The organism is Sphingomonas sp. CFBP 13706 (assembly GCF_014842355.1).
In the GTDB taxonomy this organism is placed as follows: domain Bacteria; phylum Pseudomonadota; class Alphaproteobacteria; order Sphingomonadales; family Sphingomonadaceae; genus Sphingomonas; species Sphingomonas aerolata.
Window position 1 is genome coordinate 115343 of the sequence record NZ_JACYVM010000008.1, and the last position, 48244, is coordinate 163586.

General features: G+C 68.2%; 40 protein-coding genes and 1 tRNA gene (1 of these 41 only partly in view). 15 read left to right on the forward strand and 26 right to left on the reverse strand.

Features of this window, described 5'->3' with window-relative positions:
* From IFS44_RS15100 to IFS44_RS15120, 5 genes are all read right to left on the reverse strand, one after another.
* Nucleotides 1-126 carry the start of an MFS transporter gene (locus IFS44_RS15100; RefSeq protein WP_192099050.1) on the reverse strand. The gene continues 1197 nt to the left of window position 1, outside the view, so only the first 126 of its 1323 coding nucleotides appear in the window; its start codon is at nt 124-126; the stop codon falls past the left edge of the window.
* Nucleotides 123-1016, reverse strand: a complete 894-nt coding sequence (locus IFS44_RS15105) for an ROK family protein (protein WP_192099051.1) — start codon at nt 1014-1016, stop codon at nt 123-125. The genes IFS44_RS15100 and IFS44_RS15105 overlap by 4 nt, the downstream gene beginning before the upstream one ends.
* Nucleotides 1013-2815, reverse strand: coding sequence for an alpha-amylase family glycosyl hydrolase (locus IFS44_RS15110; RefSeq protein ID WP_192099052.1), 1803 nt, complete (start codon nt 2813-2815; stop codon nt 1013-1015). Before IFS44_RS15110 ends, IFS44_RS15105 begins: the two co-directional genes overlap by 4 nt.
* A gap of 13 nt (nt 2816-2828) precedes the next feature.
* Nucleotides 2829-5363 (reverse strand): TonB-dependent receptor domain-containing protein, encoded by a 2535-nt coding sequence (locus tag IFS44_RS15115; RefSeq protein ID WP_192099053.1) that lies wholly within the window; start codon nt 5361-5363, stop codon nt 2829-2831.
* Nucleotides 5364-5488: 125 nt separating this feature from the next.
* Nucleotides 5489-6472, reverse strand: a complete 984-nt coding sequence (locus IFS44_RS15120) for a LacI family DNA-binding transcriptional regulator (RefSeq protein ID WP_192099054.1) — start codon at nt 6470-6472, stop codon at nt 5489-5491.
* A gap of 285 nt (nt 6473-6757) precedes the next feature.
* Between IFS44_RS15120 and IFS44_RS15125 the strand changes: the two genes are divergently transcribed.
* Nucleotides 6758-7693, forward strand: coding sequence for a DMT family transporter (locus IFS44_RS15125; protein ID WP_197977901.1), 936 nt, complete (start codon nt 6758-6760; stop codon nt 7691-7693).
* A gap of 34 nt (nt 7694-7727) precedes the next feature.
* Nucleotides 7728-9194 (forward strand): sugar porter family MFS transporter, encoded by a 1467-nt coding sequence (locus tag IFS44_RS15130; RefSeq protein ID WP_197977902.1) that lies wholly within the window; start codon nt 7728-7730, stop codon nt 9192-9194.
* 3 nt (nt 9195-9197) lie between these two features.
* Here IFS44_RS15130 and IFS44_RS15135 read toward each other — a convergent pair whose 3' ends face one another.
* A complete protein-coding gene (locus IFS44_RS15135; RefSeq protein ID WP_197977903.1) occupies nt 9198-10151 on the reverse strand; it encodes a LacI family DNA-binding transcriptional regulator in 954 nt (317 codons plus the stop codon).
* Between the two features lie 110 nt (nt 10152-10261).
* Between IFS44_RS15135 and IFS44_RS15140 the strand changes: the two genes are divergently transcribed.
* A complete protein-coding gene (locus IFS44_RS15140) occupies nt 10262-12091 on the forward strand; it encodes a DUF885 domain-containing protein (RefSeq protein ID WP_192099056.1) in 1830 nt (609 codons plus the stop codon).
* A 13-nt stretch (nt 12092-12104) separates the two neighbouring features.
* Here IFS44_RS15140 and IFS44_RS15145 read toward each other — a convergent pair whose 3' ends face one another.
* From IFS44_RS15145 to moaA, 6 genes are all read right to left on the reverse strand, one after another.
* Nucleotides 12105-13754 carry a L,D-transpeptidase family protein gene (locus tag IFS44_RS15145; protein WP_342366440.1) on the reverse strand — a complete coding sequence of 550 codons (1650 nt, stop codon included), beginning with the start codon at nt 13752-13754 and terminating at the stop codon, nt 12105-12107.
* A 37-nt stretch (nt 13755-13791) separates the two neighbouring features.
* Nucleotides 13792-14136 (reverse strand): hypothetical protein, encoded by a 345-nt coding sequence (locus IFS44_RS15150; RefSeq protein ID WP_192099057.1) that lies wholly within the window; start codon nt 14134-14136, stop codon nt 13792-13794.
* A 7-nt stretch (nt 14137-14143) separates the two neighbouring features.
* Entirely contained in the window at nt 14144-14974 is an 831-nt protein-coding gene (locus IFS44_RS15155) for an aldo/keto reductase (protein ID WP_192099058.1), read from the reverse strand.
* Between the two features lie 155 nt (nt 14975-15129).
* Nucleotides 15130-15204, reverse strand: a tRNA-Asn gene (locus IFS44_RS15160).
* Nucleotides 15205-15294: 90 nt separating this feature from the next.
* Nucleotides 15295-16074, reverse strand: a complete 780-nt coding sequence (locus IFS44_RS15165; protein ID WP_192099059.1) for an NAD kinase — start codon at nt 16072-16074, stop codon at nt 15295-15297.
* Entirely contained in the window at nt 16071-17099 is a 1029-nt protein-coding gene (gene moaA, locus IFS44_RS15170) for a GTP 3',8-cyclase MoaA (protein WP_192099060.1), read from the reverse strand. Before moaA ends, IFS44_RS15165 begins: the two co-directional genes overlap by 4 nt.
* 115 nt (nt 17100-17214) lie before the next feature.
* On the opposite strand from moaA, the gene IFS44_RS15175 reads away from it, so the two are divergent.
* Nucleotides 17215-18900, forward strand: coding sequence for an EAL domain-containing protein (locus IFS44_RS15175; RefSeq protein WP_244650335.1), 1686 nt, complete (start codon nt 17215-17217; stop codon nt 18898-18900).
* Nucleotides 18901-18917: 17 nt separating this feature from the next.
* The gene (locus tag IFS44_RS15180; RefSeq protein WP_192099061.1) at nt 18918-19343 is read left to right on the forward strand and encodes a YybH family protein; all 426 of its coding nucleotides are present in this window, start codon (nt 18918-18920) and stop codon (nt 19341-19343) included.
* A 12-nt stretch (nt 19344-19355) separates the two neighbouring features.
* Here the strand turns inward: IFS44_RS15180 and mfd are convergent, their stop codons facing one another.
* Together mfd and IFS44_RS15190 are read right to left on the reverse strand one after the other, a co-directional pair.
* Nucleotides 19356-22826, reverse strand: coding sequence for a transcription-repair coupling factor (gene mfd / locus IFS44_RS15185; protein ID WP_192099062.1), 3471 nt, complete (start codon nt 22824-22826; stop codon nt 19356-19358).
* Nucleotides 22827-22954: 128 nt separating this feature from the next.
* Nucleotides 22955-23221, reverse strand: a complete 267-nt coding sequence (locus tag IFS44_RS15190) for an FAD assembly factor SdhE (protein ID WP_031395519.1) — start codon at nt 23219-23221, stop codon at nt 22955-22957.
* 73 nt (nt 23222-23294) lie between these two features.
* Between IFS44_RS15190 and recG the strand changes: the two genes are divergently transcribed.
* Nucleotides 23295-25346, forward strand: a complete 2052-nt coding sequence (gene recG, locus IFS44_RS15195; protein ID WP_192099063.1) for an ATP-dependent DNA helicase RecG — start codon at nt 23295-23297, stop codon at nt 25344-25346.
* Nucleotides 25347-25358: 12 nt separating this feature from the next.
* On the opposite strand, the gene IFS44_RS15200 is transcribed toward recG, so the two are convergent.
* The 5 genes from IFS44_RS15200 to serS form a co-directional block, all read right to left on the reverse strand.
* Nucleotides 25359-25676: a PilZ domain-containing protein gene (locus tag IFS44_RS15200; RefSeq protein WP_159510982.1), complete on the reverse strand. Its 318-nt coding sequence runs from the start codon at nt 25674-25676 to the stop codon at nt 25359-25361.
* A 105-nt stretch (nt 25677-25781) separates the two neighbouring features.
* On the reverse strand, nt 25782-27005 hold the full coding sequence (gene tyrS, locus IFS44_RS15205; RefSeq protein WP_192099064.1) for a tyrosine--tRNA ligase: 1224 nt from the start codon (nt 27003-27005) through the stop codon (nt 25782-25784).
* Between the two features lie 84 nt (nt 27006-27089).
* On the reverse strand, nt 27090-28310 hold the full coding sequence (locus IFS44_RS15210) for a peptidoglycan DD-metalloendopeptidase family protein (protein ID WP_342366441.1): 1221 nt from the start codon (nt 28308-28310) through the stop codon (nt 27090-27092).
* Entirely contained in the window at nt 28307-29071 is a 765-nt protein-coding gene (surE, locus tag IFS44_RS15215) for a 5'/3'-nucleotidase SurE (protein ID WP_192099065.1), read from the reverse strand. The genes IFS44_RS15210 and surE overlap by 4 nt, the downstream gene beginning before the upstream one ends.
* The gene (serS, locus tag IFS44_RS15220) at nt 29071-30351 is read right to left on the reverse strand and encodes a serine--tRNA ligase (RefSeq protein WP_192099066.1); all 1281 of its coding nucleotides are present in this window, start codon (nt 30349-30351) and stop codon (nt 29071-29073) included. The genes surE and serS overlap by 1 nt, the downstream gene beginning before the upstream one ends.
* Nucleotides 30352-30448: 97 nt before the next feature.
* On the opposite strand from serS, the gene IFS44_RS15225 reads away from it, so the two are divergent.
* From IFS44_RS15225 to IFS44_RS15240, 4 genes are all read left to right on the forward strand, one after another.
* Nucleotides 30449-30889, forward strand: coding sequence for a host attachment family protein (locus IFS44_RS15225; RefSeq protein ID WP_031441820.1), 441 nt, complete (start codon nt 30449-30451; stop codon nt 30887-30889).
* Between the two features lie 267 nt (nt 30890-31156).
* Nucleotides 31157-31831: a hypothetical protein gene (locus IFS44_RS15230; protein WP_244650336.1), complete on the forward strand. Its 675-nt coding sequence runs from the start codon at nt 31157-31159 to the stop codon at nt 31829-31831.
* 523 nt (nt 31832-32354) lie between these two features.
* Nucleotides 32355-32816, forward strand: a complete 462-nt coding sequence (gene dksA, locus IFS44_RS15235; RefSeq protein WP_031393916.1) for an RNA polymerase-binding protein DksA — start codon at nt 32355-32357, stop codon at nt 32814-32816.
* Between the two features lie 87 nt (nt 32817-32903).
* A complete protein-coding gene (locus IFS44_RS15240; protein ID WP_235188463.1) occupies nt 32904-33326 on the forward strand; it encodes a PilZ domain-containing protein in 423 nt (140 codons plus the stop codon).
* A gap of 185 nt (nt 33327-33511) precedes the next feature.
* Here the strand turns inward: IFS44_RS15240 and IFS44_RS15245 are convergent, their stop codons facing one another.
* Nucleotides 33512-33667: a YdcH family protein gene (locus IFS44_RS15245; protein ID WP_081874429.1), complete on the reverse strand. Its 156-nt coding sequence runs from the start codon at nt 33665-33667 to the stop codon at nt 33512-33514.
* A gap of 221 nt (nt 33668-33888) precedes the next feature.
* On the opposite strand from IFS44_RS15245, the gene IFS44_RS15250 reads away from it, so the two are divergent.
* Complete coding sequence (locus IFS44_RS15250) at nt 33889-34086, forward strand: YdcH family protein (RefSeq protein WP_031393918.1); 198 nt, start codon at nt 33889-33891, stop codon at nt 34084-34086.
* A gap of 168 nt (nt 34087-34254) precedes the next feature.
* A complete protein-coding gene (locus IFS44_RS15255) occupies nt 34255-34716 on the forward strand; it encodes a DUF1465 family protein (RefSeq protein WP_192099067.1) in 462 nt (153 codons plus the stop codon).
* 36 nt (nt 34717-34752) lie between these two features.
* Here the strand turns inward: IFS44_RS15255 and IFS44_RS15260 are convergent, their stop codons facing one another.
* Entirely contained in the window at nt 34753-35727 is a 975-nt protein-coding gene (locus tag IFS44_RS15260) for an NAD(P)H-dependent flavin oxidoreductase (RefSeq protein ID WP_192099068.1), read from the reverse strand.
* 128 nt (nt 35728-35855) lie between these two features.
* Here IFS44_RS15260 and IFS44_RS15265 point away from each other — a divergent pair, with 128 nt between their 5' ends.
* On the forward strand, nt 35856-38441 hold the full coding sequence (locus IFS44_RS15265) for a M1 family metallopeptidase (protein WP_192099069.1): 2586 nt from the start codon (nt 35856-35858) through the stop codon (nt 38439-38441).
* Nucleotides 38442-38490: 49 nt separating this feature from the next.
* Here the strand turns inward: IFS44_RS15265 and IFS44_RS15270 are convergent, their stop codons facing one another.
* The 4 genes from IFS44_RS15270 to paoA all read right to left on the reverse strand — a co-directional run bounded on the left by IFS44_RS15270 (nt 38491) and on the right by paoA (nt 42936).
* Complete coding sequence (locus tag IFS44_RS15270) at nt 38491-39015, reverse strand: gamma carbonic anhydrase family protein (protein WP_192099070.1); 525 nt, start codon at nt 39013-39015, stop codon at nt 38491-38493.
* A 125-nt stretch (nt 39016-39140) separates the two neighbouring features.
* Nucleotides 39141-41342 (reverse strand): aldehyde oxidoreductase molybdenum-binding subunit PaoC, encoded by a 2202-nt coding sequence (gene paoC, locus IFS44_RS15275; RefSeq protein WP_192099071.1) that lies wholly within the window; start codon nt 41340-41342, stop codon nt 39141-39143.
* Between the two features lie 5 nt (nt 41343-41347).
* A complete protein-coding gene (locus IFS44_RS15280; RefSeq protein WP_056405928.1) occupies nt 41348-42298 on the reverse strand; it encodes an FAD binding domain-containing protein in 951 nt (316 codons plus the stop codon).
* Nucleotides 42295-42936 carry an aldehyde dehydrogenase iron-sulfur subunit PaoA gene (gene paoA / locus IFS44_RS15285; RefSeq protein ID WP_037529025.1) on the reverse strand — a complete coding sequence of 214 codons (642 nt, stop codon included), beginning with the start codon at nt 42934-42936 and terminating at the stop codon, nt 42295-42297. Before paoA ends, IFS44_RS15280 begins: the two co-directional genes overlap by 4 nt.
* Nucleotides 42937-43210: 274 nt before the next feature.
* Between paoA and IFS44_RS15290 the strand changes: the two genes are divergently transcribed.
* Nucleotides 43211-43381, forward strand: a complete 171-nt coding sequence (locus IFS44_RS15290) for a hypothetical protein (protein WP_159043649.1) — start codon at nt 43211-43213, stop codon at nt 43379-43381.
* A 442-nt stretch (nt 43382-43823) separates the two neighbouring features.
* The gene (locus IFS44_RS15295) at nt 43824-45350 is read left to right on the forward strand and encodes a hypothetical protein (RefSeq protein WP_206757846.1); all 1527 of its coding nucleotides are present in this window, start codon (nt 43824-43826) and stop codon (nt 45348-45350) included.
* 22 nt (nt 45351-45372) lie between these two features.
* Here IFS44_RS15295 and IFS44_RS15300 read toward each other — a convergent pair whose 3' ends face one another.
* Nucleotides 45373-47976 carry a glycoside hydrolase family 3 protein gene (locus IFS44_RS15300; protein WP_192099073.1) on the reverse strand — a complete coding sequence of 868 codons (2604 nt, stop codon included), beginning with the start codon at nt 47974-47976 and terminating at the stop codon, nt 45373-45375.
* Nucleotides 47977-48244: the final 268 nt, after the last annotated feature.

Sequence of the window (48244 nt, forward strand, 5' to 3'; positions counted from 1 at the left end):
GTCCGCGCCGAGATAGCCGTAGATCGGCGCCATATTGGCCTGTTGCAGGCCGAACGAGAATTGCAGCCCGAGAAAGCCGAGATTCATCTCGATGAGGCGGATCAGCGACAGACGGGGTTTGGTCATCGACGCGCCCTTTGTGCGAGTGCCAGTGCGCCGAGCAAGCCGGCGCGGTCGCCAAGTCCCGGCGCGACGATGAGGGTGGCATAATCGTGGGTACCGAAATAGCCGTTCGCCATCCGCGCGGCATGGTCGCGAACCCGGTCGAGCAGCCCGGGGGTTCCCAGCACGCCGCCGCCGAGGACGATCCGCCGCGGCGACAGCAGTGCCTGCTGCGCGACGACCAGCTGGGCGAGATAATAGGCGACGATGTCATGCGCGGGATGATCGGGGCCAAGCTCCGACAGTGACGCACCCCAGCGCGCGGCGATCGCGGGTCCGCTCGCCAGTCCTTCGAGGCAATCGCCGTGGAAGGGGCAGGTGCCGGCGAAGTCGCGGTCGTCGGGATGCCGGCGGGGGAGGATATGGCCCATTTCGGGGTGGCGGCTGCCATGCACCGGGCGTTCCTCGACCAGCGCACCGCCGCCGATGCCGGTGCCGACGGTGACGTACACCGCGATGTCGGCGCCGGTGGCGGCGCCCCACAGGCTCTCGGCGAGGATTGCGCCGTTGACGTCGGTGTCGAACCCGACCGGGCAGTCGAGCGCGCGCGCGAACGGGCCGACCAGGTCGGTGCCGCTCCAGCCCGGCTTGGGCGTGTCGACGATCCGGCCCCAGCCCGGTGACGAGCGATCGAGATCAACGGGGCCGAACGAGGCGATGCCGAGCGCCTCGACCGCGCCCCATTCAGCTTGCGCCGCGGTGAAGAATTCGAGCGCGGCGCCGAGTGTCTCGTCGGGCGTGGTGGTGGGGATGCGTGCGGTCCGGAGGACGGTGTCGGGATCGCGTGCGACGCCGAGCACGAACTTGGTGCCCCCCGCCTCGATGCAGCCGAACAGCGGCGGGGCGGCGGTCATGCCGAGGGTCCTGCCCAAAGCACGCTCCAGGGACCGATCATGGCGTCGTCTCCGATGGGGGTATCCGCCACCCGGTCGTGCCAGCCGGCGAGATCGCCGACCCGGACCGGATGGGGCGAGAAATTGAGGAAGACGCGGTCGCCGCCACAGGCGATGCCGAGCAGCGCGGGCGTCGACGTGAGGATCGTCGCAGGCGCGCCGGCCCCGCCGCTGGCGATGCGTGCGGCGCGGAGCGCCCTGATGTCGCCGGAGATGCGAAGGGCGGCAACGCGGTCGAGCGCGTCCCAGTCCATCACCGGGCGGTGCAGCCAGCGCCCCTCATGCGCCCGATCGGGATCGTCGCGATAGCTGTGGTCGTTGAGCAGGCCGGCCTCGTCGCCCATATAGAGCGTGGCGAGGCCGCCGCTGGCGATCGACAGCGCGTTGAGCAGCGCGATGCGGCGGAACGCATGCTCGCGCTCCTCATCGGTCCGCGCGGCCTCGAGCCCGGCGAGCGACGCCATCGTCCCGTTCGAGCCGTGCAGCACCGAACCGTCCGACTGGAACGGTTCGCCGCGCGCCCAGCTGCCCTCCGCGCCGTCGAGAAACTTCGCCGCTATGGTCAGCCGCGCGACCGGATCCGGGTCGATCCCGGCAAGGTCGCCGATCACCGCGCCCCAACCGATATCGTCATGGCAGCGCGCATAGCTGAGCCAGTTCGCGCCGCGCGGCAGGCCGCCGCTCGCCGCGACGATCGCGTGGGGCAGTGCGGCCGACTGCTCGGCGAGCCCGACCCAGCCGGCGACCATCAGCGAGTTGTTGTAGACGAGATGGCATTCGGGCTCGAACCCGCCATCCCAGTCCGACCCCTCGTCCGCGCCGAAATAGGGCGGGACGAGCGCAGTCGGGACGATCGCCTCGGCCTTGAGCAAGGTCGCGGGGGCGACGATGTCGAGCGCGGCGCGCAGTGCGCGGACGATGTAATGCGCCTGCGGCCGGTTGCGGCAGTCGGTACCGAGCTGCTTCCAGAGGAACGCGATCGAATCGAGCCGGAACGCCTCGAACCCGTGATTGGCGAGCCGCAGCATCGTGTCGACGATCGCGAGCATGACCTCCGGATTGGCCCAGTTCAGGTCCCACTGGAACGGGTAGAAGGTCGTCCAGACCTGTCCGCCCATCGCCGGGACATGCGTGAAATTGCCCGGTGCGGTGGTCGGGAAGACCTGCAGCAGATCGGCCTCATAGGCCTGCGCCTCGTCGTCGCCAAGGACGTGGTAGAAGGCGCGATAATGCGGATCGCCGTCGCGGGCCGCCTGCGCCCAGGCATGATCGTCGGCGGTATGGTTGAGCGCGAGATCGACGCACAGGCTGATCGGCCCCTCGCGCAGCCGTGCGGCGAGCCGCTCGACATCGGCCATCGTCCCCAGTCGTGGCTCGACCGACAGATAGTCGGCGACCGCGAAGCCGCCATCGCTGTCGCCCTCGCGCGCCTTCAACAGCGCGAGCAGGTGGAGATAGCGGACACCGAGCGATTCGAGATGGTCGACATGCCCGATCAGACCCTCGACCGTCCCGGCGAACCGGTCGACATAGGTCGAATAGCCGAGCATGTCGGGCGCGACGAACCAGTCGGGGTCGGCGAGCCGCGCCTCGTCGAGGGCAGCCATCGCGGCGGGGCGTTCGGCGGCCCGCTCGCGCAGGATCGCCTCGAGCCGCGGCCAGATCGCCAGCCCGGTACTGCCATACAGGCGTTCGAGCTGGCGGCGCAGGCGGGGACCGAGCGCCGCGAGGCGACGCTCGGTGGGGGAGGATACGCGCACCTGGGTCGGCCGATCAGAAGCCGAAGCGGACGGCGGCGGAGATCGTGCGACCGGTGATCGACCGGGCGCGGACGATGCCGTTGGTCGGGATCGCACCCTCCTCGGCCTCGGTGATGCCCTTCACGTCGAACAGGTTGTTGCCGTTAACCGACACGGTCACATTGTCCGCCGGGCGGATCGAGACGAACGCGTTGACCTGCGTATAGCCCGGCATCTTGAGGACGTTGTTGTCCTGCGCATAGCTGTCGGTGGTGCCGATCACGTTCGCGCCGATCGTCACGCGGTCGAAATCGACCTGTGGCGTCGCCTGGTAGATGAACTTGGCCTGGCGACGCGGGCGGTTGCCCTCGACCCCGGGGTTGAGCACGTCGCGGGTGATCTCGGCATCCGTATAGGTGCCGCCGGCCGAGAGCGAGAAGGGCCCGCGTGCGATCCGGCCCTCGATCTCGACGCCCTTGGCGTCATATTCGCGGTTGAAGAAGCGCTGCGTCGTCGCCTCGAAATTCTGTTCCTCGGTGCGCGCCCAGAAGCCGGTGGCGTAGAGCGACACGCCGCCCTGGCGGAACTTGAACCCGCCCTCGAGCTGGCGGACGAAATCGACCGCTGCGCCCTGGTCGGTCAGCCCGCCCGTCGCGGTGTTGATCGAGGGGCCGAACAGCAGGCGATCGGCATTGGCACGCCCGCCGCGGCTGTAGCGACCGAACACCGCCGTGCTGTCGGTCAGGCGGAAGTTCACGCCACCCGAATAGGACAGGTAGTCATAGTTGTAATCGAGCGGCGAGCGGGCGTTGGGGATCACCGCGACCTGACGCTCGGCGGCCGAGATCACGCCGTCGCCGTTGATGTCGAACGTCGTGATGCCGCTGCCGAACGCGGCGCCGAGATCGGAGCCGGCGACGCTGCCGCGCGCACGACCGAAATCATAGCGCAGCGACCCGTCGATGTTGAACCGGCCGAGCTCGAGCCCGAGCTGCGCGAACGGCGCGTAGGTCGTGTAGTCGAGGTCATAGGAGCGGCGGCAGCAATTGCCGAAGAAGCTCGCCGAATAGCCGGGGACGCCGTTCTGCGTGACGGGCACGCCCGCCGCGGTGCGGACGTCGACGAGTTCCGAGCGGCCGTTGTCCGCGACGGTCTGGACGGACGAGGTCCACAGCCAGTCGCTCTTGATGTCCTGACGCGAGGCATAGAAGCCGCCGGTGACCGCGAGCGACCCGCCGGCGAAGGGCAGCGAACCGTTCAGGCGGATGTCGTTGGTGATGTTATTGAGGCTCTTCAGGTCGACGTCGAACAGGACGATGTTGGCGAGTAGGCCGTTGCCGTTGAGCGAGGCGGGGTCGCCGATGCGCTGACCGGCCTGCGCACCGCTGGCGTAGAAGAGCTGGGCGCCCGCGCCGCCGATGCCGTTGGCGATCGACTGCGCCGAATCGACGCTGGCGGGGAAGGGCGAGGTGAAGCCGCCCGAAATGTCGGCATAGCGGAACCGCTCGACGATGTTCCAGTCGTCCGCGAGCGGGATCTGCGTCTCGAGGCCCGCCGAATAGACGACCGGGTGCTGGCCGTCGCGGATCGAGCGCGTGGTCAGCCGGTTGTTGCCGTCGAGCGTCTGCGCGGTACGGATGTTGGCGCTGTGCAGCGTCCCGTTGTTGATCGAGAAATTGGCGATGCTGCTGTAATCGGGGTCGCTGTTGCTGCCCGTGACGCGCACCGGGTTGGGGAGATAGCCGATCGCGCGGTCGTCGAGATACTTGCCGTACAGCCGGACATAGCCGCCATTGTCGAACGACTTGGTGATGTTCGCCTTGAGCTGGCCGCCCTTGACGCCGTCGAAGCCGACCTCGCGCTGGCCGTCGCCGATCCGGTAAAAGCCACCGACATGATAGGTGACGCTGTCCGAGAGCTTGCCGCCCTGGTCGAAATCGACGCGGAATTCGCGGTAGTCGAGCCCGCTCGACAGCTGGAACGCGCCGCCTTCCTGCTCGCCGGTCTTCGAGATGAAGTTGATCACGCCGCCGGGCGAGTTGGACGCGAAGGTCGAGGCGGAGCCGCCGCGGACCGACTCGACCGTGCGGACGTTGAAATCGGCGCGCAGGAAGATGTCGGCATTGCCGAAGGTGATGTCGCCGAACTCGAGGATCGGGAGACCGTCTTCCTGGAGCTGGAGGAACTTCGAGCCGCCCGATGCGACCGGCAAGCCGCGGACCGAGATGTTCGCGTTGCCGTCACCGCCCGAAGCCTCGACGCGGATGCCGGGCAGGTTGCGCAGCAGCTCGCCCGAGGTGCGCGGCGCGAGCTGGATCAGCGCGTCGGAGCCGATCGAGCTGGTTGTGATCGAGGTGTTGAGGCGGTTGGTGCCGCGCGCGACCGCAGTGACGACGATGTCGTCCTGGCCGTCGATCGGCGCCGGCGTCGCGGCGGTGTCGGCGGGCTGCTCGCCCGGCGCGGGTGCGGCCTGAACGGGGGCGTCCTGGACCGGCGTGGTTTGCGCAGCGGCAACCGTCGCGAAGGACGTGGCGGCGATTCCGGCGAGCAAAATGTAACGTGCTTTCATGATATCCTCCCTGCGCGGTGGCTTTCTATGAAGCCCAGAATCGCCTCATACGCTTTTCACAATCGATTGCAAGACTCGTTATGCAATCGATTGCGAAGCGTTGAAAATGGAGCAGGCGGAGCGGTTCAGGCGGACTGGCGCTCGATCAGGACGGGGGTGACGATCGCGGATCCGGTCGCATGGCCCGCGATCCGCTGCATTAGGCGATCGACCATCAGCGCGGCACCCTCGGCGAGATCCTGGCGGATGGTCGTGAGCGCGGGCGAGGTGTGCGCGGCCAGCGTGACGTCGTCATAGCCGATCACCGCGGTGGTGGCGGGGACGTCGATCCCGGCTTCGGCAAGCGCACGCAGCACGCTCATCGCGGCGACGTCGGACGCGGCGAAGATGCCATCGGGCGGCGGCGCGCCGGCGAGTCGCTGCGCCATCGCCGCGTGCACGGCCTCCGGGGTCATCGACGTTTCGAGCAGCTCGCAGGCGAGCCCCGCCTCCGCAGCGGCCGCGGCGAACCCGGCGTGGCGATCGGCGAATTCGGGCGGGGCGGGGTCGCCGACGAACATCAGACGGGACCGGCCCTGGTCGATCATGCGGCGGCCCGCGAGACGTCCGCCCGCGACATTGTCCGAGCCGATCGTCAGATGGTTCTGGTCCGCCCGGTACGCGCCCCACACGACCAGCGGCGCATAGCGGTGCGACACGCGTTCGATCACCGCCCCCTGGTCGGACTGGCCGACGAGGAGCAGGCCGTCGATGCGGCCGCTGTCGACCAGCCGGTCGAGCCAATCGTCGCCGTCGGGGATGACCCGCGACAACAGGATGTCGTAGCCGCGTTCGACCAGCAGATCGGCGAGCAGCCCGAGCAAGGTCAGGAAGAACGGATCGGTGAGATGCTGGGTCCGGGCATGGCCGAGCGGCAGAACGAGTCCGATCGCGCCGGTGCTCTTCAGCCGCAGGTTGCGCGCGAGCTGGTTGGGACGGACGTCATGTTCCTGCGCCAGCGCCTGGATGCGTGCGCGGGTCTGCGCATTGACGGACGAATGCCCGGCCAGGGCCCGCGACACGGTTGCGGTCGAAACGCCGGCGAGCACGGCCAGATCGGCGAGCTTCATTGCGATAGGATATCCTCATCGTCATGGGTGATCGCCCGGTCGTACCGTCAGCCGCGCCAAGCCGCAATTGCGCGCGGCCGAAGCGCAGGAGTCACGACGTGCGGGGCTAAAACAGAAAACGTTTTCTGTTGCGTCCTGCACCTGCTGTCGGTAGGAGCGGGATACGCAAAGAGACAGAGCTGTGTGCCGCCCCGCCAATAAGGTGACGTCGGGGCGGTGGCGGCGTTCGCTCGTGCCCGCGGCTCCGGGGAGTCGTCACCGTCCACGCCAGCCCGAGAGACGCAATTGAGCATCGATCTTACCATTCAGAGCCAAGGCGCGCGTCTGGCGGCCATTGGCGGCGTGCCGCTGGCCTTCCTGGCTTATGCGGCCTTCGCGTTCAGCGACGCGTCGGTGCGGCTGCTCGAAGGCGCGTTCAGCCCGTTCCAGGTGACGTTCACCGGCGCGCTGCTCGGGCTGGTCGCCTTGCCCTTCGTGCGCACGCCCGGCGACCGCCTGCTCGACGTGTTTAGCGCGACGCGACGCTCGCTATGGCTGGCGCGCGCGATCGGATCGTCGATCAGCGGCCTGTCGAGCGTCGTCGCCTTCACGCGACTGCCGATGCCCGAGGCGTTCGCGCTGATCTTCCTGATGCCGATGCTGGTGACGTTGCTGTCGATGCTGTTCCTGAAGGAACAGGTCGGCGCCTGGCGCTGGGCGGCGGTGGCGATCGGGTTCGTCGGTGTGCTGATGGTCCTGCGTCCGGGGCTGCGCGCGTTCGATCTGGGCCATGGCGCGGCGATGCTGTGCGCATTGTCGAGCGCTATCGTCATCGTGCTGTTTCGCGCCGGTGGTGCGGGCGAGAAGCGCGTGTCGATGCTCGGCGCGGGGCTGATCGGCCCGCTGGTGATCAACGGCGCGGCACTGCTGTGGCTGCAGGCGTTCCGCTGGCCGGACGGGGCCGAGATGGTCCTGCTCGCCGGCTATGGGCTGCTCGCGATCCTCGGCCAGGCGCTGCTGATGCTGGCGGCGCAACGCGTCGCCGTCAGCCGGATCGCGCCGCCGCAATACAGCCAGATGATCTGGGCGGTCGCGCTCAGCTACACCGTGTTTCACCAGAGCGTCGACCTGCCGACCTTTGCCGGCATCGCCGTCATCATCGGCGCCGGTCTGCTGACCTGGGCGCGCGAGCAGATCCGCCTGCCGTCCTGGCGTCGCCGCTTCGCGCTGCGCCCCCGCTGAATATCCTTTCGACAACCACGGAATCCTTTACGTTTTGACAGATCACAGCATCGCCCCATCCCTGACGCGGCGCAGCCTGACGGCGCGCAACGAGCCGAGAATTCCCGAACCCTATGCCAATGGCGACCGGGTGCTGCGCACCGCAGCGTTCGCCGCCGCGGTGTGCGGAGCGCTCTATGGCTATGACACGGGGATCATATCGGGGGCGCTGCTGTCGATCACCGACGAGTTCGGGCTGGATCACCGCATGCAGGAGATCGTCACCGCGGCGATCCTGGCGGGTGCGGTGATCGGTGCTCTGGCGACGAGCTGGCTGTCCGAACGGATCGGCCGCAAGCTGTCGGTGATGGGGGTGAGCGCGCTGTTCACGCTGGGTGCGATCGCCTGTGCGATGGCGCCGAGCGTCGGCGCGCTGATCACCGCGCGGGTGTTCCTGGGCATGGCGGTCGGCGGATCGACCCAGGTCGTGCCGATGTACATCTCCGAACTCGCGCCGCAGCATCGTCGCGGCAATCTGGTGACGATGTTCAACGTCGCCATCGGCGTCGGCATCCTGCTCGCCAGCATCGTCGGGTTCGGCCTGCACGACGTCTGGAGCTGGCGGACGATGGTCGCGGTCGCCGCGATCCCCGCCGCGATCGTCTTCGTCGCGATGGCGTTCATGCCGCGCAGCCCGCGCTGGGCCGCGGAGAATATCGGCATCCACGCCGCGATCGACGTGCTGCGCCGCGTGCGGACCACACGCCGCGAGATCCGCCACGAAGTCACCCAGATCCGCGATGCGACGACCGACGCGGATCCGGCCGATAGCGGCTGGCGCGGCATTCGTCAGGCCTGGGCGCGGCCTGCGCTGATCGCGGCACTGGGGGTCGCGTTCTTCACCCAGTGCGGCGGGCTGGAGATGATGATCTACTACGCGCCGACCTTCCTGTCGGGGGTGGGGTTCGGCAAGGAGTCGGCGCTGCTCGCCAGCCTCGGCGTCGCGATCGTCTATGCGGGGATGACGCTGCTCGGCTGTCTGTTCGTCGACCGGATCGGGCGGCGGCGGCTGATGCTGGTGATGATCCCGGGATCGGTCGTCAGCCTGATCGGGCTCGGCATCATGTTCGCCAGCGGCGCGCATGGCGGGTGGCAGGGCTGGCTGACGATCGGCTTCCTGCTGGCGTTCATGCTCTTCAATTCGGGCGGCATCCAGGTGTGCGGCTGGCTGCTCGGCGCGGAGATGTTCCCGCTGGCGATGCGCGGCCCCGCGACCGCGCTGCACGCGGCGATGCTGTGGGGCAGCAACCTGATCGTCACGGGGACCGCGCTGTCGCTGGTCCATGCGATCGGGCTGGGCTCGACGATGTGGGTCTATGCCGGGGTCAATCTGGCGTCGTTCGTGTTCGTGCTGCTGTTCGTGCCGGAAACCGCGGGCGCGAGCCTCGAGGATATCGAGACCGCGCTGCGCAGCGGCCGGTTCCGCCCGACGCGCGGGCACACTGCGATCGCCGCCGCCTGAAGCTCAGGCGGGGCTGACGATCGTCCCGTTGAAGACGAGCCGGACAGCGTCGCGCTGAACACCACTCATCCGTTCGACGAGCAGCGCCAACGCGGCATGCGCCATCTCGTCGACCGGCTGCTCGACGACGATCGGCGCGGCGTCGAGCAGGCGCAACCAGGCGGCGTCGTCGAACCCTGCGAGCCGGACGGGCGATGCCTGCGGTTCGGTTCGGCCGCGCAACACGACCGCCGCCTCGAGCATCAGGAACGTGTCGCCGACCAGCACCGCGTCGCAGGCGGTGTCGGCGAGCGCGGTCCGCACGCAGGCCGCCCGCGCTGCGGGCTCGTGCGGGACGTCGATGATCCGGGCTGGAAGCGCGTGGCGGTCGAGCGCGGCCGCATAGCCGCGACGGCGGTCGACCGCGGTGCTGCCGCGCTCGCCGAACAGGCCGGTGATCCGCCGACAGCCCGATGCGTGCAGCGCGTCGACCAGCGCGCCCGCCGCGCCGGCATTGTCGAGCCGGACGCTGTCGACCTGCGGCGTCCCCTCCACCCGATCGACCAGCACGAGCGGCGTCGCGGTCTCGGGCACGCCGCCGGCGCGCGTGGGGGCGAGGATGATGCCCGATACGCGCTCGTCCTCGAGCAATTGCAGGTAATGGCGTTCGCGCGCGGGATCTTCGCCGCTGTTGCACAGGATGACGCGCAGCCCCTCGCGCCAGGCATAGCCCTCGACCGCCTGGACGAAGGCGACGAAGAAGGGGTTGCCGATATCGGGCACGATCAGACCGATCACGCTCGCGCGCGTCGAACGCAGCCGCCGCGCCGCCAGATTGGGGCGATAGTCGAGCGCGGCGAGCGCGTCGTCGACGCGGCTGCGATAGGCGGGGCGGACGGGCTTGCCCGACAGGACGCGCGACACCGTCGCGATCGAGACGCCGGCGCGTGCAGCGATGTCCTTCAGTCCGATCGTCACGTGCCTCAGCCCTTTTCCCCGCCGACCTCTAGGCGGCGGCGGGTGTTTGTCCACCGTGATGGGACAGCGGTGCGTTTGACCGCGGCGGATGGCGAGTACATGTTTCGCGGATGAACCAACCCCTGTTCCGCCGCCGCGACGCGCTTGCCGGTATCGCGGCCACGCTCGCCGCCGCACCCGTCTCCGCACAGACTGCCGGCCGCTCGTCGACATCCGCCGACGCGGCGACTCTTCTCGACCGGCTCGCGAGGCAGCTTCTGACGCTCGATCCCGGCAAGGCGACCGGGCTCGGGCTCGACACCGGCGCGCATGCGGCGTTGCGGGGCCAGCTCGACGACCGGTCGCCGGCGGGCATCGCCGCGCGGCGACGCGTCCTCACCGATGGGCTGGCGGCGCTCGTCCGGTTGCCGCGCGACGGGATCGACCAGGCGACGCTGACCAGCATCGCCGTGACGCAGAGCGCGTTCCAGACCGCGCTGGACGGGATGGCGCTGCCTTACGGCGTCGCGACGATCGGCGACTGGCGCAACACGCCCTATGCCGTCATCCAGAATGTCGGCGCCTGGCTCGACGTGCCGCAGCTGCTCGACGGCGATCAGCCGCTGCGCACGGCGGCGGATGCGGAGGCCTATCTCGCGCGCGTGGCGGCGATGGCGAAACAGCTCGATGACGAGACGGGCAGGGTGCGCACCGCGCGCGAGCAGGGGCTGGTCCCGCCCAGTTTCCTGCTCGACAAGACGCTGGCCGGGATGCGACGTACGCTGGCCGAGGCGGCGGCGGTCGACGGTCCGCTGATCGGGCCGCTCGCGCGCAAGACGCAGGCGATCCCCGGCGACTGGACCCGGCGTGCGACGCAGATCGTCCGCGATGCGGTCAGCCCGGCGCTCGAGCGGCAGATCGCCGAACTCACCGCGCAGCGCGCGGTCGCAACCGACGTCGCTGGGCTGGGATCGCGCCCGCATGGCGCGGCCTGGTATGGCTGGGGGCTGCGCGCGGGGACGACGACGCGGCGTAGCCCGGCGGAGATCCACGCGCTCGGGCGCGCACAGCTCGTCGAGCTTCAGGCGCAGATGGACAGGATCCTCAAGGGCTTCGGGCTGACCAAGGGGACGGTGGCGGAGCGCGCGGCCGAATTGCAGCGTCGGCCGGAGATCGCCTTTCCCAACGACGATGCCGGTCGCCAGCAAATCGTCGCCTATATGCAGGGCCGGATCGACGCGATCCGCCCGCGCCTGCCAAAGGCGTTCCGCACGCTGGTGACCGCCAGGCTCGAGATCCGGCGGATGCCGCTCGCGCAGGAGGCGGGGGCGCCCGCCGCCTATGGCGGGCCGGGCGCGCTCGACGGATCGATCCCGGGCAAGATCTGGGTCAATCTGGGCGATCCCACGATCCACAACCGCGTCACGATCCCCGATCTGGTATTCCACGAGGGCATTCCCGGGCATGTCTGGCAGGGGGAATATGCGCAGCAGCTGCCGCTGATCCGATCGGTGCTGGCGTTCAATGCCTATACCGAGGGCTGGGCGCTCTACGCCGAACAGCTTGCCGACGAGCTTGGCCTGTATGACGGCGATGCGGCGGGGCGGCTCGGTTATTTCATGGGGCTGTCGTGGCGCGCGGTGCGGCTGGTGGTCGACACCGGGATCCATGCGATGGGCTGGACGCGTGAACAGGCGTTGCGCGAATTCGTCGCCGCGACCGGACTGCCGATGAGCAACGCGGTGAGCGAGGTCGAGCGCTATTGCGCTTGGCCGGGTCAGGCCTGTGGCTACAAGATCGGCCAGACCGAGATCGTCGCGCAGCGGACCCGCGCCAAGGCGGCGCTGGGCACGCGGTTCGACGTGCGCGACTTCAACCAGGCGGTGCTCGCCGGCGGCAACGTCCCGCTCGACGTGCTGACCGGCAACGTCACGCGGTACATCGCCGCGAGCAGGGGCTAGTCGCGCCCCACGATCACGGGCCGATATCGATGTCGCGGGCCTCGGCACGCCGCGCCGCCGATCGCTCGAACCCGAGCTGTTCGGCGACCGGATCGTTCCAGCCATAGGGATCGGTACGGAAGGCGACGTTGCCGGCGTCGCCGACATAGACATTCTCGTACAGCAGCCGCACCGGGATGCGGCGCGGCAGCGGGACGAACTGCATCTCGCCCGACGCCTGCGCGGTCTGCCATGCCTCGGTAACGCCTTGGTCGTCGGCGAGCATCTGCGCGAAGCCGATCGCATCCTCGACGCGGACGCAGCCATGGCTCAGATGCCGCTGGCTGCGGTCGAACAGCCCGGGGGCGGACGTGTCGTGCAGATAGATCGCCTGGTCGTTCGCCATGTCGAACTTGACGAGGCCGAGCGCATTGCTCGGGCCGGGCTGCTGGACGATCCAGCCGTCGCGCAGGACCATGTTGTGCTCCTGCAGATAGGCGTCGTCGACATTGGCCATCTCGCCGTTCTGGATCGACTTCGGCACGGTCCAGGTCGGGTTGGCGACGAGGCGGTAGATCGGCGAGGACAAGGCCGGCGTCTCGCGGCCGGGTTCGCCGACGATCACCTTGCGCTGATCGACGAGCACGCCATCGCGGTAATAGCGCAGTTGCGAGGCGGCGGTGTTGACGTCGATCCGCGTCGCCGGGGGCGTCCGTTCGAGCCAGCGCCGCCGCTCCAGCGCCACCGCGAGCGCGCGCGCGCGGTCACCGGGTCCGAGATTGAGGACCTTGAGCGTCTCGGGCCCGACGATCCCGTCCGCGGCGATGCCGTAATCGGTCTGCAGCCCCTTCATCGCGTCGGCGATCGCCTGCGTATAGACCGGGGCGCTGGACGGGGTGGCCGGCTGGAGGCCGGCGATGGTCGAGGCGGATTGCGTTAACGTCGGCGCGGCGACGGGGCCGGGCGTCAGGAGATAGCCGCTCTCGACCAGCTGTTCGACGATCGTCGCAACGCGCGGATCGCGTGTGCCGACGCGGATCAGCGCGGCAGCGCCCGTCTGGGCGGGCGCCTCGAGCGGTGCGGGGCCGGCTGGTGCGGTGAGCGCCTTCTCGCTGAAGACGCGATAGGCATCGGACAGCAGGCGATAGTCGGCATCCTGCGGCGCCAAGCTTTCGAGCCAGTCGTCGACCTTGTGCCGCGCGATCGCGGCGACCAGCCCGGTGGCGAGATCGACGCTGGGTCGCGGCAGGGTATAGACCTGATGCAGCGTCGCCGGATCGACGCGGCCCCTTGCCAGAGCACCGGCATAGGCGAGCGCGACGCGCGTGCGGGCGACGTCGATATCCGCCGGGGTCGCGTCGGCGGGCAGGTCGGGCAGGAAGGCGACGTGATCGAGGCCATGGCGGCTGCGGTCGCCGAGCGCAGTGTTGAGCGCCGCGACGTCTGCATCCGACCAGACCGCACGCCACTTCGCCTTGGTGTAGACCGCGCGGACGGTCGCGTCCGTCACCGCCTGCCGGCTGATGACGACGCCGCCGATCGCAGCGGGGGCAGCGCTCGGCTTGGCAGGAGGCGCGGCGCGTCTCGGCGCAGTCTGGGCGGGCTGGGCACCGGCGGCGCCGTTCGTCAGGAGGAGTGCAAGCGGCATCGCGCCGGACGCGAGCCGGGCTCGCAGGGTCGTCACTATCATCTCTGTTCAACGTACCAGTCGCCGCATCGGCTCAGATCGAGGGCGAAATTCCCGCGAACCACGCTGCATAGGGGGTGTTGGCGGCGATGTGGCGGTTATAGTCGGGCGACCCGTCATGCCACCAGACCGGGCCGCGTTCGCCGAGCCCATGCTTGGCCGCATCGACGTCGGCACGTGCAGCGGCGACCGCGTCGGCATCGTCCCGACGTCGGGCCACGCCGACCGCGCGTCGCGCCGCCATCAGCGCCCGCACCAACTCGGCCCGATCCGCTTCCGGCAGCGACGGATCCGCGCACCGCCACAACCGGCCGCGCACAACGAAATAGCGACCGTCGGGGGTCGTCGGATAGGCCTTGGGGGGCGTACTGCCGGCCATGCCGCGCTCAGAGCATCTCGAGCGGTTGTGGCGACCGCGGGCGGGGAAACGCCGTGTCGAGCGCGGCAAGATCGTCGGCCGACAGCACGAGATCGGCGGCCGCCCGGTTTTCGCGGACATGCGCGACGCTCGCGGCCTTCGGAATCGCGATCGTCGCGGGACGTTGCAGCACCCAGGCGAGCGCGACCTGCGCGGGCGTCCCACCGATGTCGCGCGCGATCCGCGCCAGTGCCGGATCGGCGAGGAGCCGGCCCTGTTCGACCGGACTATAGGCCATGACGGGAATGTCGTGACGGTCGAGCCAGGGGAGGAGGTCATGCTCGGGACCACGCCGGGTCAGGTTGTAGAGGATCTGGTCGGTCGCGCAGCCCTGTCCGCCTGCCGCAGCGAGCTCGGCCATGTCCTGCGTATCGAGATTGCTGACGCCCCAGTGCCGGATCTTGCCCGCCGCCTTGAGGTGTTCCATCGCCTCGACCGTCTCGGCCAGCGGTACCGACCCGCGCCAGTGCAGCAGATACAGGTCGAGCCGGTCGGTCCTCAGCCGCCCAAGGCTCGCCTCGCAGGCGGCGGTGAGGCGATCGCGCGAGGCGTTCTGGGGATAGGCCTTGCTGACGAGGAACAGCGTGTCGCGGACATCGTGGAGCGCATCACCGATCAGCGTCTCGGCGGCGCCGTCGCCGTACATCTCCGCCGTGTCGATCAGCGTCATCCCGCACTCGACGCCTGCGCGCAACGCTGCGGTCTCGGCCTTGCGACGATCGGCGCGCTCGCCCATCATCCAGCTTCCCTGGCCCAGGGCTGGCACCGTCTCGCCGCCCGGGAGAATCACCGATTTCATCGTCTGCCCCAATCGCTCTGGTCGTCAGGGGTCAACGCCGGTCGGACGCGCGGGATGCGTGCCGCGAGGGTTGTATTGCAAATAGTGTATCGGGGGATCTTGCCGCGGTCTGGCGCGGGGAGTCTCGCCAGAAGCGAGATTTCGCGGCTTGAAAATGGCTCCCTGAGTAGGATTCGAACCTACGGCCACTCGATTAACAGTCGAGAGCTCTACCGCTGAGCTATCAGGGAACGTTGCCGGAGGCGGCTCTATAAACGGCCAGTTGGACGATGCAACCCGGTTTTTGTCGATTTCTGCAACAAATTGCGCCGGGGCCGGGGCTATGCTGCGAACTGTTCCATCGTGATGCGGTCGTCGAGCGCATGCTCGGGATCGAACAGCAGGGTGAGTTCACGCGCACGGTCCATGCAGATGTCGACCTGTGCCACGTCGCGGATCTCGCGCTGGTCGGCGACCGCGGAGACGGGGCGTTTGCCGGGGTCGAGGACGCGGATGCCGATCCGCGCCTTGTCGGGCAGGATCGCACCGCGCCAGCGCCGCGGGCGGAACGGGCTGATCGGCGTCAGCGCGACCATGCCCGAACCGAGCGGCAGGATCGGGCCCTGCGCGGAGAGGTTGTAGGCGGTCGAGCCCGCGGGCGTCGCGACCAGGATGCCGTCACAGGCCAGTTCGGCGAGCACGACGCGGTCGTTGACCGTCACCTCGAGCTTGGCGGTCTGGCGCGTCTCGCGCAGCAGCGAGACCTCGTTGATCGCGGGGAGGGTGAGGGTGCGTCCGTCGATCCCGGTCGCGGTCATGCTGAGCGGCGTGACCTTGAACGGCTTGGCGCGCAAAAGCCGGTCTTCGAGGCCGTGATGCCGCCACTCGTTCATCAGGAAGCCGACGGTACCCAGATTCATTCCGAAGACCGGGACCGCGGGCTTGCGCCGTTCCAGCATCGCATGGAGCGTCTGCAGCATGAACCCGTCACCGCCGAGCGCGATGACGACATCCGCCTCCTCGGGCTCCACCCAGTCGCCCAGATCGGCGAGCTGGGCGGCGGCGGCCTGTGCCGGCGGGGTGGCGGAGGCTACCAGCGCCCGGCGGACATAGTCGGTCACCCGCCGGTGACGCTCATGTGACGCGCGACCGCGGGACCTTCGCCCTCGCCGATGCGGAAGTCGTGCCGCTTGGGCTTGGCGTAGAGGCCAGCATCGATCGCCTCGTCGAGCCCGGCGATGCCGCCGTCGCGCAGCGCACCCTTGAGGTCGACCTGATCATCATGCCCGAGGCACAGGTACAGTTTGCCCTCGGTGGTGAGGCGGACGCGGTTGCAGCCTTCGCAGAAATTGGCGGTCAGTGGCGAGATGAGCCCGAGCCGCGTACCGGTGCCGTCGACATTCCAGTAGCGCGCCGGTCCGCCGGTCTTGTACGAATCGCGCTCGAGCCGGAACCGGGTCTCGAGATCGCGGAACACGCCGGTGAGCGGGAGGAAGCGGTCGGTGCGATCCTCGTCGATCGCGCCGAGCGGCATCGTCTCGATCAGGGACAGGTCGAACCCCTCGTCACGGCACCAGGCGAGCATCGGTGCGATCTCGTCCTCGTTGAAGCCCTTGAGCGCGACCATGTTGATCTTGATCGCGAGCCCCGCATCGCGCGCCGCCATGATGCCGCCGATCACCTGCGCGACGTCGCCGTGCCGGGTGATGTAGCGGAAGCGCTCGGGATCGCGGCTGTCCATGCTGACATTGACGCGTCGGATGCCCGCATCGACCATCGCCGGCGCATGCTCCGCCAGCCGCGTGCCGTTGGTGGTCATCGTCAGCTCCTCAAGCCCGCGGCCGAGATTGCCACCCAGTCGCTTGACGAGATCGCCGACGTCGCGGCGGACGAGCGGCTCGCCGCCCGAGAGACGGATCTTGGTCACGCCGCGCGCGATGAACCGCTCGGCGATGATCGCGATCTCGTCGAGGCTCAGCAGCTTTGCGCGCGGGAGGAAGGTCATCGCCTCGGACATGCAATAGCGGCACCGCAGATCGCAGCGGTCGGTGACCGATATCCGCAGATATTTGATCGTCCGCTGATGCCGGTCGACCAGCGGACGATTGACGGTTGCGGAGTGGCTCGAAGGGGAGTGAGACGCCATAGCAACAGAGCTAGGTGGTGCAGTGTCGAGCGGCAAGTGCGTTCCAGGATTGGCGACGGGCGATGGGGTGGCTAGGTTGTCGGCGATGACACCGGCCACACTGGATACAAAGGACATGCTGAACAGAACGATGCTGTTCGCATGCTCGTTCCGTCACTTCGCGGAGATCGCTGATATTGCGGTGGCTTGCGGCTGGGATGCGGTGGTCACTGCGACCGCCAGCGGTATCGACCCGGCCTATGTCGAAAGCGGCGCGCCGGTCGTGCTGATCGATGCGCGCGGGGCGATCGCGCAGGGGCTGGCGGCGGCGCAGACGATCGCCCCCCGGGTCGCCGAGGATGGTGGGGCGCTGCTGTTCGTCCTGTCGCGCCGCGACTGTACGGCGCTCGACCGCGTGTTCGAGCTGGGGGCGACGCATTTCCTGATCGACCCGGCGAGCGACGGCGAACTGATCCAGTCGCTGCGCTTCGCGGCGCGCCATGTGACGCGCGCGTCGGGCCGGCCGGGCATCGTCGACCGCCGCGACGCGATGGCCGGCGCTCGCTTCGGCCGCGATCCGAACCTTGCGCAGCAGTGGATCGCCGCGCGGATCGGCGACGGACAGCCGGTCTCCGTCGTGCTCGTCTCGCTGTCACGGCTCGACATCGTCAATGCCGCGCATGGGCGGCCCGCGGTCGATTCGCTGATCGAGGTCGCGGTCGAGCGGGCGGAGGCGGTCGCGGCCGAAGCGATGGCAGGCGCCGCGCGCGTCGCGCGTCTCGGCGGCGCGGAACTCGCGCTTGTGGTCGGGGCCGGGGCTGCGGACATCGCCGCGCTGATCGCGGCGCTCGACGAGGCGCTGGCGCGGCCGTTCGCGGTCGCCAACGCGCTGGCGGTGCTCGGCTGCCGGTTCGGCGTCGCGAGCCACCAGCCGGGGGATCCCAGCGATCCGGCGGACGGCGCCGCGACGCTGATGCGGCGGGCGTTCGGTGCGCTCGCCAAGGCCAAGACCAGCGACGGCGCGATGCTGCAGATCGCATCGGCGGCGCACGACATGTCGCTCGACGCGCTGGCGATCGACCTGCACCACGCGATCGAGCTCGACGAGATCGACATTCGCTTCCAGCCACAGGTCGAGATTGCGAGCGGACGGATCACGGGCGTCGAGGCGCTCGCGCGCTGGGATCACCGCAAGCTCGGGCCGCTGGGCGCGGATGCGCTGTTCGCGGCCGCGGACCGCGCCGATCTGGGGATCGCGCTGTCCGACCATATCCAGCGGCTGGTGCTGGCGCGCGCACTGGCATGGCCCGAGGCGCTGGCGACGCTGCGCGTGTCGCTCAACCTCACCGCGGCGGATATCGCGCGGCCCGGCTTCGCCACGCTGTTCCTCGCGCGGGTCGACGATAGCGGCTTTCCGCGCGGGCGCCTGACCGTCGAGATTACCGAGACCGGGCTGATCGCGGACCTCGCCAGCGCGTCGACGCTGCTCACCGAATTGCGCGGGGCGGGGTGCCGCGTCGCGATCGACGATTTCGGCACGGGCTATTCGAGCCTCGCCTATCTGAAGGACCTGCCGCTCGACTATGTGAAGATCGACAAGGCGCTGGTCCACGACATCGGCGGCAGCCCGCGCGACCGGGTCGTCGTCGCCGGCGCGATCACGATGGCGCGGTCGCTCGGCCTGTCGGTGATCGCCGAGGGGGTCGAGACGCGCGAGCAGCTGGAGCTGCTCGCGGCGTGCGGTGCCAGCCTGTATCAGGGTTTCCTGCTGTCCGAACCGGTCGGCGACGCGGCCTTGCTCGAACTGGTGACCCGGACATGAGCCGGGCAGGATCCGCCATGATCGTCGCGGTTGCTGCGGCGACGATCGCCGTCACGCCCGCGCTGGCCGCGCCCGACCGGGCACCCGCATCGGTGGCAATCCGGGACGCGATGGCGGCGAGCGCGGCGGGGTGGAATGCGGGCGACCTCGCCCGGTTCGTCGCGGTCTATGCCGAGGATGCGGTGTTCGTGACGCCCAAGGGTCTGGTGCGCGGAAAGACCGCGATAACAGCGCGATACGCGCCAAGCTTCACGGGCGGTGGCAATACCCGGGGGCGGCTGAGCTTCGTTCCGGCCGAGCTGCGCGGGATCGATCCGACGCGTGCCTTGCTGGTCGCGCGGTGGACGCTGACCGGCGCGACCTCGACCGAGACGGGGATGACGACCTTGCTGTTCGAGCGGCGCGGTGATGCGTGGAAGATCGTCGCCGACCACAGCAGCTGAGCGCGGCGGCGCTCAGCCCGCCGCCTTCGCCAGCCCCTTCGACAATTGCAGCGCGCCGTGCAGCCGTGCCTTGGGATCGCCCCAGGCGCGCTGGAGCACCAGCTTGCTGTCGGGCCGCAGCCGCGCGACGCCGTTGAGCCGTTCGACATAGGCGAGCAGCTTGTCGATATTGGGCGGCGTATCGTTGTGGAACGACACGAGCACGCCGCGCGGACCGACGTCGATCTTCGACACGCAGGCACGCTTCGCGTTCAGCTTGATCTCGATGACCCTGATCAGATTCTCGGTCGCGTCGGGCAGCGGGCCGAAGCGATCGATCATCTCGGCGGCGAACGCCTCGATCTCCTGACCCTCCTCGAGCTCGTTCAGGCGGCGATACAGCCCCATGCGGAGGTCGAGATCGGGGACATACTCCTCGGGGATGAGGATCGGTGCGTCGACCGTGATCTGCGGCGAGAAGTCCTTGGGGCGTGCGGAGGCGAGACCACCCGACTTGGCGTCCATGATCGCCTCCTCGAGCATCGCCTGGTAGAGTTCGAAGCCGACCTCCTTGATATGCCCGGTCTGCTCGTCGCCGAGCATGTTGCCGGCCCCGCGGATGTCGAGATCGTGGCTCGCCAGCTGGAACCCGGCGCCGAGCGAATCCAGATCGGACAGCACCTTCAGCCGCTTCTCGGCTGTCACCGTCATCTGCCGCTCGGGCGGGGTCACCAGATAGGCATAGGCGCGCGTCTTCGAGCGACCGACGCGGCCGCGCAGCTGGTAGAGCTGGGCGAGACCGAAGCGGTCGGCGCGGTGGACGATCATCGTGTTGGCGGACGCGATGTCGATCCCGCTCTCGATGATCGTGGTCGAGACCAGCACCTCGAACTTCTTGTCGTAGAAGGCGGACATGCGCTCCTCGACCTCGGTCGGCGACATCTGGCCGTGCGCGACGACGAAGCGGATCTCGGGCACCTGTTCGCGCAGGAACTCCTCGATCTCGGGCAGATCTGCCACGCGCGGCGTGACGACGAAGCTCTGGCCGCCGCGATAATGCTCGCGCAGCAGTGCCTCGCGCAGGACGACCGGGTCGAAGGGCATGATGTAGGTGCGCACCGCAAGCCGATCGACCGGCGGGGTCTGGATCACCGACAGCTCGCGGATGCCCGACATCGCCATCTGCAGCGTGCGGGGGATCGGCGTCGCGGTCAGCGTGAGCATGTGGACGTCGGCACGGAGCGCTTTCAATCGCTCCTTGTGCGTGACGCCGAACCGCTGCTCCTCGTCGACCACGACCAGGCCCAGCCGTTTGAAGTCGATGTTCTTCGCCAGCAACGCGTGCGTGCCGATGACGACGTCGATCGTGCCGTTCGCGAGACCCTCCTTGGTCGCCTTCGCCTCGCTCGCGGTGACGAGCCGCGAGAGGCGGCCCATGTTCATCGGGAAGCCTTCGAACCGGCTGACGAAGTTGTTGTAGTGCTGGCGCGCGAGCAACGTCGTCGGGCAGACGATCGCGACCTGCTTGCCGCCCATCGCCGCGACGAACGCGGCGCGCAGCGCGACCTCGGTCTTGCCGAAGCCGACATCGCCGACGACGAGCCGGTCCATCGGCTTGCCCGCGGACAGATCGGCGAGAACTTCCTCGATCGCGCGGTCCTGGTCCTCGGTCTCCTCATAGGGGAAGCGATCGACGAAGCTGGGATAGCCGCTGGCGTCGGGTTCGAGTACGTCGCCGGGGTGAAGCGCGCGTTCGGCGGCGGTCGCGATGAGCTCGCCCGCGATCTCGCGGATCCGCTCCTTCATCTTCGACTTGCGACGCTGCCAGCCTTCGCCGCCGAGCTTGTCGAGCGATGCGCCTTCCTCCGACGAGCCGTAGCGCGAGAGGACGTCGATATTCTCGACGGGCACGTAGAGCTTGTCGCCGCCGGCATAGCTCAGCGCGACGCAGTCGTGCGGGCTCTGGCCGACCGGGATCGAGGTCAGCCCCTCGTACCGGCCGATGCCGTGTTCGGTATGGACGACGAGATCCCCCGGCGTCAGCGTCGCCAGTTCGGCGAGGAACGCGTCGGCGGATTTCTTGCGCTTCTTGCGGTGGACGAGGCGGTCGCCGAGCATGTCCTGTTCGGTGAGGACGGCGACGCCGGGCGCGGTGAAGCCGTGGTCGAGCGGCAGGACGACCAGCGCGACGCCGAAGCTCTTGGCGGTATCCGAGACGCCGAGCGCTTCCTGCCAGGTTTCGGCGTGCTTGCCGCCCTTCATCCCGTGATCGGCGAGCAGGCTCCCCAGACGTTCGCGCGCGCCGATCGAATAGCTGGCGAGGATCGGCTTGCGACCCTGTTTGCGCAGTTTCTCGACATGATCGGCGACGGCTTCGTAGATGTTCGCCTGCGCGGCGCGTTTGGGGCCGAAATCGCGCGGGCCGTCGACGTCGAAGTCGAGCACGGTGGCGCTGGTCGGCTCGTGGAAGGGTGTGACGACATGCGCGGTGGCGGCGTCGAGCGCGACGGACCAGTGCGCCGCGTCGAGATAGAGCGCGGTTGCACCTAACGGACGATAGCTGCCGGGCTGCGCGGCTTCGGCGCGCCGGCGGTTCGCATAATAATCGGTGATCGATTCGAACCGGCTCTCCGCCGCGGCGCCGACCCCGCTGTCGCGGACGACGACGTCGTCACCGCCGAGATGGTCGAACAGTGTCGCCATCTTGTCCTCGAACAGCGGCAGCCAATGCTCCATGCCGGCGATGCGGCGGCCGTCCGAGATCGCCTGATACATCGGATCGCCCGTCGCGGTCGCGCCGAACGCGTCGCGGTAGCGGGTGCGGAAGCGCTTGATCGATTCCTCGTCGAGCAGGGCTTCGGAGGCGGGGAGCAGGACGAAACCGTCGATCCGGCCGGTGGTGCGCTGGTCGGCGGCGTCGAAGGTGCGGACGCTCTCGATCTCGTCGCCGAAGAAGTCGAGACGCAGCGCATGGTCCTCGCCCGAGGGATAGAGATCGACGATCCCGCCACGCACCGCATATTCGCCCTGGTCGTGAACGGTGTCGGTGCGGACATAGCCGTTCGCCTGGAGCAACGTGGCGAGCGTGTCGCGGCCGATCCGTTCGCCGGGCGCGAGGCGGGCGACGAGCTGGCGGACGCGAAACGGGGTCAGGACGCGCTGGGTCGCCGCGTTGACCGTGGTGAGCAGGAGCTGCGGGCCCTTGGGCTTGGCCTGCAGGCGGTGCAGCGCGGCGACGCGCTCGGCCATGATCCGCAGGGTCGGCGAGGCGCGGTCATAGGGAAGGCAATCCCAGGCGGGGAAGCTCAACACCTCGAGATCGGGCGCGAAATAGGCCGCGGTCGAGGCGATCGCGCGCATCGCCGCATCATCGGGGGCGATGAACACCGCGCGCGTCTTCGCGGCGCGGGCGAGGTCGGCAAGCAGCGACGGCTGGAACCCCGATGGCACGCCCGACAGCGTCAGCGGGGTCGTCGCGGAGAGGATCGTGTTCAGATCTGGCATATTCGCTTCTCGTTCCCCGGCGAAGGCCGGGGCCCAGTTGGGAAGGCAATCGTAAATCAGGTTTCGACGTCAATCATCGACGTCCCCCAACTGGGCCCCGGCCTTCGCCGGGGAACAGTGTCTCGGCGTTACTTTACGACCGTGACGTAATTGATGTCGCGCATCGCCTGCATCATCGGGCCGTCCCATTCGGGCGGGCAGGGAATCGAGCCGATCGCCCAGCCCATGATGTCGACGTCCTGCTGTTCGAGCAGCGCCTCGAACCAGTCGAGCTGCTCGGGCGTCCAGCTGCGGCCATAGGTTTCGAAGAAGCCGCCGATCATCATGTCGGCTTCGCGCGTGCCGCGGTGCGAGCTGCGGAAGCCGAGGCGCTTGAGGCGGGTTTCGTGGTCCATCATATCTCCAACGCCGATTGACCGGCGACCCGCTGGCGGCGGGCGTCGGCTGGGCTATAGGGGGCAGATAGTCATGCGACCCGAAATCCTCAATCCGCTGTTCGCCGAAACCCTCGTCCTGAAAGGGGTGGGGCCTGCGCTCGCCAAGCCGCTCGACCGGCTCGGGCTCGCGCGTGTCGTCGACGTCGCCTTCCATCTGCCGACCGGCTATGTCGATCGGGTGCCCCGCACCGAGCTGATGTCGAGCGATGCCGGGCGGATCATCGTCATCACGCTGACCGCGCGCGAGTATCGCGTCAGCGCGGGGCGTGGCCCGACGCGGGTGCAGGCGACCGACGAGCATGGCAACTATGTCAGCCTCGTCTTTTTCGGCGGCAGTTCGGGCTGGGCGAAGAAGCTCCTCCCGATCGGCGAGGCGAAGCGCGTGTCGGGACGGCTCGACGAATATGGCCAGGAACTGCAGATCGTTCACCCGGACATCGTCGAGCAGGACGAGGAGTTGCGCGAGCGCGAGCCGATCTATCCGCTGTCGGAGGGGCTGACCTCGCGGCGGCTGGCGGCGCTGACGACGCAGGCGGTCGCGCGGGCGCCCGATCTGGCCGAGTGGATCGAGCCCGGGCTGAAGGCGAAACGCGAATGGCCGGGCTGGCACGAATCGCTGGCGCGGATCCACGCCGACCCGTCGGATGCCAAGGCGCGCGAGCGGCTGGCCTATGACGAGGTGTTCGCCAACCAGCTCGCGATGACGCTCGTGCGTGCCGATACGCGGAAACGACGCGGGCGTGCGCTCCACGGCGACGGGCGGCTGCGGGGCATGCTAAAGCTGCCCTATACGCTGACCGGCGCGCAATCGCGGACAGTGGGGGAGATCGAGGGCGACCTCGCGCAGACCGCGCCGATGCTGCGGCTGCTGCAGGGCGATGTCGGCTCGGGCAAGACGCTGGTTGCGGCGATGGCGATGCTGATCGCGGTCGAGGCGGGGGCGCAGGCGGCGATGCTCGCGCCGACCGAGATCCTCGCGCGCCAGCATTACGAGACGCTGCGCAAGACGCTCGCGGGCCTGCTGATCGAGGTCGGCGTGCTGACTGGGCGCGACAAGGGGCGCGTGCGCGAGGCGACGCTGATGGCGCTGGCGAGCGGCGAGATCGATATCCTCGTCGGCACGCATGCGATCTTCCAGGACGCTGTCGCTTACAAGGACCTCGCGCTGGTGGTGGTCGACGAGCAGCACCGGTTCGGTGTCGCGCAGCGGATGACGCTCCAGGCCAAGGGGATCGCACCGCCGCATCTGCTGGCGATGACCGCGACGCCGATCCCGCGCACGCTGACGCTGGCGCAGTACGGCGAGATGGACGTCAGCCGGCTCGACGAGATGCCGCCGGGCCGCCAGCCGATCGAGACGCGCGTGATTTCGGAGGATCGGCTCGACGACGTGGTCAATGCGCTCGGCCGGCATCTGGCGGACGGGGGGCAGGCCTATTGGGTGTGCCCGCTGGTCGAGGAGAGCGAGAAGAGCGATCTTGCCGCCGCCGAGATGCGTGCGGAGACGCTGCGTGCGCGGTTCGGCGACAAGGTGGCGCTCGTCCATGGCCGGATGAAGCCCGCCGAGAAGGACGCGGTGATGGCCGAATTCTCCGCCGCGCGCACCGCGGTGCTGGTCGCGACGACGGTGATCGAGGTCGGCGTCGACGTCCCCAATGCGACGCTGATCGTGATCGAGCATGCCGACCGGTTCGGCCTTGCGCAGCTGCACCAGCTGCGCGGGCGCGTCGGGCGCGGGAGCGGGCGGTCGGTCTGCCTGCTGATGCGTGGGAGCTCGCTCAGCGAGACGTCGCGCGCGCGGCTGGCGCTGATGCGCGAGACCAATGACGGGTTCCGGATCGCCGAGGAGGATCTGCGGTTGCGCGGCGCGGGCGAATTGCTGGGTACGAAACAGTCGGGCGAGATGGCGTTCCGGCTCGCGACGCCCGACATGATGGCCGACCTGCTGCAATGCGCGCATGACGATGCGCGGCTGCTGATCGATCGCGACGGTGGGCTGGAGGGACCGCGCGGGCAGGCGGCACGCACCGCGCTGTACCTGTTCGACCGCGATGCCGGGGTCGCGTTGCTGCGATCGGGCTGACGGGCGGTCCGGTCAGCCGGTCTGGAGCATCGCCGCGAGCATGCCGTAATAGGCCTTGGGCGGGATCGTCCGGTCGAACGCGCAGCCGATCCGTCCGCCGAGCGACCAGCGGACATGCGCGAGGATGTCGCCGACGATCGGCATCCGGACATGGAGCCGCTCGCCAGCGTCCAGATCGCCGTCGCAGCGCGCCATGAGGCCGCTTGGCGAGACGTTGACCAACGTAAGCCTCAATTCGGTGCCTGCGCTGTCCGCCGCACGCGTGCGGTGCATCACCTCGTCGCGCGGCTCAGACCGCGTCTCGTGCCTAGACGTCGCTTGGTTCGGCATTGGTCGGTCCCCGCTGTGCCCCGGTCGAGGGCTAGGCCGACATCATGAAGCCCGTGCCACCAACCATCCCTAACGCGGTGTTCATGCCCGTGCCGGTCCGGCGGGTCAGCCGGGCAGCAGCATCCCGTGACGCTTCTTGCCGAGGCTGAGGCGGACCGGGGCGGCGACGGCTATCGTCGCTGCGGGGTCGCGCAGCGGTTCGCCGTCGACACGGACTGCGCCTTCGCCGATCTTGCGTCGCGCCTCGCCATTCGATGCGACGAAGCCGAGCCCGACCAGCGCCTCGACGACGCCGATGCTGGTCCCGGTGCAGGTCAGGCTCGGCAGGGCGTCGCCCGACGCGCCCTCCTCGAAGGTCTTGCGCGCGGTCTCCGCGGCCTGCTCGGCGGCATTGCGGCCGCGGCACATCGCGGTTGCCTCGTTCGCGAGGACGACCTTCGCGGCGTTGATCTCCGCACCCTCGAGGGCTTCCAACCGCGCGATCTCGTCGAGCGGCAGGTCGGTGAACAGCCGCAGGAACCGGCCGACGTCGCGGTCATCGGTGTTGCGCCAGAACTGCCAGTAATCGAAATGCGGCAGCTGATCCTCGTGCAGCCAGACCGCGCCCGACATCGTCTTGCCCATCTTGCCGCCATCCGCGGTCGTGATCAGCGGGGTGGTGACGCCGTACACTTCGGTGCTGTCCATCCGACGCGAGAGCTCGATACCGTTGACGATGTTGCCCCACTGGTCCGAGCCGCCCATCTGCAGCCGGCATCCGGCGCGGCGCGACAATTCGAGAAAGTCGTAGGCCTGGAGGATCATGTAGTTGAATTCGAGGAAGCTCAACGACTGTTCGCGGTCGAGGCGGAGTTTGACCGAATCGAAGGCGAGCATCCGGTTGACCGAGAAATGCTGGCCGACGTCGCGCAGGAACGGGATATATTCGAGCGCGTCGAGCCACTCGGCATTGTCGAGCATGACCGCATCGGTCGGGCCGTCGCCGAACGTCAGGAAGCGTTCGAAGATGCGGCGGATCGAGGCGACGTTCGCCTTGATGCCGTCTTCGCCGAGCAGCTTGCGCGCTTCGTCCTTGAAGCTCGGATCGCCGATCTTGCCGGTGCCGCCGCCCATCAGGACGATCGGCTTGTGGCCGGTCTGCTGAAGCCGGCGGAGCAGCATGATCTGGACGAGGCTGCCGACGTGCAGCGACGGCGCGGTCGGGTCGAAGCCGATATAGCCGGGTACGACCTGCTTGCCGGCGAGCGCGTCGAGCGCGGCGGCGTCGGTCATCTGGTGGACATAACCGCGCGCGGTCAGCGTGGTGAGCAGGTCGGACTGGTAGGTCATGGAAGAGCCACTAGCAGCGGTTGTGCGGTCCGTCATCCCGGCCCCCAATCGTCATGCGAGCTTTCGTTCGTTGAACGGGGGGGATCAGCTTCGCGGCAGCTGCGACGACGGGTCGACCGGGGTGCGGCCCTTGCGGAGTTCGAAATGGAGTTCGGGGCGATCGGCGAATCCGGTATCGCCCGACAGCGCGATCGTCTGGCCGCGCTTCACGCTCTGGCCGCGCTGGACCAGGAGTTTCGAGGCATGGCCATAGACGCTGGTCCAGCCGCCGCCATGCTTGACGATCACCAGCCCGCCGAGCGCGGCGATGCCGTCGCCGACATAGGCGACGACGCCGTCGGCGGTGGCGCGGATCGGGGTCGAGACGGGAGTGGCGATCTTGATGCCGTCATTGCGTTCCCCGCTGGCGCCGTGGCCGAACCGCTTCACGACGCGGCCGTCGACCGGCCAGAGAAAGCCGCCGCCCGCGAGCCGTACCGGGGCGGTGACGACCGCGCTCGGCGGCAGGACGCGTCGCGGGGTCGGGGTCGGGCGGACCGGCGCCTGGTTGCTCGCAAGCGCAGGCTCGCCGCCGGTCAGGATGTCGTCGACGTCGAGCGTGAACGCGGCGGCCCGATCGGCAAGGCTGGTGCCGCCTTCGGTATCGGGGATGACGATGCGCTGGCCCGCACGCAGCACATAGGGTTCGAGCAACGCGTTGACGGCAACGATGCGCGACCAGGCGACCCCATAGGCGCGGGCGATCGCGATCCCGGTCTCGCCGCGCCGGACGAGGTGATAGCGGCCTGCCGGGATGGTCAGTCGCTGTCCCGTCTGGATCGTGAAGGGCGGTTCGATCGCGTTGGCGCGCGCGATCGCCTCGCTGCTCGCCCCCGAGCGTTCGGCAATGGCGAGCAGCGTATCGCCGGGGCGGACCGTATAGAGTGATTGATCAACGCGCTGCGCATCCGCCGCGACCGGGCGCTCCTCCCAGGCGGGGCGCGGCGCCGGCAGCGTCGAGACGGGCACGGGGGTGCGATCGGCGCGCCGGACAGGCGTGGGGGCAGGGCTGGCGTCCTGCCGCTCCGCGCGGCGCGGATAGGTGCGCCGACGCGGCGGAGCGTCATAGGTGTCGGATCGGGCGGCGTCGCTGCGATCGCGGGCGTCGTTCGCGGACCGGTCCTGCGGGTCGGCGAGTGGGAGGCGCTGGATCCGTTCGAGCGACTGCGGCGGCGGCCCGCGGTCGGACCGGACCGGCGAGTCGACGCTCGGGATGCACCCGGCGAGAGCCAGCGCCGCGCCCAGGATCGCGGCGGCGCGCGTCACGCGTAGGCGCGTCCCAGCATGTCCAGCGACTCGGCATGCGTCAGATCGAGATGCAGCGGCGTGACCGAGATATAGCCGTCGGCGATCGCCTCCAGATCGGTCGCGTGAAGCGGCGTCTCGACCGCGCCGCTGAGCGCGAACCAGTGATACTCATAGCCGCGCGGGTCGGTGTTGGTGACGATCTGCAACCGGCCATAGTCGCGCAGGCCCTGGCCGACGACGCGAATGCCGCGCACCGCATCCGCTGTGCCGACGGGGAAGTTGACGTTGACGAGCGTCCGGGGGGCGAGCGGCGCATCGAGCAGCGGGCGCAGGACGCGTTCGCCCCAGGCAGCCGCGACCTCGAACGGGACCGAATCGCCCATGCCTTCCCGGCTATAGACCTGGCTCAGCGCGATCGACCGGACCCCGGCCAGCGCACCCTCCATCGCGGCGGAGACGGTGCCCGAATAGGTCACGTCCTCGGCGAGGTTGGCGCCGCGATTGACCCCCGACAGGATCAGGTCGGGGGGGCTGTCCTTCATGATGCGGGCCAGCGCCATCATCACCGCATCGGTCGGCGTGCCGGCGACGGCATAGCGCTTGTCGGCGAACTTGCGCACGCGCAGCGGTCGCGACAGCGTCAGCGAATGGCCCGCGCCCGACTGTTCCTCCGCCGGTGCCACCACCCAGACATCGTCGGACAGCGTCGCGGCGATCGCCTCGAGCACCTTCAGCCCGCGCGCGTGATAGCCGTCGTCATTGGTCAGCAGGATCCGCATCAGGCAGCGGGCTCGAGCAGGGTAAGGCCGCCCAGATAGGGCTGGAGCACGGTCGGCACCGCGACCGCGCCATCCGCCTGCTGATAATTCTCGATCACCGCGACGAGCGTGCGACCGACCGCGAGGCTGGAGCCGTTGAGCGTGTGGACGAACCGCGTCGCCTTCTCGCCCTCGGGGCGATAGCGCGCGTTCATGCGCCGCGCCTGGAAATCGGTGCAGGTCGAGATGCTGGAGATCTCGCGATACTGCGCCTGGCCGGGGAGCCAGACTTCCAGATCATAGGTGCGCGCCGCGGTGAAGCCCATATCGCCACCGCATAGGAGCATCCGCCTGAACGGAAGCTGCAACGCGTCGAGAACGCCCTCGGCGCACTGCGTCATCCGCTCGTGCTCGGCCTCGGACTGGTCCGGGGTGACGATCGCGACCATCTCGACCTTGTCGAACTGATGCTGGCGAATATAGCCGCGGGTGTCGCGACCGGCCGAGCCGGCCTCCGAGCGGAAACACGGCGTCAGCGCGGCGAAGCGGAGCGGCAGTTCGCCGTCGGTCAGGATCCGTTGGCGCACGATGTTGGTCAGGCTGACCTCTGCGGTCGGGATCAGCCAGCGGCCGTCGGTCGTGCGGAACAGGTCCTCGGCGAACTTGGGAAGCTGGCCGGTGCCGAACACCGCCTCGTCGCGTACCAGCAGCGGCGGCGCGACTTCCTCGAAGCCGTGATCGCGCGTCAGCCGGTCGAGCATGAACTGACCGAGCGCGCGTTGCAGCCGGGCGGCGGGGCCGCGGACCAGCGTGAAACGCGCACCGGACATTGCAACGCCCGTCTCGAAATCGAGCCCGATCGCCGGGCCGACGACATCATGCTCGCGCGGGGCGAAGGAGAAGTCGGGCTTCGTCCCACGTGCATGGACGAGCACATTCCCGCTCTCGTCGACACCCGCAGGGACGTCCGATGCGGGCAGATTGGGGATCGCCGCGAGCGCCGCATCGAGCTCGGCGGTCAGCGCCGCCTCGTCGGCCTCAAGCGTCGGCAACGCGGCCTTCAGCGCGGCGACCTCGGCCATCAACGCCTGTGCGCGCGGCTCGTCCTTCTGCGCCTTGGCCTGGCCGATCGCCTTGGACAGCTCGTTGCGGCGGGTCTGCGCGGCCTGCGCTTCGGCGATCGTCGTACGGCGGCGCTCGTCGAGGGCGACGAGCCGATCGCTGGCGGGGGCAGCGCCGCGGCGGGCGAGGGCTGCGTCGAACGCGGCGGGGTTTTCACGGATCAGACGGATATCATGCATGGCGCTAGGCTATGCCGAGGCCGGCAAGCGCGCGCAACCCGGTGCGCCCGCGGGACGTTGGGGAGGGCAGAGGCACAGATCAAAGAGGAGAAAGCCCGTGGATCTTCCGCACAAGTCCGTCGTCATGGTCGCCGATGGCCGCAAGATGTTGTTCCTGCGCAACGAGGGCGATGCCGCCTTTCCGAACCTGGTTGTCGAAGAGGCGGTCGAGCAGGAGAACCCCGCGACCCGCGACCAGGCGACCGACTCGGCCGGCCGCGCCTCGTCCCCGCAGGGTGCCGCGCAGAGCTCGGTCGAACCCACCGATTTCCATCAGATCGAGGAAGACCGGTTCGCCGCCGACGCAGCCGAGCTGCTCAAGACGCGTGCGTTGAAGAACGACTTCGATTCGCTCGTCATCGTCGCACCGCCCAAGACGCTGGGCGAGATGCGCAAACATTACCACAAGGCCGTCAGCAGCAGGCTGGCGGGCGAGCTCGCCAAGGATCTCACCGGGCATCCGATTGCGGACATCGAGACGGCGCTCAAGAACGCCTGATCATTGCCACCCGATAGTTGAAAAGGACCGCCACACGTTGTTGCGGGCCATTGCTGCTCCNCCGCTGCGCCGAACAGCAGCACCATCGGGGGTGCCGGAACCGGGGCGGGTGGCCCGCCACTTGAGCCGGTGCTGCCATTGCCGCCGCCGTTTGAGCCATGCCAGCCGCCGTTCGAGCTCCAGCCGCCATTGCTGCTCCAGCCGGCGCTGCTCGATCCATAGCTCGACGACGAGGTCGAACTTGATCCGCTGCTGGTCGACGACACGTTGCCGCCCGAACTGCTGCTGGTCGACGAGGCGACGTTGCCGCTGGACGAGGAAGACACGTTCCCGCTCGACGACGACGAAACGTTGCCACTGGATGAGGAGGATACGTTACCGCTGGACGACGACGAGACGTTCCCGCTCGACGAGGAGGATACGTTACCGCTGCTCCCGCCGCTGGCGGACGACGAGGTGCTCGACACCGACGCGCCGCCGGTGCTGGACGACGATCCGCCTGTCGATGATCCGCCCGTGGATGACCCGCCGGTCGACGAGGTGCTGCTGACGCCACCGCTAGAAGTCGATCCACCGCTCGTGCTCGATGAACCGCCGCTCGTGCTCGACGAGCCCCCGCTCGAAGTCGACGAGATGACGATGCTGCCGCCCGAGCCGCCGCCGCCGAAGAAACCGCCGCCAAAGCCGCCGCCGCCAAAGCCGCCACCCGGGCCGCCGCCGCCGAAAAAGCCGCCGCCGCTGTTTACCGGCACGGCGGTCGGGCTGCCGGCGCCGCCCACGAACGGGTCGGCGAACCCCACGGGGACCGGGGGCGCGTTGGCGACCGTCACCATGGCCGGCGCGCAGGCGGTAGTGCGTGTCGTGACGACGCGACGGATGCGCGGACGGGCGACGGCGCCAATCTGGCGGGGGACAACGCGCTTGGTCATCGTCTTGGCCTGAATCGTGCGCTTCGGACGCTCGGCGACATGGACGGCGCCGCCTCCGATGATCGCGCCTCCGCAGGCACACGCGCATAATTTGGCCAAGGCCATCCGCACCGACATACTCAAAGTCTCTCTCGTTGCCGACGCGCAGACGACGTCGGATCGCGTTCACGGCACTCGGACGCCGTGTTCGCACAAAGCGCAAAACAAAGCGTTAAGCGCAAGCGCCCATGACGTGATCTGGTGGTCATTCTTACAATATCGCGACGGGCGGGGCACTCAATACGCAGACCGTGCCGTGGCGGGACAGTTGTCGCATCCAGGATCATGGCGGCGGGCCGATTCCCGGGACTCGCTGAGGCCGTAGGCGGGCGGTGTAACCCGGATGCATCGGTACGCAAGAATGTGTCTTCATTATCGATCCAAGCGCAAGTCTGCTCGCTTGTGGTCCGGAACACGTAAGACTATAGGCCCTTTCACCATTTGGGGGTGGCTTCGAGACGCGGCTTTTCGCGCCGACCGGCCAGAGGGAGAGTGGTATGGCAACGGTAATGAATCGCGTAGACGAGCACGGTACCAATCTTGCAGCAGCCAATGATGCCGACGGCTATCGACCGACGGCCGATGAGCCGTTCATGAGCCTGCGTCAGCAGGCCTATTTCCGGCAGAAGCTGCAGCAGTGGAAGGACGCTATCCTGCGGGAATCGCAGGAAACCTTGTCGCAATTGCAGGTCGATTCGCTGCGCGAGGCGGATCTGACCGACCGTGCGTCGAGCGAAACCGACTGGTCGATCGAACTGCGGACCCGGGATCGCCAGCGCAAGCTCGTCTCGAAGATCGAGGCGGCGATCCGCCGGATCGACGATGGCGAATATGGCTATTGCGAAGTCACGGGCGAACCGATCAGCCTGGCACGCCTCGAGGCGCGGCCGATCGCGACGATGACCGTGGAGGCGCAGGAACGCCACGAGCGCAACGAAAAAATCTCCCGCGAGGACTGATATCGGGTCGGCGAACAGCGCATAGGCACGTGGTCCGCCTTCTGATATATGCGACGCATATCTCGACGTCGGGACACAGGAATACGGATGGACATGAGAAACCAAGGGTCGTTGGGCGCCGAGGGTGCGGCAGGGGCCGGCGCCGGGGAGTCCGTCGAGGATAGCGCAGACCCGGGCCAGAACCGGCCGGTCCGTGACAGTCTGCTGATGATCGCGCGGTTCAGCTATGCTGACGGTGCGGGTGTGTACGAGGTGCGGGTCCGCAACCTGTCCGAAGGCGGGCTGATGATCGAGTTCGATCGGCCGCTCGCTGTTGATACGCCGGTCACGATCGACCTGCGTGGGATTGGTGAGGTTACCGGACGGGTGGCGTGGTGCACGCAGGGCCGTCTGGGAATCGCGCTCGACGAGACGATCGACCCGATGAAGGCGCGCAAGTCGGTCGGGCAGGGGCAGACGACGCCGACTTTTGCCAAGCCGATCGTGTTCCGGGAGCCGCGGTCGCGGTGACGTCGTCCGGTGGAGCCGGGCAGCGGTAGGTTGTCGGTGACGGTTGAATAGAGGGGCTGACTGAAGAGGCGGTGGTGGTGTGTCCGGCACCCCGCCAGTCCGGCTTTCCCGAGGGGGAAGGAATCGGAAAAGCCGGAACCGCGTGACGACAGGCCGATCGCCCGCCGCCACGAACGGCGTGGGGTCTAGAGGTTGGCGAGTTCTTCCTTCAGGCGAAGCTTCTGCTTCTTCAATCCTGCGAGCGCCAGCGCGTCGGGCATGGGCCGGTGTACCTCTTCGGAAATCCGGCGGTCGAGCATTTGATGCTTGGTTTCCAGCGCAGCCTGGTGCGTCGTTTGCATGGTGGAAAAACTCCTTCTGCATTCGTGTTGGGGTGCTGAGTAAACCATCGCCCCAGCTAAAAGTCTTTAACGAAGATTGGTGAATCGACCGGGCGAGCCGTCGCGTGCGACGGGCCGAGTCCTGTGACCACGGACGGCGCGCGTCGGGCAGTTTTTGGTGCTCGCGCAATGCCATGCATTTGCTAAGGACCGCGTAGCAGGGGTGGGCGAAGGACATGATGGTGGACGAGGCACAGATCAGGGTCCGGCTGGACGAAATCCGGACCGAGCATCGCGACCTCGATTCGGCGATCGCCGCGCTCTGGTCGCTCACCGTTCCCGACCAGCTGCAGATCGCCCGGCTCAAGAAGCGCAAGCTGCGGCTGCGCGACGAAATTGCCGCGTTCGAGGACCAGTTGATCCCCGACATCATCGCCTGACCCGTCCGAGCAGCCGCGGCAACGGGGCGTCATTTCGGCCAGTGCCCTCAGATCACGTCATATTGCAGATCGGGCGATCGATCGGAGCGGCGCGTTTCGGGACACATCCTGGCGCATCGGTGCGTTTTCGCGATGGGCGCGGGGTTGCCACTATGGCAGTCGGGCAAGATGATTGGACGACCGCCCGAACTGCCCCTGCAAGACCGCATGATCGGTGCGCTGTACCGTGAGGCGATGCGGTTGGCCGAAGAGGCGCGAGCCTATTTCGACGATACGGGACGGACCGACCGGGATGGGCTCGAACCGCTCGTCCGCGTCAGCCTGAGCTGCGAATCGCTCAAGGTCACGACCCGGTTGCTGCATGTCCTCGCGTGGCTGCTGACGCAGCGCGCAGTCCAGGCGGGCGAGCTAACGCGGGACGAGGCGCTGGACCCGGCGCGGCGGCTCGGCGAGGCACCGGTAACCGACGACGCGATGCTCGCGGCGTTTCCGTCCAGCGCGAGGGCGTTGATCACCGCGAGCATGCAGCTACACCGGCGCGTCGCGCTGCTCGACGCCGCGCTCGATGCGCCACGGCCCGCCGCGAGCCCCGCCCTGTCGATGCAGGATCGCCTCGCCCGCGTCCTCTAATGCCGCTGGCGGGGCGTACCGTCAGACGAGCCTGGCCTAGACGAGGCCGAGCCGGGTGCGTGCCGAGCGATATTCGCGCTCGAGCCGGTCGACGCGGTCGGCGACGCTCTCGACTGCGGTGACCGCGCCGATCCCCTGGCCCGATCCCCAGATATCCTTCCATGCTTTGGGCTTCGATCCGCCTTCGGCATTCGCGCCGGCGCCGAAGTTCATCGTCTTCAGATCACCCTCGGGCAGCGCATCGGGATCCATCCCCGCCGCGACGATCGACGCGCGCAGGTAATTGCCGTGCACGCCGGTGAACAGGTTCGAATAGACGATGTCCGCCGCGCGCCCTGCGACGATACCGTCCTTATAGGCCTGATCGGCATTCGCCTCGACGGTCGCGATGAAGGGCGAGCCGATATAGCCGAAATCGGCGCCCATCGCCTGCGCGGCAAGTACCGCGTCGCCGGTCGCGATCGCGCCCGACAGCGCGAGCGGACCGTCGAACCACTGGCGAATCTCCTGGATGATCGCGAAGGGCGACAGTCGTCCGGCATGGCCGCCGGCGCCCGCGGCGACCGCGATCAGGCCGTCGGCACCCTTTTCGATCGCCTTGCGCGCGAACCGGTCATCGATGACGTCGTGCAGCGTGATACCGCCCCAGCCATGCACCGCGGTGTTAAGATCCTCGCGCGCGCCGAGCGAGGTGATCACGATCGGCACCTGCCATTTGGCACAGGTTTCGAGATCGCGTTCGAGCCGGTCGTTCGACTTGTGGACGATCTGATTGACGGCGAACGGCGCGGCGGGGCGATCGGGATTGGCGCGGTTGTGCGCGCTCAGTTCCTCGGTGATCCGGTGGAGCCATTCGTCGAGCATCGCCTGCGGTCGCGCATTGAGCGCGGGGAAGGATCCGACGATGCCCGCCTTGCACTGGGCGATTACCAGGTCGGGTCCGGAAATGATGAACAACGGCGACCCGATCACGGGCAGGCGCAGGCTCTTTAGAATAGCGGGTACGGTCATGGCGCGTTTCATAGCGCAGCCGAAACGGCTGCGCCAGCACTCTGGTTAGAGCGGCAGTCACGTGTGATTGCCATGTGACCGCAAATGCTTAGAGCGGTCGGCATAGAATGTTCCGGAGATGTGCCGCCATGAAGTTTGCCGTTGCCGCCTTGCTGGCGCTGTCCGTGTCTGCGCCCGCGCTTGCCGCAGGTCAGTTGCCGCGCAGCGTCGTGCCGATCCTGTACGATATCCAGGTACGCCCGGACGCGAAGGCGATGACGTTCAGCGGGACCGAGACGGTGACCATCGACGTCAAGCAGGCGACCCGGACGATCCAGTTGAACGCGGCGGATCTCGACGTCACTTCGGCGACGTTCGACGGCCGCGCGGCCACCGTGAAGGCGGACGCTGCCGCGCAGCTGCTCACGGTGACGCTGCCAGCGGCGGCGAGCGTCGGGCGGCACAGCCTGGCCTTTGCCTGGACGGGCAAGATCAACCAGTCTGCGTCCGGGCTGTTCGCGATCGACTATGCCAATGCCGACGGCTCGTCGTCGCGGATGCTCGCGACGCAGTTCGAGGCCCCCGACGCGCGCCGGTTCGCACCGATGTGGGACGAGCCCGCGTTCAAGGCGAAGTTCCGTCTGTCCGCAGTCGCGCCGGGCGCTCAGCTGGCCTTCTCTAACATGCCTGCGACGGCGATCACGAAGCAGGCGGACGGCACGCAGCTCTACAAATTCGGCGAGACGCCGCTGATGTCGAGCTATCTGCTGTTCCTCGGCATGGGGGACATGGAGCGCAAGACGCTGATGGCCGGCAAGACCGAGATCGGCATCATCAGCCGCAAGGGCGTCGTCGATCAGGGCGACTATGCGCTCGCCGCCGCGAAGGACCTGCTGGCCTATTATAACGACTATTTCGGCCAGCCCTATCCGCTGCCCAAGATGGACATGATCGCGGGGCCGGGATCGAGCCAGTTTTTCGGCGCGATGGAGAATTGGGGCGCGATCTTCTATTTCGAGAACGAGCTGCTGTTCGATCCCAAGCGCGCGACCGAGAGCGCGAAGCAGCGTATCTACACCGTCGTCGCGCACGAGATGGCGCACCAGTGGTTCGGCGATCTCGTCACCATGGCGTGGTGGGACGATCTGTGGCTGAACGAGGGGTTCGCATCGTGGATGGAGGGCAAGTCGAGCGGCGTGCTCGTGCCAGCGTGGAAATCCGAGGCGGCCGCGGTGTCGGGCGAGCGCGAGGGGGCGATGGGGATCGACGCAACGTCCGCGACGCACCCGATCATCCGCAAGGTCGAGACCGTCGACCAGATTGGCGAAGCGTTCGACGGCATCACCTATTCGAAGGGGCAGGCCGTGATCGGCATGCTCGAATCGACGCTCGGCCCCGACGTGTTCCGCAAGGGCATCCGCAGCTACATGGCCAAGTATAAATACGGCAACACGGTCACCGAACAGCTCTGGGCCGAATTGTCCGCAGCCGCGGGCAAGCCGGTCGCCGAGATCGCGCACGACTTCACCCTGCAGGGCGGCGTGCCGCTGGTGACGATGACGGGCGCGACCTGCAACGGCGGCGTCACCACCGCCACGCTGACGCAGGGCCGGTTCGGGCTGGATGCGGCATCGAAGACGCCGCAGACCTGGCACGTGCCGCTGGTCGTGGGCAATCTCGGCGGTGCGCAGACGGCGACGATCGTCACCGGCGCGGCGCCGTCGCGAGTCACGATCCGGGGATGCGGTACGGTCGTCCTCAACCGCGGCAAGGGCAGCTATACCCGCGTGATGTACGACGATGCGGGGCATGCCGCGATCGTCCGCGACTATGCCAGACTAGACCTCGCCGACCGGCTGGGCACGCTGGGCGATGATTTCGCACTCGCGGCCGGCGGCTATCAGGACCTGTCGCGCTACTTTGCGGTGATGGACAAGGTCGGGCCGGACGCGGATCCGCTCGAATGGTCGTCAGTCGCAGGCGCGCTCGGGCGGATCACCGGGCTGTACGACGACACCCCGCTCGAGGCGCCGCTGCGCGCGCGGTCGGTCGCGATCCTCGGCCCCGTGCTCGCGCGGATCGGCTTCGAGGCTAAACCGGGCGAATCGCCGCTGACGAGCAATTTGCGCGAGACGCTGGTCGGGCGGCTCGGCACCAATGGCGATACGGGCGTCGCGGACCGCGCGCGGCGCTATGTCGCGGCGCTGGCGACCGATCCGACCGCGATCCCGCCGGCCATCCGCCAGCCGATCCTGTCGACGTATGCCGTCAATGCGACCCCGGCGGAATGGGACGCGCTGCTCGCGCTTGCCAAGGCGGAGAAGAGCCCGGTCGCCAAGAACCGGTTCGTGACGCTGCTCGGGGTCGCGCGCGATCCTGCAACCGCGGGGCGGGCGCTCGCGCTGCTCAAGACCGACACGATCTCCGCGCCGCAAAAGGCCGGGCTGCTCCGCGCCGTCGCGGGGGCGCATCCCGACCTGGCGTTCGACTGGGCGGTGGCGAACCGTGAGCTGGTCGAGAGCTTCCTCGAGGCGAGCACGCGATCGGGTTATATCGTCGGGCTCGGCGCGGGCTCGAACGATCCTGCGATGCCGGGCAAGATCAGCGCCTTTGCGGACAAATATCTGCCCGCCTCGTCACGGGGCGGCGTGACGCGGTCGCTGTCGACGATCGCGGTCCGCAAGGCCGCCGCCGACCAGCTGCGTCCCGCCGTCACCAAGTGGGTCGCCGGCTGACACAACGGCGCCGGATCCCAGGCGATGTCCCGGGATCCGGTGCTCATGGCTAGTCGATACGCGTCAGTTCGGTTGCGCAGGCGCGGGCCTTCTCGACATAATGCCGGGCGGAGACGCGGAGCGCCGCGATCGCCTGCGCATCGAGCTGCCGGACCGCACGCGCCGGGCTGCCGATGATCAGGCTGCCCGCGGGGAAGGTCTTGCCCTCGGTGACGAGAGCGCCGGCGCCGACGATGCAGTCCTCCGGGATCACTGCATGGTTGAGCAGGATCGCCCCCATGCCGATCAGCGACCGGTCGCCCACGGTGCAGCCGTGGAGGATGGCGTGATGGCCGATCGTGCAGTCCTCGCCGATCCGAAGCGGCGCGCCGGGATCCGAATGGAGCATCGCGCCCTCCTGAACATTGCTGCGCGCGCCGATGACGATAGGCGTATTGTCCGCACGGACGACCGCACCGAACCAGACGCTCGCCGCCTCGCCCAGCTGGACATCGGCGATCAGATCGGCGCTTGGCGCGACCCAGGCGGTCGGGTGGCAGGTGGGGCGTTTGTCGCCCAGGGCATAAAGCGGCATCGCTAACTCTCTCCGTCGAACCCGCGGGCCGCGACGAAGCCCGAAACGACACCGCCGCACCGCAGATCATCGGTTCGATGTCTGCGATACGGCGGGATCGTCTGCAAGGGCGGCAGGACGGACCGTCAGGCGACGGGCGGCATGCCCTTGATCACCTTGTCGAGCGTCAGCGGATATTCGCGGATCCGGACGCCGCAGGCATTGTAGACCGCATTCGCGACCGCGGCGCCGACGCCGCAGATGCCGAGCTCGCCGACACCCTTGGCCTTCATCGGCGACGACTTGGCGTCGGTCTCGTCCATAAAGAACACGTCCTGATAGGGCACGTCGGCATGAACCGGGACATGATATTCGGCCATGTCGTGATTGACGAAATAGCCGAACCTTTTGTCGACGACCGCGTCTTCCATCAGCGCCGCACCGACGCCCATGGTCATCGCGCCGATGACCTGGCTGCGCGCCGACTTGGGGTTAAGGATTCGCCCGGCGGCAAACGCACCGCTCATCCGGCGTACCCGAACCTCGCCGGTCGCCGAATCGACCGCGACCTCGACGAAATGCGCGCCGAAGGTCGACTGCGCATAGGTCTTGGTCAGATCGCCGAACTCGATCGAATCCTCGGCCGACAGGCCCGCATCGCCCGCCGCCTCGGCCAGCGAGACGCTGCGGTTGCCCGACTTCACCTTGCCGTCCTCGAAGACGATGTCGGTGGGGTCGAAGCCGAGCTTGCGGGCGACGCTGTCGCGCAGCGCCGAACAGGCCGCATAGACGCCCGCGGTCGAGCTGTTGCCGCCCCATTGGCCGCCCGAACCGGACGAGACGGGGAAGCTGCTGTCACCGAGCAGGACGATCACCTTGTCGAGCGGCACGCCCATCATCTCGGCCGCGGTCTGCGCGATGATCGTGTAGCTGCCGGTGCCGATGTCGGTCATGTCGGTGGCGACGGTGACAACGCCCTTCTTGTCGATGCCGACGCGCGCGCCCGACTTCATCGTGACATTGTCGCGGAAGGCGGATGCCATGCCCATGCCGATGAGCCAGCGGCCTTCGCGGACCTGGCCCGGCACGGGATTGCGCTTGTTCCAGCCGAACCGCTCCGCGCCCGTCCTGAGACAGCCGACGAGATCGCGGTGCGAGAAGGCGCGCTTGGGCGATTCGGGATCGACCTGCGTATCGTTGACGATGCGCAGCTGGACCGGATCCATCTTCAGCGTCTCGGCAAGCTCGTCCATCGCCGCCTCGAGCGCGAGCAGCCCGACCGCCTCGCCGGGGGCGCGCATCGCGTTGCCCTCGGGAAGGTCGAGCGTCGCGAGCCGCGTCGCGGTCATCCGGTTCGCGCCCGCATAGAGCAGCCGGGTGACGTTCGGCGCGGTCTCGGGTCCGCCACCGGGAAGATCGCCCGACCAGCTTTCATGCGCGATCGCGGTGATCGTGCCGTCCTTGCGCGCGCCGATCCGCAGACGCTGGATCGTCGCCGGCCGGTGCGTGGTGTTGTTCATGATCTGCGGACGGGTCAGCGCGACCTTAACCGGCTTGCCACCGATCGCGCGCGAGGCGAGCGCGGCCATCACCGCATCGCTGCGGATCCAGAGCTTCGACCCGAAGCCGCCGCCGACGAAGGGCGACAGCACGTGAATGTCCTCCTTGGGGATGCCGAGCGTCTCGCTCATGTCGCGCACCGCCCAGTTGAGCATCTGGTTCGAGGTCCACAGCGTCAGCTTCGACCCGGTCCATGCAGCGGTCGTCGCATGCGGTTCCATCATCGCATGGCTCTGATCGGGCGTGGTATAGGTCTGGTCGAGCTTGACCGGGGCCTTGGCAAAGGCGCCGGCGAAGTCGCCGATCGCCGTATCGGGCTTGCCGTCCTTCGGCTTCACCGCGGCGGACTTCTCCGCGGCAAGATCGAATTTCCCGGCGCTGCGGGCATAGGTGACGCGGACCAGCTTGGCGGCGGCGCGTGCCTGTTCGAACGTCGATGCGACCACGATCGCGACCGCCTGGTCGAAATGCTGGACGTCAGGTCCCGCGAGCATGCGCGCGGTATGCGCCTGCGCCTTGGCCACCGTACCGGCATTTTCATGCGTGACGACGGCGAGCACGCCCGGTGCAGCCTTGGCTTCGGCGGAATCGATCCGCTCGATCCGGCCCTTGGCGATCGCCGCGCCGACGATATAGCCATAGACCGCGCTAGGTGCGGCGTCGTTGCGTTCATAGGCATAGCGCGCCGTTCCGGTGGTCTTGCGCTTGCCGTCGATGCGGTCGACCGGTTGACCGACGACCTTCATGCGGTCGATCGGGTTGGTCGTTGCGGGGGTGTCGAACTTCATGGCGATCAGGCCTTCGCTTCTTCGAGCACTGCGTGGATCGTGCGTTCGATCAGCGGCAGCTTGAATGCATTTTGCGACGTCGTGCGGGCGCCAGCCAGAACGGCCGCGGCCGTGGCCTTGGCACCCTTGGGCAGTTGCGCCTCGGCAGCTTCGACCCGCCACGGCTTGTGCGCAAGGCCGCCAAAGGCAAGGCGCCCGCGACCATCGGGCTGGACGACCGCCGCGACCGACACCAAAGCGAACGCGTAAGAGGCACGGTCGCGCACCTTCTGATAGATGTGCGTGCCGCCAATCGGCTTTGGCAACGTGACCGCGGTGATCAGCTCACCCGGGGCAAGCGCGGTCTCGATATGCGGCGTGGTGCCCGGCAGCCGGTGGAAGTCGGCGATCGGGATGGCGCGCGTCTGGCCCGCCGAATTGACCGTCTCTACGGTCGCATCGAGCACTCGCATCGCGACCGCCATGTCGCTCGGGTGCGTCGCGATGCAGGCATCGCTGGTCCCCATGACCGCGAGATTGCGGTTGAAGCCGCCGATCGCCGCGCAGCCGCTGCCGGGCTGGCGCTTGTTGCAGGGCTTGGTCGTGTCGTAGAAATAGGGGCAGCGGGTCCGCTGCAACAGATTGCCCGCGGTGGTCGCCTTGTTGCGCAACTGGCCGGACGCGCCCGACACCAGTGCCCGGCTGAGCACGCCGTAATCCTTGCGGACGCGGGCGTCGGCGGCGAGGTCGGTGTTGCGAACCAGCGCACCGATCCGCAGGCCGCCGTCGCTGGTCGGTGCGATCGTATCGAGATCGAGGCCGTTGACGTCGATCAGATGCTGCGGCGTCTCGATCTGCAGCTTCATCAGGTCGAGCAGGTTGGTCCCGCCCGCGATGAACTTGGCGCCAGGAGTGCGGACGGCGGCTGCCGCGGCGGCACTCGCGGTCTTGGCGCGTTCGAAGGTAAAGGCCTTCATGCCATGCGCTCCGTGCCGGCGACGTCGTGGATCGCGTCGATGATGTTCGAATAGGCGCCGCAGCGACAGATATTGCCGCTCATCCGCTCCTGAAGCTCCGCGGTCGTCACCTTCGGCTTGGCGGCGATGTCGCCGGTGGCATGGCTTGGGATGCCTTCCTTGATCTCGTTGAGCGTCGCGACCGCGGAGCAGATCTGGCCCGGCGTGCAATAGCCGCACTGATAGCCGTCATGCTTGACGAAGGCGGCCTGCATCGCGTGCAGCTTCTCCGGCGTGCCCAGACCCTCGATCGTGGTGATCGAGTCGCCCTCGTGCATCACCGCGAGCGTCAGACAGCTGTTGATCCGCCGGCCCTCGACGATGACCGTGCAGGCGCCGCATTGGCCGTGATCACAGCCCTTCTTCGTGCCCGTCAGCTTCATCGTCTCGCGCAGCGCGTCGAGCAGGGTCGTCCGCGTATCGACCTCGATCAGGGTATTGCGGCCATTGACCTTGAGCGTCACCGGCATCGTCGTCGGCGGGGTCTGTTGCGGTGCCGCAACCTGCGCACCCACCGGGGTCCCGGTCAGGGTCGCGGTCGCTACGCCACCCGCGATCACGCCACGGCGCGATACGGGAAATCCGTCATTGCTGTTCATAAAGATCTAAAGCTCCCTGATCCGCTAACGAACGGATCGCCACGGAACCGGTTGCGTCGCCACGCCGGAATCCGCCCTAACTCGGAAAAAATAGGTATCAGGCGGCTGCCGCGCCATAGGGCGGGACCGAGATAATCGACGGTCTAAGCCAAAAGTCCCAATCCGACACCGTCATTGACCCTTCAAATCGCACGCAATTCTGATATCGTCATGATCACGATCAAGGGATTGAGCGATGCAGAGTTACGCGCAGACGGTTGCTCGACTGAGGTCGATGGCTTTCCTCCTCGAGGAGGCGCTGCGCATCGCGGACGAAGGCGGCAATGCGCTGGTCGGCGCGAAGATCAGCGATTGTGTCGACTGGATCGAACAGGAGCTGACGTCGGTCAACGTGCGCGCCTCGCTCCATCCGATCACCGAACAGGGCAGCGCGGACCCCGCCTGAGGGGCTGGCGCTCGGCGAGTCGAAACCACGTCAGTGGTGGAGCCAGCAAAGGTTCCGTTCTTGAGGATCGTCAGCTGGACCGTCCGGGCATGATCCATCTCGGCGTTTGATCCGCTCGCGCGCAGCCGATGCCAGTTAAGGCAGCCGATAACCGCGGCGATCCGTGATCAGCGTCGCTCGCCCTGACTGTACGCGCTGCCGGTTGCCGCAGCGCGCGCGCAGTCCGCATCCTCGCGCTTTCATCGGTGCCGCGACTCGACGTCAAAAAAAGTCGGAGGTGGAGCGATGGACAGTCTGCGCCCCCTGTGCTCGGATCTGTGCAGAGGGGAACAGCATGAGACCGGTTTTCAGATCTGGAATGGCGCTAACCGCGGTCGCCGCGACGATGGCTTATGGCATGACCCCAGGACTGGCCCGCGCCCAGGTCGCAGATCCCCTAGCGATGACGACCGATCCCGCAGATCGCGCGGTGATGGCGGAGGCGGCGTCGGCGATTGCCGGGCGATCGCCCGACATCGCCCGGCTCGATGCGGTCCTTGCCAAACTGCCGCGGCCGACGCCGCTGCGCGGCATGGTGCAGACGGTGCGGGCCGGTGTTCTCGCAAGCGCGCAGGCGACCGGCCCCGCGGTCGCGGCGATCGAGGAGGCGCTGCGGCTTCTGCCGGATGATCCGCGGCCGAAACTCGTCGCGACGGGCATCTATACCTTTTCCGGTTCGCCGCAGCGCGCCGCGGATCTCCTCCTCCAGGCCAGCCGGCTCGCGCCTGAGATGACGCGGCATTTCGACCGCTACGTCGTCATGGCGTTGACGGGGCGTTTGACCGAGATCGGCGACCGGAGCCGGGCAGACCGGCTCAACGCCCGGCTTGGCGAGATCGGCTTCAGTTCGGGGCTCGCGCCCGAACGCTCGACCGCAGCCTTGTCCCGCACGCGCGAGGCGATGCGGATGTCGCCAGGCGCAGCGACTGACGAGGCGGTAAACCTCGTCACGACGATCGGCGATCCGGATGATCTCCTCACCTTGTATATCGACCGACGCTATGCGCCGCTCTGGCCGCGGATCGCCGAGTGGGCCGGTGCCGATCTTGCCGCCCAGTCGCGGCGCTACCTCGACGAGTTGCGCGGCGACTGGGCGGCGGCTGCCGATTTCGACACCGCTACGCCCTATGCGCGTCGCCTCTCCCGCCTCGAGGCGTATCCCGCGGTGCTCGGCCTGTTTGTGCCGATGTTCGACGCGATCGACACCGGAGCGGCGGTGCCCGTGGAAGCGCGTGCCGCGGGCGCGCCGCGGGGCGAGGGCGTGTTCCTCGCGCCGATTGTCGCCAGGGCGCTGGCGCATCAGGGGCGCTATGACGAGGCGCGGGCATTGCTGGCCAGGGTCGCGACGACCGTGCCGGCCGACGACCAGGGCAATGGCCTCAATCTCGACGGCGCCTATCTGCAGCTGGCGGCGATGGAGACCGACTGGCCGCAGGTCCTCACGCGCGCCGACGTCTTTCTCGATCGGGCGAAACGATACGGGAGCAACGTCAACCGCGCGTCCGTCCTGCTCGTCAAAGCCTGGCAGGCCTGTGCGCTCGCCCGGACTGGACAGAGCGCTGCCGCCGAACCCGTCACCGCAGAGGTGCTGTTGGACGAAGCGCTGGTGCCGGGCGCCGCGATGCAGATGTATGTCTGTCGGGGCGACCAGGCCGCGGCGCGCGCGCTCGTCATCCGCCGGCTTGCCGACGAGACGACCCGCGACTGGGCGCTGCGCTATGTCCAGCCGACCGGCTCCGCAACGACGACGCCGCTCGACCGGTTGACGGACCCGGTCGACGACGCGGTCCGGACCGCGCCCGACGTCGTCGCCGCGGCGACGCGGGTAGGGCGGATCCTGCCGAATCCCGTCAGCGTCGGGCTGCCGCAGGGGTTCGATCCATTCCGCCTCCAACCGCGGACGACGCCGCTGGACGCGAACGCCGTCTAGGCGGCCGCGACGCCGATCGACCTCAGTCGCCGCACTGGGTCATCGGCACCGGCGCCGAATCGATCCTCACGTCGGATACCGACACCCCAAGCGCGCCGTCGGTCGCGAGCACGAAGGGTGCGGTGACATCCGCCATGTCGACACCGCGCTTGGCAAAGCATTGCAGCGGCACGACGACCTGGCGCCATTCGCCCGGCGTACCGGTCGCGAGCGTCCTGGTGATCGGGACGGTCACCGTAGCGCCGTCATGGCTGACCATACCGAGCGTGACGGGTACGCTGGCGGCGCGATCGACGCGCAGGTCGACGACGAGGCTCAATTCGCCATTGCTCTCCCGCGTGAGATCGAGCGGACGATCCGCCTCGATGCGTGCCTCGGCCGCACCGCCTGACCAGACGAGGCTGCGTGCATCCTCCTGGCGGCGGCGGTCGACCGCCGAGGCGGTAAGCCGCCGGTTCGTCGTCGTCGCATTGACGCCAAGGAGGCGGACTTTCGACTGCCCCTGTTCGGCGAGGACGAGCGACCAGCCTTCGGGGACGCGACCCTTGCCGAACACGATGCCGCTCGATGCCACGGCGAGTCCGGCGGGGCGCGTCTCGTCGAGCTTCGGGACGGTGCCCGGCTTCGCGTAGCTCAACCCATAGCCATAGGCGAACAGCGGGTCATAGCCGGGGTCCGCGCGGTTGAGCACATATTGATCGGGGCGTTTGGGCCAGGAGAAGCTGAGCTTGCCGCGAAAGTCGTTCGCGATGCGCCCGTCCTTGGTGCGGAACAGCACGTCGGCGACGCCGCCGCCCTCGCTGCCCGGCAGGAACGCCGCGACGAACGCATCGGCGGCATTGAGCTCGGCGTTCACCCAGAGCGGCCGTCCGGAGAGGAATACCGCCACCACCGGCACGCCCGCCGCCTTGAGCTTGCGGAGCAGCGCGAGATCGGTCTTGTCGTCGGGGCTATAGTCGAGCGTCGGGCGGTCGCCCTTGAACTCGGCATAGGGCTGTTCGCCGAACACGACGATCGCCGCATCGGGCTTCTTCGCGAAGCTGCCGTTCGCCGACAACGTCGCGATGCCGCCCGCCGCCTTGACCGCCGCGTCGATGCCCGACCAGATCGACTGGGCATTGGGGAAGTTCGCATTGGTAAGGCCGCTACCCTGCCAGGTCAGCGACCAGCCGCCCGCCTGTTGTGCGATATCATCGGCGCCGCCACCCGCGACTAGGATGTTGGCCGAGGGTTTGAGCGGCAGCAGCCCGCCTTGGTTCTTGAGCAGTACCAGCGATTCGCGCACCGCCCGCCGTGCGATCGCACGATGGTCGGCCGCGCCGATCCGCTCCATCTTGCCCGCGAGCGCGCGCGACGACGGCCGCCCGCGGTCGAACGTGCCCGCGCGCAGCTTGACGCGGAGGATGCGGCGGACCGCGTCATCGAGCCGCGCGGCGGAGATCTCGCCCGACTGCGCCTGTTTCAGCGTGTTGGCGTAGAGTGTCTTCCACCCGCTGCCCGAATACATGAACATGTCGAGCCCGGCATTGATCGCAGCGGCGCAGCTCTCGTTCGAACAGCCCTCGACCTGGCCGTGGCCGTTCCAGTCACCGACGACGAAGCCGTCGAAATGGAGCCGGTCCTTGAGCACGCCGGTCAGCAGGCTCTTGTTGCCGTGCATCTTGGCGCCGTTCCAGCTCGAGAAGCTCGCCATCACCGACTGGGTGCCGGCTTCGATCGCGGCGGGGTAGCCACCGAGATGAATGTCGCGCAGCGCCGTTTCGGGGATCAGCGCATCACCCTGGTCGCGCCCGCCGGTGCCGCCGTCGCCGAGGAAATGCTTGGTCGTCGCGATCACGCGGTCGGGGGCAAGGAAATCCCTGGTGCCGACCTTGCCCTGTACGCCCTCGATCACCGCGCCGGCAAAATCGGCCTGGACCGCGGGTTCTTCCGAATAGCTCTCATAGGTGCGGCCCCAGCGATCGTCGCGAACCACCGCGAGCGTCGGCGCGAAGGTCCAGTCGATCCCGGCGGCGGCGGTCTCGATCGCGGTCACGTGACCGATCTCGCGCATCAGGTCGCGGTCGCGCGTCGCGCCAAGGCCGATATTATGCGGGAAGAGCGTCGCACCGGGGATGTTGTTGTTGCCGTGCACCGCATCGGTGCCCCAGATCACCGGAATGGCGGGCCGACCGTCGCTGCGCGCCATCGACGCATCGTAAAAGGCATCCGCGAGCTTCAGCCACTCGATCGGCGGCGCAAGATCGTCACCGTTCGGACCCGAATTGCCCCCGTTGAGAATGGAGCCGAGCTTGTAGGTACGCAGGTCGGCGGGGGTGATGCTGGCGATGTCGACCTGGATCAGCTGGCCGACCTTGTCCTCGATCGACATGCGCGCGACGATCGCGTCGAGCCGCGCCTCGATCTTCGCGTCGCGCAACGGCATGGCCTTGGCGGTCGGCCAGAGACTTGGATTCGCTACCGCCGAAAGCGGCGTGGATGTCTGGCTCCCGCCCGGCGCGGCAGATATTGGGGCAGATGTCGGGGCAGGGGCAGGGGGCGGCGAGGCCGGCGGTCGCGACGCGATCGGCGCGGCCGCGGTCTGTAGCAGCAGTGCGATCGTCACCGATGAGAAACCCGTCGACATCCTTATCTCCCTGATCCCGGTTCGAAGCTCTCCGACTGATGCCGACGCCCCCGGGCATTACCACCCTGCTATCGCCGCAGCGGGGCGTCGGGCAAATCATTTACGTTACAAGCAAGGGAAGGATCGAGTTCGCATCCGAACTCCGGTGTTGTCTGCCACCGCTCGGAAAGCCGGCTATAAGCGTCACGGGGGCGCAGAACGCGCCAGGGCGCAAAAATTGCCATAAAAGTGAAATTTGCGTTTGACGGGGTTGGGGATGGGCCCTAGA

Bases quoted from the DNA above. Each gene is read 5' to 3' on its own strand.
- IFS44_RS15105 (WP_192099051.1), bottom strand. From the start codon at position 1,016: ATGACCGCCGCCCCGCCGCTGTTCGGCTGCATCGAGGCGGGGGGCACC.
- IFS44_RS15115 (WP_192099053.1), bottom strand. From the start codon at position 5,363: ATGAAAGCACGTTACATTTTGCTCGCCGGAATCGCCGCCACGTCCTTC.
- IFS44_RS15120 (WP_192099054.1), bottom strand. From the start codon at position 6,472: ATGAAGCTCGCCGATCTGGCCGTGCTCGCCGGCGTTTCGACCGCAACC.
- IFS44_RS15140 (WP_192099056.1), top strand. From the start codon at position 10,262: ATGAACCAACCCCTGTTCCGCCGCCGCGACGCGCTTGCCGGTATCGCG.
- IFS44_RS15150 (WP_192099057.1), bottom strand. From the start codon at position 14,136: ATGGCCGGCAGTACGCCCCCCAAGGCCTATCCGACGACCCCCGACGGT.
- IFS44_RS15155 (WP_192099058.1), bottom strand. From the start codon at position 14,974: ATGAAATCGGTGATTCTCCCGGGCGGCGAGACGGTGCCAGCCCTGGGC.
- moaA (WP_192099060.1), bottom strand. From the start codon at position 17,099: ATGGCGTCTCACTCCCCTTCGAGCCACTCCGCAACCGTCAATCGTCCG.
- IFS44_RS15175 (WP_244650335.1), top strand. From the start codon at position 17,215: ATGCTGAACAGAACGATGCTGTTCGCATGCTCGTTCCGTCACTTCGCG.
- IFS44_RS15180 (WP_192099061.1), top strand. From the start codon at position 18,918: ATGATCGTCGCGGTTGCTGCGGCGACGATCGCCGTCACGCCCGCGCTG.
- mfd (WP_192099062.1), bottom strand. From the start codon at position 22,826: ATGCCAGATCTGAACACGATCCTCTCCGCGACGACCCCGCTGACGCTG.
- IFS44_RS15190 (WP_031395519.1), bottom strand. From the start codon at position 23,221: ATGGACCACGAAACCCGCCTCAAGCGCCTCGGCTTCCGCAGCTCGCAC.
- recG (WP_192099063.1), top strand. From the start codon at position 23,295: ATGCGACCCGAAATCCTCAATCCGCTGTTCGCCGAAACCCTCGTCCTG.
- IFS44_RS15200 (WP_159510982.1), bottom strand. From the start codon at position 25,676: ATGCCGAACCAAGCGACGTCTAGGCACGAGACGCGGTCTGAGCCGCGC.
- tyrS (WP_192099064.1), bottom strand. From the start codon at position 27,005: ATGACCTACCAGTCCGACCTGCTCACCACGCTGACCGCGCGCGGTTAT.
- surE (WP_192099065.1), bottom strand. From the start codon at position 29,071: ATGCGGATCCTGCTGACCAATGACGACGGCTATCACGCGCGCGGGCTG.
- serS (WP_192099066.1), bottom strand. From the start codon at position 30,351: ATGCATGATATCCGTCTGATCCGTGAAAACCCCGCCGCGTTCGACGCA.
- dksA (WP_031393916.1), top strand. From the start codon at position 32,355: ATGGCAACGGTAATGAATCGCGTAGACGAGCACGGTACCAATCTTGCA.
- IFS44_RS15240 (WP_235188463.1), top strand. From the start codon at position 32,904: ATGGACATGAGAAACCAAGGGTCGTTGGGCGCCGAGGGTGCGGCAGGG.
- IFS44_RS15245 (WP_081874429.1), bottom strand. From the start codon at position 33,667: ATGCAAACGACGCACCAGGCTGCGCTGGAAACCAAGCATCAAATGCTC.
- IFS44_RS15255 (WP_192099067.1), top strand. From the start codon at position 34,255: ATGATTGGACGACCGCCCGAACTGCCCCTGCAAGACCGCATGATCGGT.
- IFS44_RS15260 (WP_192099068.1), bottom strand. From the start codon at position 35,727: ATGACCGTACCCGCTATTCTAAAGAGCCTGCGCCTGCCCGTGATCGGG.
- IFS44_RS15265 (WP_192099069.1), top strand. From the start codon at position 35,856: ATGAAGTTTGCCGTTGCCGCCTTGCTGGCGCTGTCCGTGTCTGCGCCC.
- IFS44_RS15270 (WP_192099070.1), bottom strand. From the start codon at position 39,015: ATGCCGCTTTATGCCCTGGGCGACAAACGCCCCACCTGCCACCCGACC.
- paoC (WP_192099071.1), bottom strand. From the start codon at position 41,342: ATGAAGTTCGACACCCCCGCAACGACCAACCCGATCGACCGCATGAAG.
- IFS44_RS15280 (WP_056405928.1), bottom strand. From the start codon at position 42,298: ATGAAGGCCTTTACCTTCGAACGCGCCAAGACCGCGAGTGCCGCCGCG.
- paoA (WP_037529025.1), bottom strand. From the start codon at position 42,936: ATGAACAGCAATGACGGATTTCCCGTATCGCGCCGTGGCGTGATCGCG.
- IFS44_RS15290 (WP_159043649.1), top strand. From the start codon at position 43,211: ATGGCTTTCCTCCTCGAGGAGGCGCTGCGCATCGCGGACGAAGGCGGC.
- IFS44_RS15295 (WP_206757846.1), top strand. From the start codon at position 43,824: ATGACGACCGATCCCGCAGATCGCGCGGTGATGGCGGAGGCGGCGTCG.
- IFS44_RS15300 (WP_192099073.1), bottom strand. From the start codon at position 47,976: ATGTCGACGGGTTTCTCATCGGTGACGATCGCACTGCTGCTACAGACC.